This window comes from Pseudomonadota bacterium, assembly GCA_026388275.1.
Classification (GTDB): Bacteria; Desulfobacterota; Syntrophorhabdia; order Syntrophorhabdales; family Syntrophorhabdaceae; genus JAPLKB01.
In genome coordinates, this window is record JAPLKB010000030.1 from 1 (window position 1) to 57,671 (window position 57,671).

51 protein-coding genes and 1 tRNA gene (1 of these 52 running past the window's edge) are annotated in these 57,671 nt (G+C 44.4%); 29 read left to right on the forward strand and 23 right to left on the reverse strand.

The genetic code is table 11. The features are described from left to right. Positions 1-268: 268 nt before the first annotated feature. The 4 genes from NT010_08160 to NT010_08175 all read right to left on the reverse strand — a co-directional run bounded on the left by NT010_08160 (position 269) and on the right by NT010_08175 (position 3,471). On the reverse strand, positions 269-1,096 hold the full coding sequence (locus NT010_08160) for a hypothetical protein (protein ID MCX5806024.1): 828 nt from the start codon (positions 1,094-1,096) through the stop codon (positions 269-271). Positions 1,097-1,357: 261 nt separating this feature from the next. After that, positions 1,358-2,233 (reverse strand): hypothetical protein, encoded by an 876-nt coding sequence (locus NT010_08165; GenBank protein MCX5806025.1) that lies wholly within the window; start codon positions 2,231-2,233, stop codon positions 1,358-1,360. Between the two features lie 604 nt (positions 2,234-2,837). Beyond that, the gene (locus NT010_08170; GenBank protein MCX5806026.1) at positions 2,838-3,188 is read right to left on the reverse strand and encodes a DUF86 domain-containing protein; all 351 of its coding nucleotides are present in this window, start codon (positions 3,186-3,188) and stop codon (positions 2,838-2,840) included. Next, complete coding sequence (locus tag NT010_08175) at positions 3,181-3,471, reverse strand: nucleotidyltransferase family protein (GenBank protein ID MCX5806027.1); 291 nt, start codon at positions 3,469-3,471, stop codon at positions 3,181-3,183. The genes NT010_08170 and NT010_08175 overlap by 8 nt, the downstream gene beginning before the upstream one ends. 342 nt (positions 3,472-3,813) lie before the next feature. Here NT010_08175 and NT010_08180 point away from each other — a divergent pair, with 342 nt between their 5' ends. The 7 genes from NT010_08180 to NT010_08210 are packed head-to-tail and all read left to right on the forward strand — an operon-like array spanning position 3,814 to position 10,589. After that, complete coding sequence (locus NT010_08180; GenBank protein ID MCX5806028.1) at positions 3,814-4,284, forward strand: Lrp/AsnC family transcriptional regulator; 471 nt, start codon at positions 3,814-3,816, stop codon at positions 4,282-4,284. Continuing rightward, positions 4,277-5,569: a glutamate-1-semialdehyde 2,1-aminomutase gene (gene hemL / locus NT010_08185; GenBank protein MCX5806029.1), complete on the forward strand. Its 1,293-nt coding sequence runs from the start codon at positions 4,277-4,279 to the stop codon at positions 5,567-5,569. Before NT010_08180 ends, hemL begins: the two co-directional genes overlap by 8 nt. 10 nt (positions 5,570-5,579) lie before the next feature. Continuing rightward, entirely contained in the window at positions 5,580-6,695 is a 1,116-nt protein-coding gene (gene alr, locus NT010_08190) for an alanine racemase (protein MCX5806030.1), read from the forward strand. Then, positions 6,688-7,461, forward strand: a complete 774-nt coding sequence (locus NT010_08195; protein MCX5806031.1) for an ABC transporter permease — start codon at positions 6,688-6,690, stop codon at positions 7,459-7,461. Before alr ends, NT010_08195 begins: the two co-directional genes overlap by 8 nt. 1 nt (position 7,462) lies before the next feature. Continuing rightward, on the forward strand, positions 7,463-8,227 hold the full coding sequence (locus NT010_08200; GenBank protein MCX5806032.1) for an ABC transporter ATP-binding protein: 765 nt from the start codon (positions 7,463-7,465) through the stop codon (positions 8,225-8,227). Further along, positions 8,224-9,228: an MlaD family protein gene (locus tag NT010_08205; GenBank protein ID MCX5806033.1), complete on the forward strand. Its 1,005-nt coding sequence runs from the start codon at positions 8,224-8,226 to the stop codon at positions 9,226-9,228. The genes NT010_08200 and NT010_08205 overlap by 4 nt, the downstream gene beginning before the upstream one ends. Before the next feature lie 5 nt (positions 9,229-9,233). Next, entirely contained in the window at positions 9,234-10,589 is a 1,356-nt protein-coding gene (locus tag NT010_08210; protein MCX5806034.1) for a hypothetical protein, read from the forward strand. Between the two features lie 204 nt (positions 10,590-10,793). On the opposite strand, the gene pfp is transcribed toward NT010_08210, so the two are convergent. The 3 genes from pfp to NT010_08225 form a co-directional block, all read right to left on the reverse strand. Continuing rightward, a complete protein-coding gene (gene pfp / locus NT010_08215; GenBank protein MCX5806035.1) occupies positions 10,794-12,035 on the reverse strand; it encodes a diphosphate--fructose-6-phosphate 1-phosphotransferase in 1,242 nt (413 codons plus the stop codon). A gap of 280 nt (positions 12,036-12,315) precedes the next feature. Beyond that, a complete protein-coding gene (locus NT010_08220; protein MCX5806036.1) occupies positions 12,316-12,408 on the reverse strand; it encodes an aurora kinase A-interacting protein in 93 nt (30 codons plus the stop codon). Between the two features lie 9 nt (positions 12,409-12,417). Beyond that, on the reverse strand, positions 12,418-13,236 hold the full coding sequence (locus tag NT010_08225; protein ID MCX5806037.1) for a metallophosphoesterase: 819 nt from the start codon (positions 13,234-13,236) through the stop codon (positions 12,418-12,420). Positions 13,237-13,452: 216 nt separating this feature from the next. Between NT010_08225 and NT010_08230 the strand changes: the two genes are divergently transcribed. The 16 genes from NT010_08230 to NT010_08305 all read left to right on the forward strand — a co-directional run bounded on the left by NT010_08230 (position 13,453) and on the right by NT010_08305 (position 32,401). Then, positions 13,453-13,527, forward strand: a tRNA-Arg gene (locus NT010_08230). A gap of 1,057 nt (positions 13,528-14,584) precedes the next feature. Further along, entirely contained in the window at positions 14,585-15,022 is a 438-nt protein-coding gene (gspG, locus tag NT010_08235; GenBank protein MCX5806038.1) for a type II secretion system major pseudopilin GspG, read from the forward strand. Positions 15,023-15,055: 33 nt separating this feature from the next. Then, a complete protein-coding gene (locus NT010_08240) occupies positions 15,056-17,164 on the forward strand; it encodes a hypothetical protein (GenBank protein MCX5806039.1) in 2,109 nt (702 codons plus the stop codon). A gap of 64 nt (positions 17,165-17,228) precedes the next feature. Beyond that, complete coding sequence (gspE, locus tag NT010_08245) at positions 17,229-18,752, forward strand: type II secretion system ATPase GspE (protein ID MCX5806040.1); 1,524 nt, start codon at positions 17,229-17,231, stop codon at positions 18,750-18,752. Beyond that, complete coding sequence (locus NT010_08250) at positions 18,753-19,946, forward strand: type II secretion system F family protein (GenBank protein ID MCX5806041.1); 1,194 nt, start codon at positions 18,753-18,755, stop codon at positions 19,944-19,946. It abuts the gene before it with no gap. A 17-nt stretch (positions 19,947-19,963) separates the two neighbouring features. Beyond that, positions 19,964-20,389 (forward strand): hypothetical protein, encoded by a 426-nt coding sequence (locus NT010_08255; GenBank protein MCX5806042.1) that lies wholly within the window; start codon positions 19,964-19,966, stop codon positions 20,387-20,389. A gap of 21 nt (positions 20,390-20,410) precedes the next feature. After that, positions 20,411-20,821, forward strand: a complete 411-nt coding sequence (gene gspI, locus NT010_08260; protein MCX5806043.1) for a type II secretion system minor pseudopilin GspI — start codon at positions 20,411-20,413, stop codon at positions 20,819-20,821. Then, positions 20,818-21,414, forward strand: coding sequence for a prepilin-type N-terminal cleavage/methylation domain-containing protein (locus NT010_08265; protein ID MCX5806044.1), 597 nt, complete (start codon positions 20,818-20,820; stop codon positions 21,412-21,414). The genes gspI and NT010_08265 overlap by 4 nt, the downstream gene beginning before the upstream one ends. Positions 21,415-21,427: 13 nt before the next feature. Then, entirely contained in the window at positions 21,428-22,405 is a 978-nt protein-coding gene (locus NT010_08270; protein MCX5806045.1) for a general secretion pathway protein GspK, read from the forward strand. A gap of 8 nt (positions 22,406-22,413) precedes the next feature. Next, the gene (locus NT010_08275; GenBank protein MCX5806046.1) at positions 22,414-23,976 is read left to right on the forward strand and encodes a PilN domain-containing protein; all 1,563 of its coding nucleotides are present in this window, start codon (positions 22,414-22,416) and stop codon (positions 23,974-23,976) included. A 17-nt stretch (positions 23,977-23,993) separates the two neighbouring features. Continuing rightward, positions 23,994-24,551: a type II secretion system protein GspM gene (gspM, locus tag NT010_08280; GenBank protein MCX5806047.1), complete on the forward strand. Its 558-nt coding sequence runs from the start codon at positions 23,994-23,996 to the stop codon at positions 24,549-24,551. Between the two features lie 91 nt (positions 24,552-24,642). Then, a complete protein-coding gene (locus tag NT010_08285; GenBank protein MCX5806048.1) occupies positions 24,643-25,359 on the forward strand; it encodes a hypothetical protein in 717 nt (238 codons plus the stop codon). A gap of 35 nt (positions 25,360-25,394) precedes the next feature. Next, positions 25,395-26,840, forward strand: coding sequence for a GAF domain-containing protein (locus NT010_08290; protein MCX5806049.1), 1,446 nt, complete (start codon positions 25,395-25,397; stop codon positions 26,838-26,840). A gap of 190 nt (positions 26,841-27,030) precedes the next feature. Continuing rightward, positions 27,031-30,429, forward strand: coding sequence for an FG-GAP-like repeat-containing protein (locus NT010_08295; GenBank protein MCX5806050.1), 3,399 nt, complete (start codon positions 27,031-27,033; stop codon positions 30,427-30,429). Positions 30,430-30,650: 221 nt separating this feature from the next. Then, a complete protein-coding gene (locus NT010_08300; GenBank protein ID MCX5806051.1) occupies positions 30,651-31,505 on the forward strand; it encodes an MBL fold metallo-hydrolase in 855 nt (284 codons plus the stop codon). Between the two features lie 191 nt (positions 31,506-31,696). Beyond that, positions 31,697-32,401, forward strand: a complete 705-nt coding sequence (locus NT010_08305; protein ID MCX5806052.1) for an FKBP-type peptidyl-prolyl cis-trans isomerase — start codon at positions 31,697-31,699, stop codon at positions 32,399-32,401. A 60-nt stretch (positions 32,402-32,461) separates the two neighbouring features. Here the strand turns inward: NT010_08305 and NT010_08310 are convergent, their stop codons facing one another. From NT010_08310 to NT010_08335, 6 genes are read right to left on the reverse strand one after another with little or no spacing between them, the layout of a single operon-like run. Next, positions 32,462-33,469, reverse strand: coding sequence for a hypothetical protein (locus NT010_08310; protein ID MCX5806053.1), 1,008 nt, complete (start codon positions 33,467-33,469; stop codon positions 32,462-32,464). Continuing rightward, positions 33,466-34,152 carry an ABC transporter ATP-binding protein gene (locus tag NT010_08315; GenBank protein ID MCX5806054.1) on the reverse strand — a complete coding sequence of 229 codons (687 nt, stop codon included), beginning with the start codon at positions 34,150-34,152 and terminating at the stop codon, positions 33,466-33,468. Before NT010_08315 ends, NT010_08310 begins: the two co-directional genes overlap by 4 nt. 7 nt (positions 34,153-34,159) lie before the next feature. Beyond that, a complete protein-coding gene (locus NT010_08320) occupies positions 34,160-35,293 on the reverse strand; it encodes an FtsX-like permease family protein (GenBank protein ID MCX5806055.1) in 1,134 nt (377 codons plus the stop codon). Then, a complete protein-coding gene (locus tag NT010_08325) occupies positions 35,290-35,607 on the reverse strand; it encodes a hypothetical protein (protein ID MCX5806056.1) in 318 nt (105 codons plus the stop codon). Before NT010_08325 ends, NT010_08320 begins: the two co-directional genes overlap by 4 nt. Then, a complete protein-coding gene (locus tag NT010_08330) occupies positions 35,604-36,083 on the reverse strand; it encodes a nitrous oxide reductase accessory protein NosL (protein MCX5806057.1) in 480 nt (159 codons plus the stop codon). Before NT010_08330 ends, NT010_08325 begins: the two co-directional genes overlap by 4 nt. 21 nt (positions 36,084-36,104) lie before the next feature. Then, positions 36,105-36,620 (reverse strand): nitrous oxide reductase accessory protein NosL, encoded by a 516-nt coding sequence (locus tag NT010_08335; protein ID MCX5806058.1) that lies wholly within the window; start codon positions 36,618-36,620, stop codon positions 36,105-36,107. A 266-nt stretch (positions 36,621-36,886) separates the two neighbouring features. Here NT010_08335 and NT010_08340 point away from each other — a divergent pair, with 266 nt between their 5' ends. Genes NT010_08340 through NT010_08350 form a run of 3 tightly spaced genes read left to right on the forward strand, consistent with a single transcriptional unit; the run spans position 36,887 to position 41,752 of the window. Then, on the forward strand, positions 36,887-37,288 hold the full coding sequence (locus NT010_08340) for a FixH family protein (GenBank protein MCX5806059.1): 402 nt from the start codon (positions 36,887-36,889) through the stop codon (positions 37,286-37,288). Positions 37,289-37,331: 43 nt separating this feature from the next. Then, positions 37,332-38,576 (forward strand): efflux RND transporter periplasmic adaptor subunit, encoded by a 1,245-nt coding sequence (locus NT010_08345; GenBank protein MCX5806060.1) that lies wholly within the window; start codon positions 37,332-37,334, stop codon positions 38,574-38,576. Then, entirely contained in the window at positions 38,573-41,752 is a 3,180-nt protein-coding gene (locus tag NT010_08350) for a CusA/CzcA family heavy metal efflux RND transporter (protein MCX5806061.1), read from the forward strand. The genes NT010_08345 and NT010_08350 overlap by 4 nt, the downstream gene beginning before the upstream one ends. An 11-nt stretch (positions 41,753-41,763) precedes the next feature. On the opposite strand, the gene NT010_08355 is transcribed toward NT010_08350, so the two are convergent. From NT010_08355 to NT010_08370, 4 genes are all read right to left on the reverse strand, one after another. After that, the gene (locus NT010_08355; GenBank protein ID MCX5806062.1) at positions 41,764-43,017 is read right to left on the reverse strand and encodes a hypothetical protein; all 1,254 of its coding nucleotides are present in this window, start codon (positions 43,015-43,017) and stop codon (positions 41,764-41,766) included. A 463-nt stretch (positions 43,018-43,480) separates the two neighbouring features. Further along, positions 43,481-44,092, reverse strand: coding sequence for a peptidylprolyl isomerase (locus NT010_08360; protein ID MCX5806063.1), 612 nt, complete (start codon positions 44,090-44,092; stop codon positions 43,481-43,483). A gap of 169 nt (positions 44,093-44,261) precedes the next feature. Next, a complete protein-coding gene (locus tag NT010_08365; protein ID MCX5806064.1) occupies positions 44,262-45,053 on the reverse strand; it encodes a DnaJ domain-containing protein in 792 nt (263 codons plus the stop codon). 293 nt (positions 45,054-45,346) lie between these two features. Next, complete coding sequence (locus NT010_08370; protein ID MCX5806065.1) at positions 45,347-46,105, reverse strand: hypothetical protein; 759 nt, start codon at positions 46,103-46,105, stop codon at positions 45,347-45,349. A 290-nt stretch (positions 46,106-46,395) separates the two neighbouring features. On the opposite strand from NT010_08370, the gene NT010_08375 reads away from it, so the two are divergent. Continuing rightward, positions 46,396-46,929 (forward strand): hypothetical protein, encoded by a 534-nt coding sequence (locus tag NT010_08375; GenBank protein ID MCX5806066.1) that lies wholly within the window; start codon positions 46,396-46,398, stop codon positions 46,927-46,929. A 205-nt stretch (positions 46,930-47,134) separates the two neighbouring features. Beyond that, entirely contained in the window at positions 47,135-48,184 is a 1,050-nt protein-coding gene (locus NT010_08380) for an EamA family transporter (GenBank protein ID MCX5806067.1), read from the forward strand. A 302-nt stretch (positions 48,185-48,486) separates the two neighbouring features. Here NT010_08380 and NT010_08385 read toward each other — a convergent pair whose 3' ends face one another. The 6 genes from NT010_08385 to NT010_08410 all read right to left on the reverse strand — a co-directional run bounded on the left by NT010_08385 (position 48,487) and on the right by NT010_08410 (position 56,397). Next, on the reverse strand, positions 48,487-51,408 hold the full coding sequence (locus NT010_08385) for a PAS domain S-box protein (protein ID MCX5806068.1): 2,922 nt from the start codon (positions 51,406-51,408) through the stop codon (positions 48,487-48,489). A gap of 295 nt (positions 51,409-51,703) precedes the next feature. Beyond that, positions 51,704-52,411 (reverse strand): ABC transporter ATP-binding protein, encoded by a 708-nt coding sequence (locus tag NT010_08390; protein MCX5806069.1) that lies wholly within the window; start codon positions 52,409-52,411, stop codon positions 51,704-51,706. A gap of 10 nt (positions 52,412-52,421) precedes the next feature. Further along, positions 52,422-53,189 carry an ABC transporter ATP-binding protein gene (locus NT010_08395; GenBank protein MCX5806070.1) on the reverse strand — a complete coding sequence of 256 codons (768 nt, stop codon included), beginning with the start codon at positions 53,187-53,189 and terminating at the stop codon, positions 52,422-52,424. A 16-nt stretch (positions 53,190-53,205) separates the two neighbouring features. Continuing rightward, a complete protein-coding gene (locus tag NT010_08400; protein ID MCX5806071.1) occupies positions 53,206-54,138 on the reverse strand; it encodes a branched-chain amino acid ABC transporter permease in 933 nt (310 codons plus the stop codon). Then, positions 54,135-55,025: a branched-chain amino acid ABC transporter permease gene (locus tag NT010_08405; protein MCX5806072.1), complete on the reverse strand. Its 891-nt coding sequence runs from the start codon at positions 55,023-55,025 to the stop codon at positions 54,135-54,137. Before NT010_08405 ends, NT010_08400 begins: the two co-directional genes overlap by 4 nt. Before the next feature lie 250 nt (positions 55,026-55,275). After that, positions 55,276-56,397 (reverse strand): ABC transporter substrate-binding protein, encoded by a 1,122-nt coding sequence (locus tag NT010_08410; protein MCX5806073.1) that lies wholly within the window; start codon positions 56,395-56,397, stop codon positions 55,276-55,278. A gap of 172 nt (positions 56,398-56,569) precedes the next feature. On the opposite strand from NT010_08410, the gene lepA reads away from it, so the two are divergent. Continuing rightward, on the forward strand, positions 56,570-57,671 hold the 5' portion of the coding sequence (gene lepA, locus NT010_08415) for a translation elongation factor 4 (protein MCX5806074.1). It continues 698 nt past the right edge of the window; only the first 1,102 of its 1,800 coding nucleotides appear in the window; the start codon lies at positions 56,570-56,572; its stop codon lies beyond the right edge, outside the window.

Below are 57,671 nucleotides of genomic sequence, written 5' to 3' on the forward strand. Positions count from 1 at the left end.
ATGAAGTCTTCAGAATTGGAACCGTTAATTGATGAAATTATTGTTGACACGAAAGCATGGATTAGGGATAATGTGAAATGATGTGTAACTAACCAAAATAATAAGGCAAAGCAGACTTTGTTACGTATAGCACCTACAATTAAGTAAATTCAGGCAAACAAAATGCTAAGAATTACCGATTGAAAGAGAGTACAACACCAGGATCAGCTACTTTCATGAGAGGTCGGCTGTATTCAGTAGTCAGAAGGTTTTCATTTGATGCCATTCTTTATGGTTTACTTCCAATGTATATTCTTATAGGAGCTTTATTCGCGCCAGGTGGTGCCATTGTAAATCCAGGCCAATCTTCTCTCTTAGAGATCCCCTCATTCGCAGCAGTAATTCCTGTTGCATTTAACGCTGATAGCAAAGCCGATGCGGCAATTTTCTCGGACTCGCTGGCATCGACCAAAACCCCAACAGATAGTCCAATAAATGACCCACTTCCAACAGCCGTTGAGGAAAATACAATTAATCCGGCGGCACGTAAGGGCATCTCGATTAAAGAGCGAAAATGAGTAATCTCTGGACTTTCTCCAACTTGGAGAATGTCAATGGAAATTCCAGCATATGGTTTAAGTCTCTTAGATAAACCAGATATTTGTTCTGGTGTAATTGATCTTGGTGCCAATTTCTCCTCAATTTTTACTCTTGCTAATCGTTCGCCTTCTGCTATTTTGTTTGCCTCCGCTGCTCGGGCATTTGCGGCTGCGGCTGCGGCCTTCGCTTCCTCGGCTCTGGAATTAGCACCAGCCAAATTAGATTCTGCTTGCTTTGCGGCTGCGAGAGATTGCGACGCATCCGCCTTTGCTTCCTCTGCACGAACGTTAGTGTTGGCAAGGTCACGTCTTAAATGTTCTTCTTTTACATTGCCCATCCAAACAACCAAGACAGTTGCAATTGCTCCAATGACTAAGGCACCAATTAAAAACATATTAGCCGCGTCGTACAACCGAACCGCGGTTTCAAATGAAGGCCACATACACTTCCTCACAATTCTTCCTTGGCTCTCACTTTTAGCAATTGCCATTGTATTCGTTGCTGCATCAATTGCCACTATCGGTATTGCTCGTCACAGCCACAGAATGAGACTGATAATCTCTAACAAATAATATAGAAGCATCGTATTTTCCAGTTTCTTTAATATTATACGCTCACCCATCAAAAAAACAATAGCAAAACTTATGAAATATATTGAGAAAATTATCAGAGTAATTAGCAATTATCTGGTAATATCAGGTTTAAACGACCATCGGTATTTATGGGTATTTTTCCACAATTACCAGTCATATTATTGGTCAACGGAAAAGAGCAATTCTTACCGTAAAGGCACTACCTCGATTTGGGCTACTTGCTGCATGTGTTTCCCTAACTGACGAGATGTCCAAGGGTGTTGTTTAAAACTAAATTTCCCTTCATAAAGAGTATTTAGACAGCTCACTAATGTTTGTATGGTTGCTTCTGGAGACCGAGGATTAGCATTTATAACAATTTGTGTTAGTTTTTTACCAAAATCTATCCCTGACTGTTTTTGTTTGTGTTCTAATAGCTCAATAAGTTCCTGAAATAGGACAGGATCATTGACTTCCAATCGAACCTTAAAATAATAAAGACCTATAGCCTCTTTATCCATGTTGGTGAATGTATTAGATAGTGTGTTGTCTTTTAGGGCTTGTTTTGTACGCTTCTCAAATGTTTCGCCGGGATTGATACCCCAAACTCGAACTTTACTATAAAAAATATAATGCAGTATGGGGTCATACAGTTGCTCAGCTAATTGATGAAATGCTGCCCAGTTGGTCTCGTTATCCATATAGTTCGGAATCAACCATTTTAAAACAGGGTATCCTTGATCTCTTAGTTCAAAGTGATACAGTTCATGAACGATAACATCAATCTTTCGGCCATGGGCAGGATTAATCCAGATAATTGGCGTGCCATCATCACCTACGTTTGACTTTCCGGACATGGGATCCTTTTCATCTAACCATTCTTCACGCACCTGCTTACCAAATTTTCGTTCTACTTCTACTAATAGGGATTTTACCTCACAGTTATTAAAAGGTAACCCGAAAAGAACATGCATAAATTCATTTTCTTCTTGAGCGTTCAAGCAATTAATTGGCAAGATGCATATAAAAACAAATATAACAAAAGGCAGTCGCAAATAAGACAACTTTTCTAAAAGAAACATTTTTATGGATATATCATATTCTCCGAACTGTCGTAAGCACTTTTATTCCCGCTCCGTATTCAGAACACACAGATGAATATAACAATGGAGACGCCTACAGTTGCCATTCTCTTTTTCAAGCCCTTTTTATATTGTATATTTATAATTCTGATAATTATATCAATAAATGTCAAGAATATTGCAATAGATTTTTCTCCATTACCACTTGAAGCACTTTATTACAATGGAAAATAGAAAAAATAACATTTCAGGAAGGAACTTGTACCTCAAAAAAAGCCACGCAGTGTGCATTTCGGTAAGAAAGATTTGGCTTCAGGCAAAAACCGCGGAGCGCGCACTCCAGGAAGCTAACACTTTTTTTCAAGTACGCAAGAACCGGATGAAACTTAATTAATATTATCTGCTCATTTCCCTTCTTTTTCATTCTCTCTCACAATCTCATTTACAATCTTCTCTGCATGAACGGGAGAATAGATGGGAATAATCTGCCTTACTGAATTCACCTTTCATGGAATCGAAGCAGGCATTTGGTAGGGCATTTAAGGTAATATTCAAAATTGTGGGATGTACAACAATGGGTGTATTCAGGAAGTGATACTGATTTTCAATCTCTTTTTGCAGAGATTAATCTTTCAAGCATGAGCTTCAACTCCGGTAATCGTTCCTGTGCGACTTTCCAGACAGTCTTCAAGTCTACACCCATGTAATCGTGTATAAGCACGTCTCGCATACCAGCCATTTTGCTCCAGGGAATGTCAGGATATTTCTGGCGAAATGATGTTGGTATACGTTTAGCAGCTTCGCCAAGAACTTCAAGGCTCCTGATTACCGCATTGACAGTCTTCTTATCTTCTGCAAATGTCTCGTAATGCATACCACGTGTGAACTCTTCTACGTCGGCAATGGCAGTCAGGATATCGTCAAGGTAATCAGCCATCTCACGACCCTTAGACATATTCAACCTCTGCCAGGATATATTTACCAATAGTCGGTTTAAGGGCTGTTTCCATAACCAGATCAACCTTATTATGCAGCCTGCTTTCAAGGTACTCACGGAGGTCCAGAAAATCGAAAAGATCAATATCACGACTGAAGGTGACAAGTATGTCTATGTCACTCTTTCTCCTCTGCCGTTCTCTGACGTATGAGCCGAAAAGTCCGAGGCGCTTGACCCCATAGCGGGATTCCATTTCTGGCTTTATACTTCTAATAATGTCAACTACCTCTTTTTTCCCCATAATAAATTACCCGCCAGTTTAAATCTGATATAAAAATTAATTATATAGAAAGTATAGGTGAATCTACTTTTTATGTCAAAAGGATTAATCTAAAGCGGGTGGAAAAAGCATTATAATCAGGAAATTGGCGGAACATTGTGTTAATTTTGTTCAGATGCATGAGCGTTATCGCTAACACTTTTTTTCAAGCACGCAAGAACCTGATGAACTATAAATCCTTTTACAAAGGAAATACAGTGAAGAACGGCAGGGATTTTTTTGAAAAAGCACCGGATTCAGGTTTTTAAATACATATAAAACGAAAAGATTATGTTTTTTATTTGAAAACCCTTTAAGGTATATGTGAAAATTAACAACATGTATAAAATTCTAAAAAACATACCCGGTGATTTCCCGATTATTGAGAGACCATACGATGAAATGGCAAACAATGCAGGTATGAGCGAGGTAGAGTTCTTATCTGCGCTCAACAAATTAAAAAAAGAAGGCATAATACGGAGAATTGCCGCTGTACTTTTTCATCGAAGGGCTTCCTATACACATAATGCAATGGTTGTCTGGAAAGTTAAGGATGATGATGTTGACAGGGCAGGGGGCATCATGGCTTCTTTCCCTGAGGTCAGCCATTGTTATGAGAGGGAAAAAGGGGATTATTGGGATTACAACTTATACACAATGATACACGGGAAAAGCCTTGAAGACTGTAAAGAGATCGCCGGACGTATCTCAGAGCATACAGGCATAAAAAACTTCCAAATGTTCTTCAGCAAGAGGGAATTTAAAAAGATACCGCTAAGGGTGATTTATGAATAGAGAAAAATCGAGCGAATTATACGCAGAAGCAAGGAAATATATACCTGCCGGTGTAAACAGTCCTGTAAGAGCCTTTCAATCAGTACACGATACACCGTTTTATGTGAAAAATGCCAAAGGTTCATACCTTTTTGATGTTGATGGAAATACTTACCTTGATTACGTTGCCTCATGGGGTGCAATAATACTCGGACATGCCCATGACGGACTTATTGAAGAAGTGAAATCAGCGCTTGATAAAGGCACAAGCTTCGGAGCCTGCCACCCCGATGAAATTAAACTGGCAAAGCTCATTATAGAAGCATTTCCTTCAATAGACCTTGTGAGACTGACAAGCTCGGGAACGGAAGCAACAATGAGCGCCATAAGGCTTGCAAGGGGTTTTACCGGAAAAAACAATATCATAAAATTTAAGGGCTGCTACCACGGGCATGTTGACAGTCTTCTTGTAAAAGCCGGTTCAGGTCTGGCTACTTATGGAATACCGGACAGCAGGGGTATCCCGGATGTGCTTGCAAAATGTACATATATTGCTGATTTTAATCATATCGACACAGTGCGGAATATTGTCAGAGAGAACAAGGACATTGCCTGTGTCATACTGGAACCTGTTATGGGTAATATGGGTCTCATCCTGCCTGAAAAGGGGTTTCTTGAGGACATTCAGGAAATTTGCAGAGAGTCGGGGATTTTACTTATTTTCGACGAAGTAATAACAGGTTTCAGAGTTACATACGGTGGGGCTCAGCACCTTTACGGAATTGACCCGGATATAACATGTCTTGGAAAGATCGTCGGCGGAGGTTTCCCTATAGGTGTATTTGGCGGCAAAAAAGAAATCATGGATATGATTGCCCCTCTCGGCGATGTTTATCAGGCGGGTACGTTGTCAGGCAATCCCATAGCAGTAAGGGCAGGAATATATGTGCTTGAACATTTGAAGAAAAACAGCGACATATATAGTTCAATGGATAAAAACATTAACAGATTAAAAACACAGTTGCTTCAAATTGCGGAGAAATATGGCATTCCTTATAAGATCAATAATATTACCGGCATGTTTACAGGATTCTTCTCTCGTAGCCCTGTTAACGATTACGAGGCTGCCCTGACATCAGACCGGGCAATTTATGAAAAGTTTTTCAAATTAATGCTTGAAGAAGGGATATTTTTTGCCCCAAGCCCATTCGAGGCTTCATTTTTAACAGACTCATACGGGGAAAACGAAATCATGAAGACTGTAGACGCCTGTGAAAAGGTTTTTAAAACACTTAAGGGCTATTAAAATGAGCAAAATGAGAAATCATAGAGCTATTGCGCAGATAGATTTAAAAGTACTTGAAGAAAATTATTGGATGATAAAATCCCGGTTGTCTGAGAATGTTAAAATACTCTGCGTTGTCAAAGCCGATGCTTATGGCCACGGCATGATTCAAGTTGCCGGTAAACTTGAATCTATAGGCGCCGACTATTTAGGAGTTGCAACGGTCAGTGAGGGTATGCATCTAAGGTCTCATAATATAAAGGCCCCTGTACTTGTCATGGGCGGCATGGTGCCCTGGGAGGACGTGCAGCAGGTTTTGGACAATAACCTTACGCTGGCTGTGCATGATCTGGATATGTTAAAAAGAGTAAAAGATGCCTGTATACTTCAGGATAAAACAATAAACATTCACCTGAAAGTCGACACCGGTATGGGAAGGCTTGGTTTTAATCCCGGTAATATACCTGCTGTAATTGAAGAGTTAAAGGACAAAAAATGTGTCAAAGTGGAAGGCATTATGAGTCATTTTTCTTCTTCAGAAATAAGGGATGAATACGGGAAGATACAGGTAATGGTTTTTAGAAATATTTTACAGTTGTTTCAAAACAGCGGCATTAAAACAAATCTTAATCATATGGCAAACAGCGGAGCCATAATTAATTATAAAGAAGCGCATTTCAATATGGTGAGAGTCGGAATAAATCTTTACGGTTCTTATCCTTCAGTCGAATTGCGAGAGAGTTTCCCTGTAAAACAGGTAATGAAGCTGATATCAAGGATTGCGGTGGTCAAAGAGTTTCCTCCGGGGTATGCACTGAGTTACGGGAGATCTTATACTACGAAAAAGAATGCAAAGATAGCATGCATACCTTTTGGTTATGCAGATGGTTACCCCAGATCTCTGTCGAATAAAGGTTTAGTGTTGATAAAGGATAAAAGGTGCAATGTGGTTGGAAAGGTTTGCATGGACTGGATATTGGTTGATGTAACGGGTATTGAGGATGTGAAAGCAGGCGACGAGGTGATTTTGCTGGGTAACGGTAATAATGATAGAATTACTGCTGATGAGATGGCGCACCTGGCAGGCACTATCCCTTACGAAATACTCTGTAAGATATCCGGAAGAGTACCGAGGATTTATGAATAGCAATCTGGTCAGGAAAATCTTTGCCCCGGTCATAGATTTTATAAAAGAGACCGGCAATATAGGGCTGTTTTTTATTCAAAGCATCTACCTGTGTTTCAGAAGACCTTTCAAGTTTAACTATATACTCAAACAGATGGAATTTATCGGTGTAAATTCGGTTGCCGTTGTAGTCGTTTCAGGCGGTTTTATCGGGATGGTCCTTGCTCTGCAGTCTTATCATGGATTCAGACGGTTCGGTTCTGAAGGACTTGTCGGGGTTACTGTGGCATTAAGCATGACCCGTGAACTTGGTCCTATTCTCACAGGCCTGATGGTCACCGGCAGGGCAGGTTCTGCAATGGCGGCAGAGCTTGGCACAATGAGGATAACCGAGCAGATTGATGCATTAACGGTCATGGCCCTCAGTCCGATAAAATATCTTGTTGTGCCCAGGGTTATTGCGTCTTTTTTGATGCTTCCGGTTTTGACCATCGTGTCGGATTTTATCGGGATCATGGGCGGTTACCTTGTGGGGGTTAAGCTCCTCGGGATTAACGAAGGCGCATTTATCAATAAGATAATTAAGTACCTTAACCCTGAAGACATATTCAATGGTCTTGTAAAAGCAGCTTTCTTCGGAATTATTTTGAGTGTTATCTCATGCTATAAGGGTTTTTATACAAAAGGGGGCGCAGAAGGTGTAGGCCGGTCAACTACTGAGGCTGTTGTTTTTTCAAGCCTTATCATATTGATATCGGATTATGTATTGACTTCGCTGATGTTCTAATATGGATGATATAGCGATAAAATTAATAGATGTGCATAAAAGCTTCGGCAATCAAAAAGTGCTTGACGGGATAAATCTTGAAATAGAAATAGGAAAAACTACGGTAATAATAGGAAAAAGCGGCGGCGGGAAAAGCGTTCTGCTGAAGCATATAATCGGGCTTTTAAAACCGGATAAAGGTGAAATATGGATAGACGGCGTTGAAATCACAAGATTGAAGGAAAGAGATCTGAACGATGTCAGAAAAAAGTTCGGAATGCTTTTTCAGGAAGCAGCCCTCTTTGACTCTATGGATGTTTTTGATAATGTGGCGTTTCCGCTTCGCGAACATACAAAGATGAAGGAAGCCGAGATAAGGGTAATTGTTGAGGAGGAGCTGAAACAGGTCGGCCTTTTAAATGTTACTGAAAAGATGCCATCCGAACTGTCCGGCGGCATGAGGAAAAGGGTAGGGCTTGCAAGGGCACTTGCCCTTGATCCTGGTATAATACTCTTTGATGAGCCGACGAGCGCCCTTGATCCTATTATATCGTTGACGATATTGGATTTAATAAAGGAGACGCAGACATATTTTAAAAAAACATACCTTGTAATAAGCCACGATATACTCGGTATGTTCAGGATTGCCGACAAAGTTGCCATGCTGAGCAACGGCAGGATCATAGAATACGGAGCGCCCCTTGAGATCAGACAAAGCAGCAATGATGCCACAAGGGAGTTCTTGAGGGCGACAAAAATACCGGGGTTTGCAGGAGGGGATTTATGAATAATAAAGCATTTTCCACGGAGTTAAAGGTAGGTATACTGGTTCTTACAGGGATTCTCATACTTTTTTATATGTCGTTCAGGATTGGAAAGTACGGGTTTTTCCGGGAGCAGGGCTATGAGCTTTATATAACCTTCAGTAATGCAAGCGGCCTTGATGTCAAAACGCCTGTCCAGATTGCCGGTGTTGCTGTGGGGAGAATTAAAGAGATTGTGCTTGAAAGCTACAAGGCCAAAGCAACCCTTACCATAAAAAAAGGTGTAAACATACCTGTTGACAGCAAAGTAGCCGTGAAATCACAGGGCGTTCTTGGAGATAAATTTATTGAAATCATACCCGGTACGGGGAAAACGTTCCTGGCACAGGGTGGCAAAATTGAGGACATAATACAGACGCCTAATGTTGATGAAATCTTTACAAATGTCAGTACGGCTGCAAAAAACTTCGGCGACACGATGAGCGAATTCAAAGGATTAGTCGGCGAGAAAGAAAGGGCTGACATAAAAAAGAGTATCGAGAATATCCAGGTACTGAGCGGTGAGTTTAAAAACATTGTTAAAGGGAATAAAGATAATTTAGGCCGTATTGTTAATAATGCTGATGAAACATTAACAGGACTAAAATCGATTGTGAAAAACGTAGAGGATGGTAAAGGGACTCTGGGCCTTCTGGTTAAGGATGATACATTATACAAGGATGCAAAAGATGCTGTGAGCACGATAAAAAACATTACATCTGATATAGAACAGGGAAAGGGAACAATCGGCAAACTTGTTGCAGATGACGCCATATACACTGATGCAAAGGATGCGGTAAAGAACATAAAGGATATTACAGACGGCATCAAAAGAGGAGAAGGTTCATTAGGAAAGTTTGCAAAAGATGATAAACTGTATAATGAAACAGAAAAGGCCGTGAAAAAGGTTCAAAGGGCAGCAGACGGCATTTCGGAAATGACACCCGTTACTATTCTTGGCACTATTTTAGGTATGTTCTTCTGATTTTAATGTGGAAATTTGTTTTTATTATTATACTTTTTCCCTGCTCTATTCAGGCGTTCTGGCCTGTTTATTGGGAATTCGGGGGAGAAAAGAGATTTTTAGGTCCTCTTGTTTCTTATAAACAGGAAAACAATGAAACCAATCTGACAATAAGACCATTCCTCTTTTCCTATGATTCCGATGAAGGAGGGGTTTACAATTATCTTTATCCTCTTGGAAGATCAGCTAAAGATAAGTCGTATTTTATCCCTTTCTACCTTTCAAAAGGTACATCCAAACCTGACAACGATGTTTCTGATGCAGGTATTTTGTCCGAACCCTCCGATACATCACTCCTGTTGTTTTTTCACGGTACATCCTCTAAGGGGACTTATGGCGGGTTATTCCCGTTTTATGGAAAACTCTACGACAGGTTTGGAAAAGATGAAATGGGGTTTTTTATGTGGCCATTTTACAGCTATACAGAAACTGACGGGGCGAAAAAAACGAATCTGCTCTGGCCTTTTATTTCTATTTATAGCGGTACAGAAAAAGGATTTAAACTGTGGCCTATCTTCGGAACAAAAAAGAAGGAGGGTATAAAGAATTCAAGTTTTTTTCTCTGGCCTATATTCTTTAAAGAAGAAGATTATCTTGATAAGGACGACCCGTTAGAAAAATTCTATGCCATACCTTTCTATCTGTCATCAAAATCTAAAACAAGGGATGAATATGCGATTATGTTCCCTTTATACTCATATTCAAAAGATCAGTACAGGGAGAAAACGAATCTGCTCTGGCCGGTTTTTTCATTTACAAAAGGTGAAGATGTGTCAGGATACGGTATTTTCCCATTTGTATTGTCAGAAAAACGGGAGGATTACAGCTCTTTGAGTATATTATGGCCTGTTTTGTACAACCAGACGGAATGGTTTATAAAGGACAGGCGATATTCAAAGAAACAGGTGCTGTTGTTTAATAGATATGTGGATGATGAAGAAAGTATTTTTTTTAATATCTGGCCAATATTTGAACATCAGGAGAAAAATGGACGTACTGACGTGATTGTACCCTCCATTCTGCCCGTGAGATCTGTTGATATTGACAGAATTATAAAACCGCTTTTTACAATAATAGAACACCGTGCTGAAGTAAATAAGAACATGACAAGCTTCTTCTACGGACTTATTACAAGAGAAGAAGAAGATGAAGACAACTGGAAGATGAGATTTGCCTTTCTTTTCGAGCTTAAAAAAGAATCAGGCAGTATTGGCTATGAAATCCTTTCAGGATTATTCGGTATAAATAAATCACGGGTAAAAATACTATTCATACCCTTTAAGCGTGGCAGCAGTGAATCAGGTATAAAAAATACTGAATAAATATAAGTGTCTATATGAATCAGCGGAGTTGTTATTCCAATCCTAAATCAAGGCGCTATCATCGTTGGCTTCGTCATCTGCTCCTCCGACGTACTGCGACCCGCAAGCGGGTACCCCGCGCCTACGTTGCCTCTTCCTTGCCGCCTTGATTGCCCCGCAAGTTGCAGTGGGGTAAGTCATTTCATCCTTGATTTAGAATTGGAATTACTGAAGCAGATAACCGAATTTCGACCTGAATTCTTCAGGTTTTAATTTTGCTGTGCTTGCAAGATGTTTTAAACGATCTCCTTCAAAATCTTCCTTCTCAATTCTAATCATGTATTTTCTTGCAACTTCATATGTTTCGGAATTGATATCAACCGTCCGTATTTTAGAGGTGCCCCCTGAATCAAGCATTTCAGTAAAGGAGACCGGGATAATATGGCTTTCATAAACTGTTATCATTGAACCTGATCCGCCTTTCATGAGGAAACGTACTGCGCCATATCCGAGGTTTCTTGTGTACTCAATGTCGAATGGTATGGGAGGAGCTGCTCTTAATTCATATCCTATATTCATGCTGACAATAGGGGCGGTTATGTCCATTCCGATGAGATTCTTCTTGACGAGCGATTTGAGAATTTTGCCGATTTGAATATCAGACAGCCTTATTTTGCCGGATATTTCATCTTTTTCGACATTTTCGCATCTGCTAAGTTCTTCTGTATCGAATTTTTCAGCTACTCCCTCAGCTATTACAGCAACACCATAATCTTTTCCCATGGAGACCCTTTTTATTATTGAACCGGTCAGGATATCCGCAACTTTTTGTATTGAAACCTTTTGTTCATTAAATTCTTCAGGAATTATTGTTAATGTAGCACCGGATGCCTTGCCGATTCCAAGTGCCAGATGGCCGGCATGTCTTCCCATGGTGCTGATAAAATACCACCTTCCCACTGTTCTTGCATCTTCCATTATGTTGGTGACAAGCTCGACCCCTACATGCCTTGCGGTTTGATAACCGAAAGTTGAGAATCCGCCAGGCAAGGGAATATCATTGTCTATTGTTTTTGGAGTATGAACAACGCTTATAGAACCTCTTCCCTCTCTTTCTATCCAGTTTGCCATATAGAGGGTGCCCTCACCCCCTATTGTTATTAGATATTTTATTCCGATCTGCTTTAATGTGGACATAAGGGTTTTAAATTTTTGCTTAGCATTTTCCGGAGCGTCACGGGATGTCCTGAGTATTGATCCTCCAGTTGCATGCAGTCTTGACACATCATCGATTGTAAGAGGGATAATACTGTCTTTATTTCCATCGAAGAGCGGCTTGAAGCCGCCGACAATACCGACAACCCTTTTCCCTTGATTAACGGCTTCGATTGTAGCGGAGCTTATGACTCCGTTAATTCCAGGCGCCGGCCCACCACCCACTATTATTCCGACTGTATCTTTTGGCATATAAATTTATTTTGCCTTTTTCTTTATGTATTTGCAAGCTTTTTATAAAATATTTTAAATAAGTCAGGAAGACAATAAAAATATTCAAAAGAAGGTAGACTGATATTGTCGGATTTTAATTATAATTTTTTTATATCTTCGTATTGGAAAAGGGAAAATCTGTTTTGAAGTCTTCAAACATATTGCTAATAATTAAAAAGTTTGCCCATCTTTCAGATAGTTATCGAAACTGAAAAGATGGGCAAAAATTGACACAGAAAATATAATGATTATGCGATTCTTATTTTCTCCGTTGGTGTCTCGTTCTTTTTCTTAGCTTTCTATATTTATGTTTTCTAATTTTCTTTTTCCTCCATTTTAAAACACTACCCATTATTTCACCTCATTTTTTTATAGAAAATTTATCTTTCGGATATTCATTCATATCATAAACGGTGAAAATATAACCTCCATTTTCTCTTTTTGCAATAATATAATGAAAGAAACCTCCATATTCTTCATCGAATGTGAGAAGTCGCGAGCCTCCCCCCCCTGTAGTAACATATATAATTCCGTCTTTTTCGATTTTGTTATACAAATGTTCGTGACCTGCAAAAACTATATTCACTCCGCTTTTCACGAACAAATCATGGAGGCTGTCTCTATCTGCTGCATACCTGTCAAGGCAGTAACCCTTGCCGAAGATTGTCGGGAAAAGGGGTTTATGAAGAAATACGATTTTAAATAAAGAGTTTATCTTAAGCTCTTCCTTAAGCCATTCCAACTGTTTTCCCGTTACCCTGCTTATTTCACCTGGTGTTTCAGTGGAAAGAACTATAAAATGGGCGTCTTCTGTAGAAAGAGAATGGTAGACTGGTTTTGATATTAAATTGCTGAATACTTTTAATGATTTAGCGCTATTGATGTCATGATTGCCGGGCGCTATATGAAAGTTGAAATTTTTCCCTGTCAACTCCAGAAACCTGCCCCATTCTTTCTCGCTTCCAGGTCTGTCAATAACATCCCCGACAAGAAAAATAGTATTTATATTTTTTTTGCTTATTATGTTCAAAAATTGCTTATATACGGATTCTGTTGATCCGATTTTGGTATCGCCGATGATTGCAAAAGAGGAAAAATCATTAGACAGTACCGTAAAAGGCAATAATAAAATAAAAATGGCGAATACGATCAATAGTCTTATATGATGTGCAGGCCGCATGGTATGCCTATAATACTAAATATTTCTTATATTCGCAAATAGTTCTTGAGTCAAAAAGAGGAGGGTGTGTATTTACGGTACTGCAATTCCTTCCTGCAAGTCCTGTCAGTATGGTCTGCTTTTGATGGCTGAATTGAAGTTTTGAATTTGAAATCACTGCTTTAATGATGTTTGTATTGAAAGGGCGCATAAAAACAGCTATAATAAATATACAATGCGCCTGTAGCTCAATTTGGATAGAGCAACGGACTTCTAATCCGTAGGTTCCGCGTTCGAGTCGCGGCAGGCGCGCTTTTACTATATTGATAACTTACAGATTCATACCTTTCTTGTCTCATGAAATAAGACACAGTATTGCAATGCAAGACAGTTTATTGCAATGCAAGACAGAAATATCTTTCTTTCCATGGCTCCATAAACGTTTCATCAAAGAGGGTTTATTTAATATCATTCACAATATTGCATTAGTCTCCTTGTATGTTTCTTCTGGCACAATTCTTGTATCTCATAGATTCACAACGTTCCTCCGGGGCTTATTGAAAGACTTGCAGCATCCACTATATCGCATGGAGAGAATATTGTTCATAATATTCGTCAAGGCAGTGAGATTGTTGAGATGGGCGGCAAGGACAAATACATTGTGGTGGAGTCTCAAGCAGATATTGACAGTGCATAACCTGAATGATATCATGATTCTTTACATGAGAAACGAGTATTGATAGCATCTTACTTTTTAAAAAAAATATGTGTACACGCATGGAACTCCATATGCTCCTATGGCGGTAGCTATGCTCGTGAACGGCAGTTATGAATTTTGCGTTATCTTTTCCCTTCAAAAACTTGAGAAAAATCTCATTTTCATGATCAAGAAATGACGGCAAGCCGTTGAGTGAATTCAGAAAATCCTTGGAGAAATAGCATGAGAAAAATGTTTGTTCTGAACCTCACAATGTCTGTCTGCTTCTTCTTCGGAGGAATGGTGTTTGGCCCAGATAAAGGAAGACATCAATCAATACCAGGGAAGCCTTTTTCGTAATCCGGAGCGATATTCAAGGACCCATGGGTCATGAACCGATTCCTTTTTAAGAGGAAGGAGATGCAAAAAAGTTCCTGAAAGATCACAAAGGCAGGAAAATTTGGAAGTTCAAGGATATCACCCCGAAAGTAATCCTGTTGCTCGATAATCCAAAACAAATAGGGACAGATAAATAGTTTTATTCTTTTCTGTTGATACACTGCTGGAAGGCCTTATTTTCATAAAATAATTAAAAGTGTTTTCGTCGAAAGAATAATGTATTAAAATATAGATATTTGTTTTATATGTTGAATCAATATGATGGTTGATATGATGAAGTTAAAAAACAGGTTTCTGTCCCTATTTTTAGGGAAGAAGGGTTTTACCCTTGTGGAAATGATTGTAGTCATGGTCATGATTGCCCTTCTTGCTGCTCTTGTGGGGCCCAGGCTTTTCTCGAAGGTAGGTAAAGGTAAACAGTCTGCTGCGAAGGTCCAGATTGAATTGCTCGGACAGGCGCTGGATCATTTCAGACTTGATGTCGGCAGATATCCCTCAACCCAGGAAGGTTTGAATGCATTAACCGTCAATCCTGGTGTTGAGCGCTGGGAGGGACCCTATCTCAAAAAAAGTCTGCCGAATGATCCCTGGGGAAAACCTTATCACTACCTGTTTCCCGGTATCCACGGTGAATATGATCTCTTTTCCTACGGGAGGGATGATACCCCTGCTGGAGAAGGTGAAGACAAAGATGTGGTGAGCTGGGAATGACGTGTTTCCGATACACAAGAGTGACAGGTAACTATGCATAGCATTTCATTTTATAAATATTATTGCGGCGATCTACTTGTGAGACGAGGAATTGCCCTGATCCTGAAGGTTGTTGTCATTCTCGCTGTAGTGATGCCTTTTCCACCGGTGTGGGCTCAGGAATCCCCCTCAAGCATACCAGCGGCTGCACCCTCAACCATACCAGCGACCCCTCAGGTTCAGCCCCCTCAGTTGCCCGCATCTAAAGGACCGCCACCCGGCATGGCCCCTCAGTCAACAGCCCCTCAGTCAACAGGGCCTCAGCCAACGGCCCCTCGGTCCGTGATACCTCCAGGATCACCTTCTCCGGCAAATGAGGGCCAAATAGTGTCCTCCCCTGCTGTAATGCCGCCAGTCTCGCATCCCTTTATCCAGCAACAGAGGTCAACCATCAACGGCGGTCAGGTCACCCTTAATTTTGACGATGCCGATGTCTATGAGGTAATTCAAACAATATTCGGACAGATTTTAAGGGTCAATTATGTGGTTGATCCCCGTGTCAAAGGACGGGTGACATTCAGGTCTATCACGCCTGTGGCACGTGAAAATGTCCTGCCGACAATGGAAGTCATTCTAAGGCTCAACAACATTGCCGTCGTGGAAGAGTCAAACCTCTACAGGATCGTTCCCATCGGTGACATAGCAAAAGAGCCGGCCCGTGTCCAGCTTGGAAGGGATTCGAAGAGCATTCCGTCGACGGGCAAGGCATTGCTTCAGGTGGTGCCCATTCGTTACATGCAATCTTCGGACGTGGTGAAACTGGTAACACCTTTTCTGTCTGCAAATGCGGTGGTCATTGATGTACCTAAGAGTAATCAGATTATCATGGTGGATACAGACGCCAATGTGAAGAGGCTTCTTGGACTGGTGGAGATTTTTGACAACGAACAGCAGAAGAAAAAGGGACCCCAAGTCTTTGTGTATCATGTGCAGAACGGCAAAGCAAAGGAAATTGCCGTACAGCTTCAGCAGATCTTTCTAACTGGAAAATCCTCCTCCGGTGAAAAAGCGACCACCGTTGTAACAGCACCCCAATCCCAATCCAGATCCGCGCTTCCATCCCAACCCATGTCTGTGCCCCAATCAACTCAGCCCGGTTCCAGGGAACCTTACGGCGGAGAAGCCCTTGTCTCGGATATTACACGGATCTTTTCCGATGAAACGCTCAATGCAGTCATTGTGCTCTCAACCCCTGAAGATTACGAAATTATTAAAGACGCGATCGTGAAGATCGATCTTGTCCCGAGGCAGGTCATGATCGAAGGCATGATCGCTTCGGTTATCTTGACGGATAATCTGAGTCTCGGTCTGGCCTGGTCCATCAAGACGAATGTATTCGGTCTGGCCTCGACCATTGCCTTGAATCCTGCAAGCCTGAATCCGACAAAGATTCCGGGAACGGGATTGAATCTGGTAGGAACGGATTCCAAAGGCGACATAAGAGATATTATTTCCGCCCTGGCGTCGCAGTCCAAGGCTAAACTTCTTGCGGCACCACATATCCTTGTATCGGATAATCAGGAAGCTCGTATTCAAGTGGGGCAGCAGGTGCCCCTTGTCACGTCGGAGACCTTTGGTTCAACGACTATCGCGCCTCAGAGGACGATCCAGTACAGAGACATCGGCATTATTCTGAAGGTGAAACCGCAAGTGAATGACAGTGGACTGGTCTCGCTTGAAATAAAACAGGAAGTCTCCACCTTTGAGACCATACCCCTCACCTTAACGACGCAGGACATTATCATCAATAAGACGGAAGCCTCCACTAACCTGGTCGTGCAGGATGGCCACACTATAATTATTGGCGGCCTTATCAGAGAGGATAAGACAAAGTCGTTGAACGGCATTCCATGGCTATCCAAGATACCAATCATAGGCTCTCTTTTCGGAAATACGATCGATAATGAAACGAGAACGGAAATCATCATCCTTTTGACACCCCATGTGGTCAAAAGTCAAAAGGAGGCAAAGGACCTTACTTCAGATTATATCAATAAATTCACGGACACGGGCAAGGGGGGAATCACGAATGAGGAGCTTCTGAAGAAAGGCAAACTCGGGGGGAGTTCTAAAAACAGCCAAACAATCAATCCACTCCCATAAATCTTTTCATTTTAGTAGTTTTGTATGCCTCACTTCCATTGTATTTTATTAAGGATATGTACCTTTGAGTAAAGAGACCTTTTTCCTGAAAATCGAAAGTTTCCCCAAAGTGCCCTTTATCATGGAAGGGTTGTCTTCCCGTTTCATCCGTGAAAACAAGGTTGTTCCCATAGAGTTTAAAGACGACGCCCTCACCGTCGTAATGGCCAATCCTGAGGACAGGGCGATTATCGACGCTCTCCGGGTAGCCGTATCACCGGAGGTTATTGTCTACGCGGGAGACGTCCATGCCATCGATGAGTATATCGCCAAATTTTATGGCAAGGAGTCCCAGGATATCAATCAAATCATCGAAACCATGGATGAAACGGATCTTCATTTCGCAGGGGATGATGAAGAAGATATTGGCCATCTCAAAGACCTCGCTTCCGAGGCGCCCATTATCAGGCTCGTGAATCTCTTCCTTACCAGGGCAGTGGAAAGCAGGGCGAGCGATGTGCATATAGAACCCTTTGAGGATGAGTTGAAGGTCCGATACAGGATTGACGGTGTTTTGCATGACATCGAATCGGTACCTAAGAAGCTGCAGGCTGCCATTGTTTCCAGAATCAAGATTATGGCAAAACTCGACATTGCCGAAAGGAGGCTCCCTCAGGACGGCCGCATCAAGATGATGATCAAGGAAAAGGGCATCGATCTCCGGGTATCGAGCATTCCGGTACTTTACGGTGAAAGCGTTGTTATGAGACTTCTCGATCAGGAAGGTATCGTCATTGACCTTAATTGCCTCGGATTTCCTGCAGGTACCCTCTCTACCTTTAACCAGCTTATCAACAAATCAAACGGTATTATTCTGGTAACGGGGCCTACGGGGAGTGGCAAGACCACCACCCTTTACGGTGCTCTGGACAGGATCAATTCACCGGACAAAAAGATTATTACCGTTGAGGACCCCATCGAATACCAACTCAAAGGGATCAATCAGATCCAGATCAAACCGCAGATCGGCCTGAACTTTCCCAATATCCTCCGGCATATTGTCAGACAGGACCCCGATATTATTATGATCGGCGAGATCAGAGACCTGGAAACAGCGGAAATAGCCATGCAGTCTGCTCTGACGGGGCATCTCGTCTTCTCCACATTGCATACCAACGATGCCCCAGGCGCCATCACGAGGCTGCTTGATATCGGTGTGGAGAACTTTCTGATTTCTTCAACAATGAGAGGAATCCTGGCCCAGAGACTGGTGAGAGTTATCTGCCCCGATTGTAAAGAAGAAGACCGTTCGAGCTTCAGCAGAGAAGATCTTATCGGTCTCGGGATTGAAAGCAATGTGCCCCTTTATAGAGGAAGGGGCTGTGAAAAGTGCGCTTCCACGGGTTACTACGGTAGAACAGGCATCTACGAATTGCTGTCCGTGGATGAAGGTATCCGTCACATGATTCTCAAAAACGCCGACTCGAACCGGATCAGGGAAGCGGCGAGACAACTCGGCATGAGAACGCTCTACGAGGATGGGATAGAGAAAGTCAAAGAGGGGATTACAACGCTGAGCGAGGTATTCCGAGTGACACAGGGAGCGTAGGTGGCTATCTATTCCTACCAGGCATCGACGAGGGACGGCAACATGGTTGAGGGCGTCATCGAAGCAGCGGACGATAAAGCAGTGATTGAGCGGCTGAAAGATGCCGGCGCCATTCCTATTAAAGTCACGGCACAGAAAGAAAACATCAGGACAAAAATCCATCTCCGGTCCTCCAGAAAAGATCTTCAGGCGTTTACTACGGAACTGTCCGTCCTGCTCAATGCGGGGTTAACCCTTGACAGAAGCCTCCAAATCGTCTCGGATGTCTCCGGGAGTGATGAAATCAAAGGTGTTGTTCAATCTCTTCTGAAATCCATCCGGGAGGGAAATACCTTTTCCGACGCCCTTCAGAAGTATCCAAAGATCTTTCCCCGGATGTATGTCAATATGATCAGAGCGGGCGAAGCCAGTGGCGTACTAAACGTCATTCTGGAAAAGCTGAATGAATATCTCGAATCATCCAGGGAGTTGAGGGAACACATTATTTCAGCCATGATCTATCCGGCTATCCTGATCATCACGGGGGGTATTTCGATCATCATCTTACTTACCTTTGTGCTCCCCAAGTTCTCTGTCATTTTTGCCGAGCTTGGCGGTGCCCTCCCTCTGCCGACCCAGATTCTTCTTTCCCTCAGCGAAGGCTTGAGAGCATTCTGGTGGATCATGTTGCTGACAATAGCTGCAGGATGGGTTGCTTTCCGCTATTATCTCAAATCCGATGGGGGCCGGTACCGATGGGATGCCTTCAAGATCCGAATTATGGGTGAGCTCATCGGAAAGCTTGAAACGGTCAGATTCTGCAGAACCCTTGGTTTGCTTCTGAAGAGCGGGGTGCCCCTCCTTCAAGCGTTGAACAACGCCAGAGATGTCATAGGGAATCAAGTCATTGCCTCTGCCCTGGGTGCCGTCTCCAAAGGGGCGAAGGAAGGCAAGGGCATCTCGGCGCCGCTTACGGAGGCAGGAGTCCTGCCTGCCCTGGCCATGTCCATGATCAAGGTTGGTGAAGAGACCGGTCAGTTGGACACTATGCTTCTCAAAGTTGCAGCGGCGTATGAAAAAAGTCTGCAGGAGACGATCAAGCGATTTGTGAGTCTCCTGGAACCTGCCATGATTCTGATCATGGGTCTGATAATTGGTTTTATAGTCATTTCCATGCTTGTCGCTATCTTCAGCATTACCGACCTCCCTGTGTAATGAGAGCCGGATTTACCATGATTGAACTTGTGGTGGTTCTTTTCTTCATCACCCTGATCCTCGGTTTGTCCACTGTATTTTTTTCAGGCAGCCTGCCGTCTGTCAGAATCATGTCAACTGCAAGAGAGATGTCGGCAACCATGAAGCACGCCCAATCCCTGGCCAGGATCAATCATGAAAAACAGATTATCACCATCGATCTGGACGCAAAGCGCTATGGCATTGAGGGTTATGCGGCCAGGGAGATTCCCCGGGATGTCCAAATCAAGGTGGTAGACCCTTTCTCGGGAGAAATTTTAAAAGGAAGATATCACCTCGTGTTTCCCGTCATAGGGGGAGGAGGCGGAGGAGTGGTTGTCCTGTGGAACAACAGGAAAAAACTAAGCATCTGGACGGACCCGGTGGCCGGATCGCGAATATTTGGGTCAAGCCCCAAAATTTAGCAAAATGGAAAAATACAAGATATGACCTCAAGATTCACAAAATTCAACCAAAAAGGATTCACCCTCCTGGAAGTGCTTGTGGCCCTCGCCATCCTGGGTATTGCTGTTACCTATGTCCTGCAGCTCTTTTCAACAAATATGAGAACGATATCCTTGTCGAGAGACTACGGGTTGGCTGCCATGCAGGCAGAGGCAAGGATGAGACAGGTCCTTGACGATGATCAATTGAATGAGCAATCGTGGAGCGAGGTAACAAGCGAGGGTTACCGGTTGGACCTGAAGGTGTCCAATGTTCTTGTTGACCGGACGGACAATTTGGCGGTAAAACTTTTAGCGATCGACCTGACCATCCGCTGGCAGAAAGGCGTTAAAGAAAGGTCCCTGACGTTGAGAACGGTCAAGCTTACAAATAAAACAGGATTCAAATTGTGAATGTCCGTGGCTTTACACTCCTGGAACTCCTGATCTCCATTTCCCTGATCGTGATAATTGTCGTCATTGTCACCGGTGCGATGCGGCTGGGCTATCGTTCCGTCGAAGTTGGTGAGAAAAAGATAGATTCCCTTAATCGGCTTCGTATGTCCCTCCGCATCATCGATGCGCAGCTTCAGTCAGAGGTTCCTCTCGTACATGACGGGGAAAACGGTAGAGAATTCTATTTCAGGGGCGACAGAAAATCGCTTCAATTTTCAACAAACTATTCCATCTGGGATGGAAGGCAAGGCTATGTCATAGCCGCCTACAGGATAGAATCTGATGATCATGGGAGACAGGTGTTGTATGTGTCGGAAAATGTCATCGGTCTCAAGAGCAAAAGAGAGACGAAACTCTTTGATGACATGGATGACATCTATTTCGAGTATTTTGATAGGGTTACCACAAAAGAAGATAAATGGACGCCGCAGTGGGTGGAAACGACGGACATCCCCGAAAAAGTGAGGATTCAGATCTATCAGGGGGTGACGAAACTTTCCCTGATTATTCCCATGAGAGCAAGAGAATCGTTGCTGAGGACCACACAGTAACATGGAGTATAACATGCAAAGACAAACCGGAGGGGTTAATTCCCTGGTAACTTCCCAGCAAGGCATCGCCCTGATGATGGTTCTTTGGATTCTGGTATTTTTGACTGTTATCGTTCTTTCATTTTCCGCAACGGTGAGGACAGATGCGTATTCTGCATTATCTTTCAAGAAAGAGGTAGAAAACAAATTTCTTGCAGAAGCTGGCATTCAAAGGGGCCTCATGGAGATCTTTTATCGGAATTTCAACAAAAATCAGAAAGTTATCATAGAGGGTCGAGAGGTGTTACCGGTGGATGGCCGGGTTTATCAGAGCCCTATAGGGGATGGCTTCTATACATTTTGTATCATGGACGAATCCGGAAAGATCAATATTAATGCCCTGTCCGACAATACCAGGGTCATCATGTACAATCTCCTCGTCAACAGGGGTATCCCCGGACAGGAGGCGGATGCCTTGGTAGATTCAATCCTGGATTGGAAAGACGCTGATGATCTGCATCGGCTGAACGGTGCTGAAAACGATTATTATCTGTCCCTGCCGGACCCCTACCAGGCAAAAAATGCCAGTTTTGATACCCTGGAGGAATTGTTACTCGTCAAAGGGATGACCCCGCAGATCCTCTTCGGAGATGATGGGAAAAGCGGCATTGCTCCAATGCTTACGGTACATTCAGCGACAAACAAAATTAATGTAAAGACAGCGCCAAGAGAGGTGCTGATCGCCATTCCAGGCATGACCGCCGACCTGGCAGACAGCATCATAGCCCTTAGAGAATCAAAACCCGAAGAATTCGTTCAGCAACTGCAAGCGCTTTTTGATAAAAGTTATGATACCATGATGCCGTATATCGGAGCGGGGGATTCAAACATCTACACCATCGACGCAGTGGGCTACCGGGAAGATAAGAGGAAAGGATACACCATCAGAGCAACCTTTATCATGGAAAGTGCCGACAAATACCGTACAATTTTCTACAAGAGCCCGGCATAGGCAATACTATGAAAGAAGCCACCGGATTTAAAACGTTAAGAATTTATGCCGTCTCCTCGAGGTTGAGCCTGACAAAGACGATACGTCGCCTATGGAAGGTGCTGACGTTCAGCCTTGTTGAGGGTATTATTTTTCCAGCACAAAACCTCTGTGTTTCCATCGGAATGACAGGTCTTTCCATTGCTTACGGATCGATGTTTTTATCACGTGTGCAGATGAAGGGTTTCCGGGAATTTCCATTTGAAGACGACCGGCGTCCTGATCCGGAGCATATCGCCGAACTTGTCAGCACAACTATCAATGACCTGAAGGCAAATAAAACGGAAATCACTCTCAGCATTCCCAAGTTATGGGCCATTGTACAGTCAGTAGAGTTTCCACTTGCTGTAAAAGAAAATCTCCCGAACGTTATTTCCTATGAACTGGACAGGCTGACGTCCCTCAGTCCGGAAAATGCCCTGTACGATTTTAGAATTCTGAGAGAAGAAGCCGATCGGATCCATATCCTTCTCGTTGCAGCAAGAGCAGATGTGGTCAATCCCTACATTGAAGCCCTCAGGAAAAAAGGTATCCCGGTGAAAAGGCTGACCGTCAACATTTCCGGTATTAGCGCTCTTTTGGCATATCTGGAGCAGGGAACAGATGCCCTTTTTTTTGAGATTAACAGGCGTGGATATGAGGGAGGCCGCATCCAGGAGGGTTTGATCATGTCCGCATTCAACGGTAGTTTCAGCGCCGATGACGGGGAAACATGGGCGGATGCCATCATGACGGCAATAAACTACCCAGCGGCAAGCCGCGGGGCAATCAATCCTTTAATCGCTGCTCATAGTGAACAGGGGAAGCCCCTGCAACTGATAGCTGATTTCAGGGACGGGCTGGAGGTGATGCCGGAGCGAAAACTTGCCCTGCCGGTCAAAAACCTGCAAGACCTGAACATGGCGCCGCTGTTCGCAAAGAATCTGCAAACTGTACGGGAACTGCCTTTCACAGCTCTCGGAGGGGTCCTGGAGTCCTTATGGCCAAAGGCCTGGAAGCTGGACCTGCTCGGTAAAGGAACGCAGAAAAGATCAAAAGCGCCGATGGGTGTTTCAGCATTTCTTTTATTTGTCATGATTGCCACGGGAATTTTCTACCTTGTTGCACCGCTCCAGATTGAAAAGACAAGGGGTCATGAAATTGACCGTCGGACGGCCTTGATCAAAGGGGATGTCAGAAAGGTTGAGGCGATAAAAAAAGAAGGGGATTTATTGGCAGGTGAAATTGCAACGATCAACAGCTTCAAACAAAACAGCCCTATGACGTTGGCGATCCTGAAGGAATTGACAGCCGTTCTTCCGAAGACATCATGGCTGACGCGGGTGAGAATTACCGAAACAACAGTGGATATTGAAGGCTACGCGAGTGCCGCTGCAGAGCTTCTCTCAAAATTGGAAGGGTCATCAAATTTCAAGAAGGTCGAGTTTGCCTCGACGACAACACGGGACCAAAAAATGAATACTGACCGGTTTGCCATTAAGATGGAAATAAAAGGGTTGAAAAAGGAAAAGGCGGAGAACATAAAACCGTGAGGCACAAAAGCAGGATTTTGATAATTGCTCTTCCCTTCACACTTATCCTTCTTGGCTTTGTTATCTATGAGTATGGTTTTCTGGTGATCCGGGCAGAGCAGACAGCCACCAGGGAAATATATGAGCTCAAGGCAAAGGGTCTCGAAAAACAGTTGGCCCTGATCGTTCAGAAACCGCAGCTTGAGAAAAGGCTCGATGCTTTGAAAGAAATAAGAAAAGCGGATGATGGGAAAATTATTGAGGGTCAAACCGTCCCCCTTGCAGCAGCGGCATTGCAGAACACTGTTAAAGGAATCATCAGCAGCAGGGGTGGGACCATATCCAGCGAGCGTGTTGAGAAACCCGAAGACCTCGGAAAATTCGAAATTATCAGCGTCACCATCGATACGGCCATGCCCGATATAAGGTCGCTCAGTGACGCCATTTACGCGATAGAGACGCAAACACCGTTTCTTACGATAAGAGAGCTTGATGTGAGAATAAAAGATTACCGGGAACCAAGGGAGCTCCAGGTAAAATTAAAGATATCAGCCATCGCTGTATCCAGTGAGATCTCAAAATTCAGCAAACGCTAAAATGCAATAATTCAACCCTTGACCAGGATGATAGCCTGCCATATTAGTGTGATCACTGATTCAATCCAACAGAATAAGGTAAAAAGATAACATGCAATATTTAAAATATCTTTTTAAAAGCATCCATCTTCTGAATATTGGGCTTATCGTAGCCCTTGCCTTAATGGCGCAGTATGCCATACTGCCCCTCTTAAAAAAAATGAGCACAGAAATGACTATGCCTACAGGCAAACATATCTCAATCGGAGAAGAGGAAAAACAGGCAAGCGCGCAGACCTCCCCGTTTTCCGACTTCATGATGATTGCGGAGCAGAACCTTTTCCATCCTGACAGGATAATACCCTCTCAGAAGGTTTCTGTTCCATTGCCGGAGATTGTTCTCTATGGAGTCCTGATCACGGATACCATGAGCGTAGCCTTCATCGAAGACAGGAAAACCGCTCGCTCGACACCGGGCCGGGGAAAGCGCCAGATGCAACTAAAGAAAGGAGACACTGTGAGTGGCTTTGTCCTCCGGGAGGTTGAGCCGGACCGGATCATCCTTGTAAAGGGAGATGACAAGTTGGTAGTATTACTGGACGATAAGAACAAAAGGAAGTCTGCGGAAAAAGCGGCATCAATGGCTTCGAAAGAGCCGGCAAGCACTTTGCCCTCAACATCCTCGCCGCCTGCAGCTTCTCCAGCAAGTGCTACGTCTTCAAAAGCAGCAGCGTCTCTTACCCCCGCACCGACTGTGGCGCCCCAGACTCCCGGTACACCTCAGATATCGCGTAGGCAGAGGATACAGCAGTTGCTAAATGAAAAGTAAACCCTCCGTCTCCAATAAACAAGTGAGGAAACACAATGAGAAAGCAGAATAATCTCCCGGCGAATACAGTTGAATTGGGCCGTCAGGGGGAGACTGAACGCAGCCAGGCCGATGAAGCTCTTTTCAGGGAGAGAAATCAGCTCAAAAAACTTCTCTATATATGCCAGATGGCGGATACACAAATCCAGGAAATAAGTTCTTTCGTGATTGAAGAGTGCATCAGAATCAGCGAGAGCGAACTGGGATTCTTCGGGTTAATCAGCGAAGATGAAACATTGATGACGGCCCATTTATGGTCGGAAAAGGTCATGGAAACCTGCGCCATGGATAATAAACCGGTGGAATTCCCTTGCGGGAATGCCGGAATCTGGGCAGAGGCGATAAGACAGCGCAAGCCGGTGACCATCAATGACTACAACAAACCTGATCCCCGCAAGAAGGGCTGCCCCGACGGCCATGTAGCTTTGTCGCGCCTGATGAGCATTCCCATTGTCGATGGAGGTAAAGTCGTTGCTGTTGCCGCGGTTGCAAACAAGCGGGCAGAATACACTGAATCCGATTACCTCCATATCCATATCTTTCTGGAGAACATGTGGAGCATCATACAGCGGAATCGGTCAATAGAAGCCTTACGGGTAAGTGAGGAGAGGTTTCGCACCGTTGCTGACTTTACCTATAACTGGGAAACCTGGAGCGGCGACGACGGCCGCTATATCTATGTCTCTTCCTCCTGTAAGAGAATGACGGGCTACTGCGTAGAAGAATTCATGAACGATCCCGATCTTATGACGAAGATTGCCCACCATGACGATTGGGCGCTTCTGGCCAGACATGAGCAGGAATGCATCACCAGAGAGGTTTGCCACCTTGACTTCCGCATTATCACCCGGGACGGCGAGGAGCGTTGGATCAGCCACATCTGCCAGTCGGTATTCAACCCTGACGGAAAATCCCTTGGCCGCCGCGCCAGCAACCAGGACATCACCCAGCAAAAAACACTGGAAATCAAACTGGATACATACAATCAGCAACTGGAACAGCTGGTGGCAACACGGACGGCGGAGCTGGAGGAACTGAATACGGCCCTGAAAGTTCTGCTGCAGCATCGGGAAGCGGAAAAGACCGAGACCGAACAGAGAATTCTGGCAAATATGAACGAGCTTGTTACCCCCTATCTGGAGAAACTGAAAGCAAGTCAGTTGGGCATCACGCAAAAGACCCTCATAGATATTTTGGAAAGTAATCTGAAAGATATTTTTTCTCCTTTCCTGCGCCACCTTTCCACGGCTCAATACAATCTGACCCCTCAGGAAATTCAGATTGCCACCATGATTCAGAGCGGCAGGACCAGCAAAGAAATGGCATCTATTTTAAACGTATCGTACAGAACGATCAATTTTCACCGCGAAAACATCAGAAAAAAGCTCGGCCTTGGAAACAAAAAGGTCAATCTCAGATCCCACCTGTTATTAATTACATAATGCCAGTATTTAGCTGGTATTATGTTTGATATAAACTGGTATTGCTTTACCGCCTAATGATACTTAATTATATTTAGCGAAGAAATGACAAAATGCAAACAACGAGACCTTTGAATTCTGCAACCAAGCACTTTATCCGTCATTCCTGTGCAAGCGGCATTCAAAAAAACAGACGTAAAAGGAGACTAATATGAAAGGACCAGGATGGATTTTACTTGTAAGTTTGTTGGTGATCGTTGCTGCCAATCCCTTAGGGGTCAACCTCGCTCAGGCAGGCCCGGGGACACTGGCAGGGACAGATGCTTCGGTAACGCCGAGCGGCGGCACGTTTTACGCCAACAGTCCTTTAGGCACGCATCGGTACTGTAACGCTGCCGGCGTGTGCAGTGCTACAAGAGATTCTGGAACAGCCCTTGCAAAGTTTGTCGACAAGCTGCCGGGACTGGGATCGGCGAACGCGAATGGTCTTGGGCAATATATCCCTGTTGCCACTCCTGATACGACAACCTATTCGGGATCTGATTACTACGAGATCGGACTGAAGGACTATACCCAAAAAATGCATACGAACCTGCCCAAAGCTACCAAACTCAGAGGTTATTATCAGAAGAATGGAACAGACCATTCTACACAGTATCTGGGACCCCTGATCTTGGCCAAAACGTACGATCCTACCAAAACGGCGGGCGTGGCGGGAAATGGAAAGCCGGTGCGTATCAAGTTTTTAAATGAGCTTGGCATAAATGGCGCCGGTGACCTATTCATTCCTGTAGATACCACGTATATGGGTGCAGGGATGGGACCTTTGTCCGCTGCTGGCGCACCTTGTGATCCATCTCTCCCTGGCGCAACATGTGCCAGTTATACACAGAACCGTGCCACCATCCATCTACATGGCGGCGTCACGCCATGGATCAGCGACGGTACACCCCACCAATGGATCACCCCGTCAGGAGATTCAACCCCCTACAAAAAAGGTGTGAGCCAGCAAAACGTTCCTGATATGCCGGATCCAAACGGTCTGGTACAAGGATCGGCTACTTTTTATTACACCAACCAGCAGAGCGGCCGACTGATGTTCTATCATGATCATGCCTATGGGCTCACCCGTCTCAATGTCTATGCCGGCGAGGCCGCGGGATATCTTTTATACGACCAGACAGAGGAAGATTTTATTCTGGGGACCAATACCTCGGGTAACAACTCTGGCCTTAAATCGCCAATCCCTAATAATGGCGGAGGTGTTTATACTTATGGTATTCCACTTATCATCCAGGACAAGACCTTTGTGCCAGCCGACATCGCAGTCCAGGATGCCAAGTGGACAAATGCCAAATGGGGAGTATCCGGTGACCTCTGGTATCCGCACGTATATGAGACGAATCAGTGGCCTGATAATCCGGACAACAGCGGAGCAAACAATTTCGGCAGGTGGGATTGGGGCCCCTGGTTCTGGCCGCCGGTAATCGTGGATGCGGCGCACAGCACGCCACCGGTATACCAGTGGGATGTGACCGGCACACCTGAAGCATTCATGGACACCATGTTGGTCAACGGCACTGCCTATCCCTACCTTCCGGTGAGCCCGACAGCTTATCGGTTCCGAATTCTTAATGCCTGCAATGACAGACCTCTCAATCTGCAGCTGTATGTGGCCGATCCCATGATCACAACCGGAGCAGGCGTTGGCAAGGAAGTCCCAATGGTTACCGCAGCCTCGCGTCCGGCCTGTTCTCCGACGCTTGCAACTAATTGCACATGCAACGATGGAACCAGTAAGCCTAACATCCTCTGGAGGAATACTGCGACCGGTCAGAATTCCGTCTGGTTAATGAATGGGATAGAGTTTTTGAGCGGGCAATCCTTAAATCAAGTACCCGATCCGAACTGGGCACTTGTTGGTGTGGGTGACTTTAATGGTGACGGCAACCCGGACATCCTCTGGAGGAATACTGCGACCGGTCAGAATCACGTCTGGTTCATGAATGGGACAGAGATTTTGGACGGGCAATACTTCCATCAAGTACCCGATCTGAACTGGAAAATTGTTGGTGTGGGTGACTTTAATAGTGACGGTAAGCCTGACATCCTCTGGAGGAATACTGTGACCGGTGAGAATCACGTCTGGTTCATGAATGGAATAGAAATTTTGAGTGGGCAATATTTCAATCAAATACCCGATCCTAACTGGGCACTTGTTGGTGTGGGTGACTTTAATGGTGACGGCAACCCTGACATCCTCTGGAGGAATACTGCGACTGGTCAGGATTACGTCTGGTTCATGAATGGGATAGAAATTTTGAGCGGGCAATACTTCAATGAAGTACCCGATCTGAACTGGAAAATTGTTGGTGTGGATGCCTTCAATGCAGGCGCCAACTCGCCGGCAGGCTGCTTCCCTGATACATGGCCTACGGATGGAAGGGCAGGCGGTGTGCCTGATCCTGCCTATGCAGGTCCGAAGATGATCCAGATAGGCACCGAAGGCGGTTTGCTGCCTGCGCCGGTGGTGCTCAATAATCAGCCGGTTGGCTATGAATACAACCGGAGAACCATCGTGGTTCTCGATATCCTGAACCAGACGCTCCTGTTGGGACCGGCAGAGCGTGCCGATGTCATCATCGACTTCTCCGCTTTCCCCGGTAAAAACGTCATTCTCTATAACGATGCACCTGCGCCCAATCCGGCTTTTGACCCGCGCTATGACTATTTCACGGGAGACCAGGATAATACCTGGATGGGCGGTGCTCCTACGACTGCGGCAGGATATGGCCCCAATACCCGGACCATCATGCAATTCCAGGTGGCATCTGGTTCTGCAACGACACCATATTACAATGACACGGCTAAGATGGCCACTTTGACCACAGCGATGCAAACCGCCTTCAATGCGACTCAGCCCAAACCTATTGTGCCGCAGACGACATATCCTGCACCAAATAACGTTGTTGTCGGCGCCCAGTATGCACACATCCAGGACAACTCTATGACTTTCAAGCCAATTGGAGGAGCATCAAATACGATCAATTTTAACTCCAAGGCCATCCAGGAACTGTGGGACCCCTACGGACGGATGAACGCTACACTGGGAGTCGAACTGCCTTTTACCAATAATAATATACAAACAACAATCCCGTTGGGGTACGTAGATCCGGTTACCGAGACAATTAATAACAATGAGACCCAACTCTGGAAGATTACTCATAACGGTGTTGACACCCACCCTGTTCACTTCCACCTGTTTAACGTGCAGCTCATCAACCGGGTCGGCTGGGACGGGGCAATAAGACCACCTGAACCAAACGAACTGGGCTGGAAAGAAACCGTCAGGATGAAACCACTGGAAGACGTTATTGTTGGATTCAAAGCGGTTCTACCTACACTTCCCTTTGCTATTCCCAACAGTAATCGTCTTCTGGATCCGACTAGGTTGGTAGGAACCAATCTCACACTAATAGACCCGGCAGACGGAAATGCGAAAGTCTACGTCAATGCAATGACCGATTTTGGTCATGAGTACGTATGGCATTGCCACATCCTGGGCCATGAAGAGAACGATTTCATGCGGCCGATGATCTTGGTACCATAGCCTGTCATTGCACAGACAAGACTTCAACTTCAGGGGACAACTCCCGATATCAAAGGAGTTGTCCCCTGATTACAATCATGCGATGTTTATCTTTGAAAAGGAGCATCCGGCTGTGCTCAAATCTGAAAACAAATAGAACGAATCGGGTTTGTGCAGGATTTAGGAAATTACCTGAAAGTTTTTTATGAATATGCCCGGTCATGAATCAGGAGGATGGGAGAATGAAAATTAAAGTTTGGGGTTGCCGTGGATCCATAACAACACCCGGTCTCAATACTCTTCGTTACGGGGGCAATTCTACTTGCCTGGAGATACGCTCCGTTTTGGGACAGGTCTTTGTTGTTGACGCCGGTTCCGGCCTGCGCAATCTCGGGAAAGCCCTTAGGCAGGAAGAGGATATCTCGGATGTTCGTTTTTTCCTGACACATCCGCACTGGGACCACCTGGTAGGCTTTCCTTTTTTTGAACCGGCCTATTCCGATCATTACAATATTACCTTTTGCAGCGGGCCTCATTCACAGGACGCGATACGCAGATACCTGTCCCGCCAGATGGAAGCCCCTTATTTCCCAATTGATTTTAAATATTTGAAGGCCAACTTCAACTACCGTTGCGATCAGCCTAAGTCAGGAAACGGCAATTGCATGATTGGCAGTATGGAATTTTGCGCCTTTCCCCTGAATCATCCTGGCGGCGGGTATGGCTTTAAATTTGTCGAAAGCGGAAAGGCATTTGTGTTCCTGAGTGACAATGAACTGGGATTTCAGCATAAAGGCGGCTTGTCAAATGAGCAATATGTTGCATTCTGCCGCGATGTTGACCTGCTCTTTCATGACGCCCAATATACGGCTGAAGAATATAAGCACACCCGAGGATGGGGACATTCCACATACAAAGATGCCACAGATTTGGCAATCGATGCCGGTGTTAAACGTTTTGGGCTGTTTCATCACGATCCGGACCGCACAGACGATGACATGGATCAGCAGGCGGATTACTGCCGGGAACAAATAAGCCGGGCCGGCAGTCCAGCGGAGTGTTTTCCCTGTGCAGAGGGAATGGTGGTTGAACTATAAAGGAGATCATCTCTTTACCATAATGAGACGATCTTTTAATGGTTGTCTTTAAAAATTCTGAAAACCTTTAATTGGTGTATCTCTTCTGATGGCAAACGACTTCAGAATCGAATATTTTAATCAGAATTGTTTAAAGGTTCTAAAAAACAGAGATTACAATAAATAAATTACATTTTCACACAAGGAGGATGATGAAACGGAAACTGAGCAGCACTATAGGGATATTGATCTTAGGCTATTTGTTTCTTGCTGTTGCGGCAAATGCAGCGGAAGAATCTGTTCTAAAAACACAAAAGGATAAGATAAACTATGGTATCGGGGTCAGTGTGCTGAGGAACTTCAAGCAGCAGGAAATTGACCCGGATCTTGAGTTCGTAATCAAGGGCATGATGGACGCTCAATCAGGCGGCAAGCTCCTTTTAACCGAAGAGGAACTCCGCAGCACCCTGGACGCGTATCAAGCTGAACTAAAACAGATGCACGCACAGGCAATGAAAGCAGCAGCCATTGAAAACAAGCAAGAGGGCGACGCCTTCCTGGCCGCAAACAAGAAAAAGGAGGACGTGGTCACCCTGCCGAGCGGGCTGCAGTACAAGATCCTCAAGGCAGGCGACGGCAAGAAGCCATCGGGGAATGATATGGTGGAGTGCCATTACCGGGGAACCCTCATCAAGGGAACCGAATTTGATAGTTCCTATCGCACCGGAAAGCCTGCTGTCTTCAAGGTCTTAGGTGTGATTCCTGGCTTGACTGAGGCATTGATGCTCATGCCGGTCGGCTCCAAGTGGCAACTTTTCGTTCCTCCCGAGCTGGCTTATGGAATAAGGGGCGCGGGCCGCGACATCGGGCCGAACGCGACACTCATCTTTGAACTCGAACTTCTCGCCATCAAGTGATGTATGCCTATGTAATTTACCATAAGCATCTATGTCATGTAAGCGGCGTCCCCTGGTATCTTAATAACCTTCGAGTCTGAAATCGGTAAATAACATGGCACAGATTGTGATTACAGCAAAAATGAGATAAAGAATAAGAGTCATAAGGGTGAGCAGCTTTTGAATACGGGGAACAATTTCATAGAGACTTTCTATGTATCTGAAAGGTATAAGCATACCAACACCAGTGCCGGCCACAACTCCCCCGAGGAGTGTGCTATATATCAAATACCCGATATAATGATACTCTTTCTGCAGGATACAGAAGGGACAATGGTGCGTCGGCAGCTCATAAAAATAAAGTGAGATGAATGAAATAAGTGCCGCGATTGATACCGCAAAGGTAACCAGGGTCATAATGGAAAAAAATAGTCCGGCTAATGCCCTGCTCTTAAGGAAGAAATAGAGCCCGGACATTAAGGTAATCGTCATGACGGCACAAAAAAGGATCTTCATGGGTATACCTGGCAGCGCCGTAAGGCTTGCCCCTATTCCTGTACTTTCCGGACTGAAGAGACTTCCACAGCATGATGTAATGATATTGGCCTTAAGATTAAGAAAATAGGCGCCCTGGGTGAACATCTCTGCAAAAATAAAAGGCGTTATTATGAGAAGCAATAGGTATTTCGTTTTTATTAAAGGGTAATCAACAGCTCTGTTATCCGTGTAGTTCAATATGAGCCATACTCCACCGAGCAGGAAGTTAAATATTTTAAGTAGTATGGTGGGGTACCCGAAACCATTTACATTCAATGTTCCTGCCGCACACATGGCGCCGACAAAGAGGCTGCTCAGCTTGTCGGCTGTAAAGATGAACAAAAAAAGCGAAAGGAGCTGAAAACCGAAAGCGTAACTCATGATAGTTGAAATAAGGTATGTTTTTCTTTCCAGGCTCAATTGCAGTTCACTGCCATCCTGTAAATCCCAGTTTCTCAAAATGCTCACCCCGTACCAGGCAGCATATAAAACCATGTAGCTCACAATTATAGAACCGATAAAAAGGGCGATAACAGCGGGCTGCATGATCATGGGCGTGTCCCTGCGGCCAGTACCTTTCCATCACGGAGTTCTATCACCCTGTTTACTTCGGTTGACTCGAAAACAAGAGGATCGTGGCTTGCGATAAGGACTGTCTTCCCTTCCCTGTTGAGCCTTGCCATGATTTCGATAAATTCACTGGACAGCTTCGTATCGAGGTGTGCGGTAGGTTCGTCTGCGATGATAATGCTCGGATTATTGATCAGCGCCCGTGCAATGGTAACACGCTGGGCTTCCCCTCCTGACAGCCATTCTACCCTGGAGGATGCTTTTAGGGATATGTTGAAAAGGTGGAGGAGTTCAAGAGCCCTTTTCTTTAGAGCAGCGTGTTTCTCTCCGCAAGGATAGGCAGGAATCATAACATTCTCAAGGGCTGTCATACCTTTGATAAGGTTATACTGCTGAAAGATGAACCCAAAGGTTTTACGGCGTATTTCCGTGAGAAACCGCTCCGGAAGGCTTGTTATTTCACGGTTGAGGATTTCCACTCTCCCCGTTGTCGGCTTTGTCATGGCGCCGATGATACTCAGTAGAGTCGTCTTCCCCGATCCGCTGGGACCCTTCAAAACCGTTACCATATTGGAATCTATGGCAAGGTTGATATCATCGACGGCCATAAACTCGTTTGAGTTGCCTTTATTAAAAATCTTCGTTACATGTCTCAGCTCAATCATGGCGTATCTAAAGCCTCATTACTTCATCAGGGTCTACAATTGCCGCTTTCCAGGAAGGGATAATAGTAGCCGCAGTGTAGGGGACAACTGTCAGGAAAAACAATGCTGCTACCTGATAGGGGTCTATGTAAGGGATGAGGCGGAAATGCGGGTACAGCACGGACCATCCCTTAAGAACCGGCTCAAAAAAAATATATGAGGCAAAAAACACGTGGAGGTAGGCAAATACAATCCCCATCAAAAAAGCAGAGAGAGAAATAACCATGCCTTCCCACAATTTCATGGAAATTACTTCGGATGTTTCCCATCCTACTGCCTTCAGTATACCGATCTCCCGCCTTTCTTCAGAGCTGAGACTTGTCGCCTTGTCCCATGCAAGGATGACAAAGGCAAGGATGGCCCCGGCAATGATGAATATCAGCAGCCCTCCGCGCCAATCAAACACTGCATCATAGGTTCGTGCAATTTCATCCCGAAGAATCGGCCGGGTATCCGGAAGGAGCCTTTTTATTTTGTCCGCCACGGTGCTCAATTCCTTCTTGTTTCTCACCTCCAGGGTCAAGTCTGTGAAATATCCTTTCTTTATACCAAAGAGATTTTTGAAGTCCCTTTCGGATATTTCCACTATATCTGATGAAACAAGTTCCGACTCAGAAGACATAACATCAGATATCTCAAACGTCATATATGAGCCGTCAAAACCCTTAAGCGGCATAAAGTCTCCTTTTTGTGCATCGAGAACTTTTGAAACACCCCGACCTATAGCAACAATACCCGTCTTGGCCTCATAATCCTTAGCAGCTATCAGAGTATAATTAGCCCCGGTTGACGGTTCGTAGTAATAACCCCACAAGCGCCCTTTCACATTGCGTACGCCAGTGATCCCTTCTATGATACGAATATAATCCTCCGGGACGAGATCGTGCCGCCCGGCAACAAGCTTCTGCACTACGATCTCAGGACTGCCCTGCAGAATAATAGACGCCTCTCTCTTTATAGATGTGGTGAAAAAAAAGATAGATGCCAGAATTAAAACTATTATCGTATAGACTGCCAGTAACGCAAGGTTTTTTCCCCATCTCCGCAAGAGCGAGGAAAGGGCAAAGTCGATGATATTTCTCTGCTTCTCAACCCAGATCACATTCCCCCCGGTTTGCATTTTGTGAGGCGCGGCGGAGGCCCTATTATCGATCCTGAAGGAAAGTGTTCCATAGATGAGGGGTGGTCCTGAAAAGGTGTGGCAAAATCAGCCATAGCCGGGTTTCTGGTGTATTGCGCGTCCGTAAAAAGACAAAGGTCCGTCAGTCCATACTTTTCCACTATTCTCGTACGCTCTTTGAGGAAAAGCGCATCGTTCAGGCCTCTAAAATGAGCATGAACAAAAACAATGAGCAACGCGCAGACGTTAGCTGCAAGCCACAGGAGGAAAATGTTGGATTTTCTTTTGAATATCAATTGAGCCCTATTATGATCGAATCGGAAATTTCCTGGAATCTGAGTAATGTTTTGCCTTTATGGTCCTTTATAAACCCCTTTGCTTCCCCCTCCTTTTCAAATGGTATCAGTTCTCTCCCCATGGGTCCGTAGACGTCGCTTCCCTGGACATAATATGCTTTCAAACCGTCAATGTAGCTTAACCCGTAGTAGTCAGTCACATAGATTGAGCCGATATCGGTTCTCCTCGCTTTAGGGTTATATTTGCTTAGATTGAAGTAATATTTGAACATGTCCTTAGCTCCGTCAAAAAATGCAAATGAGCCGTCTTTAAAGTCTATCCGTGCAACAAAATCAGGATACTTTGCCACGAACATACCGCATACGGGACATTTATCGCGCGGCCCCGGTTGTGGAGGATTTTTTTCCTCCCCCCACAGAACCATCGCCCATGTAAGACTGATCAAAATAATAACAAAAAGGGATCGCTTCAACATTGTTGCCCCTGAAAATCACATCTAATGGCTCATTTTCTTTTGTTTCATCATTTTTCTTTTTTCCCGGATCATCTTCGTATCTGCATACATGTCCTCGTAAGTCGCTTTAATGGCCTCATCAAACGTGGCAATACTCCCGCCGTTAGCTTTTATAAAAGCGTCAGCATCTGCCTTCCTCTCGAATGCCCATTTGCCTCGTTTGGTCATGACGCCAGGCTTGGTGCCGCCAATGACCCAGAGGGCCTGTTCCGCATCAATGAGCTTTTTTGTATTGTAATCGCCGACCTTGATAGTCTTTGGTGTTTTATCGAGATGAATGGCAAGATCCACGGCAGCACAATGGAGGCTGCAAACTGCAAGCTCTGTGCCGTCATCATAAATTATAAGCATTCTGCTGTGGGAGAACTGCCCCCTGTCCATTCCACAGTAACTGCATGCCTTGTTCGTGTCAATATCGGCTTCACTGAAAGCAGTGCCGGTCCAAAACATATTTATACAAATAATAAATCCAACCAGCAATAACTTTTTCCTACTCATTGAAAAACCTCCTTTTTTTCTTGAAGCATTAAACCGTCATTTAAGCTTTTCATTTTTATATGACACAAACAATGCGTTGTCAAGGTTGTGAAAGGCTTACGGGTCGTAGATGTCAAGTACAAGAGAAAACAGCAATGAAGTGAACCAGGGGATGGTAAACATTCAATTATGTCATTTTTGCCTTGCCCTTGTCGTCAATGTATTGATGTGTTATCTTTATTATTCAGGATGATCGCTTCAGTGAATAATACAGCGGAGTTTTAATATTGTATATATATGTAAGGAAATCGCTCACGGTTATCTTTTTGTTTATAGTTGGCATGTCAATTGCTTATGGTAGAGATTATACCGTAAGACGGAAGATTGACGGCTATACCGTAGATGTATCTATCAATCGAAACCCCCCTATCGTCGGCAGGAATGATCTGCGGGTTGAGATAAAGGACCTTCTTGGAAAATATGTTTTAAATATGCCTGTAACAGTCAATTACTACATGCCTCCCATGCCGGGTATGCCGCCCATGAATTATACAGTGCAGGCATCATCCCGTGGTTCTGGATACGGGGCAACCATGGACCTCATCATGACGGGTCCATGGAATATCGTCATCAGGGCAAATACTGAAGGGAAACCCTTAAGAATGACTATTCCCATTGATGTGAGGTAGAATTGAAGGCAGCCAAAAAAATGTAATGCGAGGTATCCGAAATATGAGAAAAATGTACGTCGTAATCCTTGCTGTTATTCTCCTTGGAGTCGCGGTGTATCTCTTGCTCCCGGTTCGTCAGGATATGAACAGGAAGATATCAGTTGCGGCAGCCCCGCACCCCTCCTCTCAAACCCCGGACAAGAGAGCCGTGGAAACCTCGTCTGGGGCTTCTGTTCCCGGAATAGAACCGGGGGGACATAATGATGGCATAATAACCGTTGAAGTCCCCCTTGAAAAACAGCAGACAATGGGTTTGAAGACTGTTGCGGCTGCAGTAAAACCGATGAAAAAGACACTAAGGACGGTGGGCCGCGTCGAATTCGACGAGAGGAAACTGACCACTGTGAATATCAAAGTTGAGGGATGGATCGAAAAACTCTATGCTGATTACACAGGGAAGTATGTGGACAAGGGTACTCCGCTTGCCGATATATACAGTCCGGAGCTGATATCTCTGCAACTTGAGTATATTAACCTTATAAATCAGCAATCAAACACGGGTTTCCGTTCTCAAAGAAATATTGAATTCAGCTGGGGAGATAGATACGGGACAGTGGGGAGAGCAGCTTTTTATGACCCCCAGGGCTTGTTTGAAGTAGCTAAACAGAAATTTGCCCTCTGGGAAATCCCTGAAGAACAGATCAAAGAAATTGAAAGAAGCAAGAAACCCATAAAAACCATGACGATTAAGAGTCCTGCAAGGGGATACGTTTTTCAAAAACCTGTTTTTAAGGGCACGCGGGTTGCTCCGGGGGATAAGATCTTTGATATTGTGGACCTCTCTACAGTGTGGGTACTGGCTGATATATACGAATATGAAATACCTTTTATAAAAGTAGGACAGAGTGCCCGGATCACCTTGAGTTACTATCCCGGAAAAGAGTTTTCCTCCAGAGTTGATTTTATCTACCCTTCTCTTTCGGGACAGACGAGGACAGCAAAGGTCCGCTTTGTCCTTCCTAACCCCAACCTTTTACTCAAACCACAAATGTTCACCAACGTAGAGATGGAACTCAGCCTTGGAGAGCGGCTTTCAATTCCTGAGACGGCCATTCTCGATACAGGCACAAGACAGGTCGTTTATGTTGTTCTTGGGGATGGCATTTTTTCTCCCCGGCAGATCAAAGTCGGAGACAGGGCCAATGGAATGGTTGAAGTTCTTAGCGGTCTTAAGGCCGGAGAGAGGGTTGCCTCATCTGCCGTCTTCCTTATCGATTCAGAGGCGAAGCTGAAGGGCGTACAATGATAGAGCGGATCATTGAACTATGCAGTAAAAACAGGCTTATAACAATTCTTTTCGTAATTATTCTTGTAGGCTGGGGATACTGGGCAATCGAACATTCTGCCCTTGATGCCCTCCCCGATCAAAGTGACACGCAGGTCATTGTCTATACGGACTGGCCCGGGAGAAGCCCCGATCTCGTCGAGAACCAGATCACCTATCCTGTCAGCGCCACGCTCCTTGCAGCGCCACAGGTCAAGGCAGTGCGGGGATTTTCTTTTCTTGGAAGTTCCTTCATTTATGTCATATTCGAAGACGGTACAGACATTTATTGGGCCAGAAGCCGTGTACTGGAATACCTCCAGGCCGTGAAAGGTAAAATACCGACTGACGTAAATCCCGTGCTCGGTCCCGATGCTTCAGGTGTGGGATGGGGATTTTCCTATGCCCTGGTTGACGAACAAGGAGATAAAGACCTGTCAGAATTGCGTTCCCTCCAGGACTACAATGTGAAACTTGCCCTTGAAAGCGTGCCGGGGGTTGCTCAGGCAGCCAGTATCGGAGGTTTTGTCAAACAATACCAGATTACCGTTGATCCCAACCGGCTTCTTTCTTATGGCATACCTATAAATAAGGTTTTCGAGGTCGTAAGAAAAAGCAACAGCGACATCGAGGGTCGTGTTATTGAAATGTCCGGCGCAGAGTATGTCATTCGCGGCAGAGGGTATATCCAAAGCGTCAAAGATCTCGAAGTCGTTTCTGTCAGTAACGATGGATCGGGGACCCCTGTCTTCCTGAAGGACATCGCTCAAATTCGCCTGGGACCGGAGATACGCCGTGGTCTGGCAGACCTTGACGGAAAAGGAGAGGTTGCAGGAGGCATCGTTGTTGTCAGGCACGGAGAGAATGTCTTAAATGTTATTGACCGTGTAAAAGAAAGGATTAAGAACGATATTGCCCCCAATCTCCCCAAGGGCGTCAAAATAGTCACCACTTACGACCGCTCCGATCTTGTCTATAAAGCTGTGGGCACCTTGCGCAATGAAATTATTATTCTTATTCTTTCCGTCAGCATCATCTGTCTGGTCTTTCTTCTTCACCTTCCCAGCGCCTTTGTCGTCATCCTCACTCTGCCGTGCGCTATTCTTATCTCCTTCATATTCCTCTATTTTCTGAAAGTTACCTCCAATATTATGAGCCTTTCAGGCATAGCCATCTCCATAGGCATTCTCGTCGACGCTTCTATAGTCATGGTGGAGAACGCCCACAAGAAGCTGGAAGAAGCAGGCTATGGGCTAAAAACTTCTGAAAACCGGACTCGTATTATCATAGATGCGGCTAAAGAAGTGGGGCCTTCTCTTTTCTTTGCTCTCATGGTTATTACTGTTGCCTTTCTACCAGTATTCACCCTCCAGGGACAAGAAGGAAGACTTTTCAGGCCTCTCGCCTACGCCAAGACCTTTGCCATGTTTGCCGCAGCCTGCCTAGCCATTACGCTTACACCTGCACTGATGACCCTGTTTATAAGGGGCCGTATACGTCCGGAGAGCGATAACCCTGTGAATCGTGGATTGGAAAGGATTTATGAGCCCATGGTCCGTTTCTGTCTTAAGTTTCACAAAAAGGTAATCATAGGGGCTTTGATCCTCATGGCTGTGACACTATATCCATATTTGAAACTGGGTAATGAATCGATGCCGGCCTTTTTCGAAGACGCACTTTTTTACATGCCTGTAACTGCGCCCGGTGTATCAATTTCAGAAGTCTCTTCGTTGCTTCAAAAGCAGGATAAAATTTTAAAGGGGTTTCCTGAGGTGTCTCAGGTATTCGGCAAAGCAGGCCGTGCTGAGACTGCTACTGACCCGGCGCCCCTTGAGATGTTTGAAACAACCATCAATCTCAAACCCAGATCACAGTGGCGAAAGGGGATGACTGTCGAAAAACTGATTATGGAGATGAACGACGCCCTGGCCATGACCGGCGTCTCCAATGCTTTTACATCGCCCATAAAGGCAAGGATCGACATGCTCACCACCGGCATAAGGACGCCACTGGGGATGAAAATCTTCGGTCCTCATGTTGATGAAATTGAAAAGATAGGAATAGAAGTGGAGAAATTGCTTAAGAGCGTACCACATACACGGAGCGTCTACGCCGAAAGGGTTAATACGGGCTATTTTATCGATATATCCATCAACCGCGAAGAGGCGGCACGTTACAATCTTACCGTAGATGATGTCAACGGCATTATCCAGTCTTCTGTCGGTGGATTCAATATTACCACCACAATCGAAGGAAGGGGACGTTATCCAGTCAATATCCGCTACGCCAGGGAACTGCGAAGCGACATAGACACCATAAAAAGGGTACTTGTTCCTGTTTCTTTTTCAACAACTCAACCGGATCTGCCCGCTGTAACTGCACCCGGCATTGCCCAGGTACCTCTCTCGCAACTAGCGGATATCAAGATAGCTAAAGGTCCGACACAGATCAAGAGCGAAGCAGGTATGCTCACCGGATATGTTTACATTGATTACACCGGAGGAGATACCGGAACCTACATCAAAGAGGCAAAGAGACGTTTGGCCTCCCTGAAGATTCCAGACGGTTACCGACTCGAATGGAGCGGTGATTATCTGCGTCTGGAGAGTATCCGAGAGCACCTCAAAACCGTGATACCTCTCACACTCCTTCTGATTATTATCATCATTTATTTCAGCACCCGGTCTTATATGAAGACCGTTATTGTCCTCCTCGCTGTCCCCTTTTCCCTTGTGGGTTCCTTCTGGTTCCTCTATTTCCTGGGATATCATATGAGCACTGCTGTCTGGGTCGGGATCATCGCCCTCGCAGGTCTTGACGCAGAAACCGGCGTCGTCATGCTGCTTTATCTCGATCTTTCATATGACAGATGGAAAAAAGAGGGACGATTAAAAAACATTTCCGACCTGCAGGCTGCAATCATGGAAGGGGCAGTAAAAAGGCTTCGGCCTAAGATTATGACAGTAGCGACAGATGCGGGGCTCATCTTCGTTTTGTTTGACACGGGCATCGGTTCGGAGGTCATGAAGAGCATTGCCGCGCCCGTGATCGGTGGTCTCGTGACCTCTACCATTCTTGAGCTCACTATTTACCCTGCTATATACATGCTCTGGAGAAAAAGGGCGCTGGCGAAAGAAGTGTTATCGGGCCGGCAATAATCTTTGCTCGTTTATTTTCGTAGGTAAAGAAAATCGACTTTGCCACGTGCCATCATGCAGGAATGGGTAAAGCCATATTTTTTGATGATAGCAAGGGCTTGATCTGCCTCGGTTTTGTTTGTGCCGAAATCGAACAATGAACGATCGCTGTCAACAACCTTCCAATTACCTTTGATTTGCCGTACATTTATTGTAGCTGGATTGAAGGACAGGCAATCCTCACCGCTGAAAGTGCCTGCGGGTGCAGCATTTCCCGTAAGCATATAATGAAAAGAAGGCCTCGGACTACCTACAAAACATGATTGGTTCAATGTATAATGCTTAATTATAGCCAGAGAATTCTCTGCTTCAATCTTATCGATACCAAAACTTAATAGTTTGCTGGGGCTGTCAATGATGCTCCAAACGCCCTGAATCTGCTGAACTACGGCTGTCGCAGGGTCAAAGGAGACACAGTGTTCTTGTGCGGTTTCGGGCAGTTCATTCAGGCTTGATTGCGGAATAACTGTATTCATGGGTAAGGCCCCTTTTTGGCCTGGTTGAGGAGGTATAGGGAAAATGTCTGGGCCTTGCCCACTCTTAGGGGGTGGCATCAAAGGAAAATTGCCTGTTGCAGGCTGCCCTTTTTGGTCCTGCCGGGTTATCGAAAGTCCAGTCGGCATGGGTTCTTTGCCCTGGAGTTGTGGTCCGGAAGAATCTATCGGAGCTGTCGCCTGCACCTTTTTGATCTCCTGTTGACTAAGAGCATCTTGCTGTTTGGAATCTGCCTGATTTGTACAACTGCCCCGGAGAAAGGCAGCATTGGATCGGATCTTCGCGTTGATGGGATAAACGACCTCGATTAATGCCCATTCGTTAAATGTGGAGGGCTTGGTGGAATCACCTATCTGCCATGTATGTGTTATTTCTTTTCGCTCTTTCTTCTTAAACGTGAGAGCTATAGCCTTCATAGGTGTATTATCACTGCGAACTATTTTGTAGAACACTGTCATTGGCTTGTTAGCATAGATTTGACCTTTCAGAATGAAAACTGCAGGGCATGAGCCCGTATATGTGAGAGGGATTACATTCAGATCCGCAATAACGATGATCCCGCGGCGCTTTATGCGGGGGTTCATATATGGCTGCTCTTTTGTTGGCATTTGTTGCACAACAGGTTTTTCCGGTATATTCGATTTTTCCTGGGAGTATACATCTGCCGTAAAGCCCATAAGCATCATGCATGTCAAAAACATAACATCAATCATTAAGCTTTTTCTCTTCACTGTGCATCTCCTCGGTTATATTTCGTGAATCTATTTTACGTTTATTCTCAATAATTCTAAGACCTCGATAAGCCGTTGTCAATTTTTTTGAATGCTTTGGATGTAGCGTTCGGTTGTTGTAAGTTTTTCATTACCGAGAATTTTCTATATCGATGCTATTAGGGACTCTTGTATCGTCAAGAACCGATGCGGCAACCCTTGTGTATCCGGGAAAACATGGAAGAAGGCGATAGGTGAGATAACTATGGTGATGCACATCTGATAAAATATCAGGCTTCAAAACTGCGATATTTGCCCCACCATTGCCACATGCAGATCGTGTAGTTTTCTTAAGAATTGGTACAAAACAATATTGATATCCCTTCGTACTTTATTGCCCCGCCGAGTCAATACCGCGTCCGCTTGCTTCGAAATGGTTCCATATTCTTGCCTTTGATACCCCGTCCGCTTGCGGCGGGGTGATTCATTTCAACTTTCCGGCGCTGTCTAATATTTTGTTCCATTTTTCGAGCTGATCCTTGTACTTTTCTGCTAATGCAGTGTAATTTCCCTGTATCGTGATATTTGTGATTTTATCCCCTGCGACAATGCCTCTTACTACCTTCATATCTTTGATGTCCACAACCTCTCCAAAAATAGTATGTTTATTGTCAAGGTGTGGAGTTGGAACATGGGTGATAAAAAATTGGCTCCCGTTTGTGTTGGGACCGGCGTTTGCCATGGAGAGGATGCCTGCTCTATAATGTTTCAGACTTGAAGAAAATTCGTCAGCAAATTCGTACCCGGGACCTCCTGTACCATTTCCTAAAGGACATCCTCCCTGAATCATGAAGTTTGGTATAACCCTGTGAAAGGTGAGGCCGTTATAAAAGCGCCTCCTTGACAAATTAACAAAATTAAGAACAGTCAATGGAGCTTTGTCCTGGAAAAGGTTCAAGTTGATGTCACCCTTTGTTGTATGGATTGTTGCTGTCAATTTATTTTTATCAAAGTTTTTATCGTCCGCAAAAACTTCTGCATTAAAAAGAAATGATAAAACCAGCAATGCTGAGCACAAAACCAATATTCTTCTCATTTTTAAATGTCCTCCTATCAATTACAAATATTTTGCTGATTATAAAGGCATAATCTCCTTCTGTCAATAAGTTAGCGACACACGCCCCTTCGGACATTTGTTACTGAGTAACTTTAAAATAGTGTTAAGTTACTCAGAAGACACAGCAATCAGGCGTCTATGAAAAATCTCAGGCTTTGAGGTAATTTTTTATTTTCTGCAGGAAGGGCAGGGCAATATCAACCTTCAAATAGAGATCGCCCGGTGCAGACGGGCCTCCATTGCTGTGCCCTAATCCCTGCAAACGGATCTTCTGCCCATGGGTTACACCGGGAGGTATGGTAATGAGAAGATTTCTGGAACTCTCTTTGTCCTTGTAAGGTATTTTGCCCCCTTCTTTCGCTTGTAAGATGGTGAGGGCCAACTGGTCGTACCTGTCCCTTCCTTGCTGCGTCTGAATTCCTGTAATCTTTTTAAAGGCATATCCTGCCAGTTTCTGCAGAAACCACGGCACAATTCCTTTTTGTATGCCTTGCACTCCCTTTTGCATATGGCCGGACCATACAAAACCCCGTCCAAAGATGTTTCCTCTTCTGAATTCAAAGGTGCGGTAGCCGGATCCATAGGTTTCTCTAAAGACATCTTCAAAACCCCTGAATCCGAATGACCGTGAGATCTCCTCAAATAGCTGATTAATATCGGACCCTCTGAATATATCTTCCTCGGAATGCCTGTCCCGGAATCTGTTATATGCAGAATTACCATAGGTTTGTCGGAGATCGTCGTACTGTTTGCGCTTTGTCTGATCGGACAGTACAGCGTAGGCTTCGTTTATCATTTTCATCCGTTCTAATGCATCCGCACCACCCCCGTTTCTGTCCGGGTGATACTGAAAAGCAAGGCTGCGGTAAGCCTCCTTGATCTTCTTGGGTGAGGCATCTGCTTCTACATAAAGAATCTCATAATAATCTTTTTGTTCCATAGTCTCCTTATAAGTAATTACTCAGTATACCTTAAATTTAGACTCTGTCTCAAGTCAGAAGCATCCCCTGTTCAATCAAATTGATTCCTCGAAGCCTTGCTTCGGGGTGACCACATTCCCTCGCCCCTTGAGGGAGAGGGCAGGGTAAGGGGGGATAATCATGATACCCATTCCTCTGATACCTCGCAGCTCTGCTGCGGGGAGGTTCATTTGGAGTTGTATAATAATGAGGTTAAAGGCAGCGTGTATCTGCTTTAAGTAAATATATCGGACATTCATTTCACGAAAACCGACTACGTCAAATCCTCGGTAAATCTCTCCCGGAGAAACTCGTAGATTTTGTTTCCAATAGACAGACCGAGGTCAATGAACTCCGGTCCAAAAACTCTGCCAATATGGGATAGAAATGTGTCTTTAATACGTGATATTCCCTCCATCCCCTCCAGAAACTGCGGAATAATAGCGGCGATTGACACCCGGGAAAATCGGAGCATTTCCCAAAGCGTCACTATGAAATTGTCCGGTCCCCATCGGAACTTGTCCGCATCATACAACGTATCGCTGAGAAGCTTGCCTATTGTGGATGTTATGATCGCGGGCTCAACAAATGCCTCGTGATTTGCGATAGCCTGGACAACATACTGCCTGTCCCCCTCTGGTACACCAAGATTATCAAGCAATGAACCGGCAGCGATGGCGCCTGCTTCTGCGTGATTTTGATCCCCCCGTCGCATGTCGTGGAGAAGGCCGGCAACATGGGCCAGGACAACAACCTTATTTGCATCAGAATCTTCCAGGCCGATCTTTGCCCCTTCTGCCAGTACAAGGGCTCCTGCTTCTACAGCAACCCTTTCCGCATGATCCAGCCCATGACCGGGGTTCCGGGCGAGGTCCTGTGCAATGATCTTGCGGCAGATGGCGACGAGGGGCGACTGCTGATAGATCCTGTGTGATTCGGTAAGTTCCGCAGCACAGGTTTCGTAGAAATGCGGATCCGGAAAAGAAGCGGCGATGTTTCGCGCAGAGTTCATCATTTCGTCATAGATATCCACTCGTTTGTCCTCTCTGGAGCTGAAGCAATTCCAGTATCTCGCTATCTGCAAACTCTTAACGATATTGAGTGTTCGGCTCAGATTGTTGCTCCAGTCTCTTCTCTATATATGTCTGCTCTATGTATATCACAATGAAAACTAAATTTACCAATTATTAAAGCCACCTACGAATGCGCACACTGCGTGGTTTCCCAGAGGCATGGATTACCAGGAGAAAGAGGGGCCATTGCTTCCCAAGGTTATTTCTTTTCTAAAAAACATTCCTCATCCTGCCGCTCAGAAACCGGGTCTTGAATCCATCCCGGCGACCCGAAACTCTCTCGGAAGAAATCGTTACAACAGTTGTAACGATTTCTGAAATCTCTGCAAAGTCAACAAGGACAGTGCTTAGCACGATATCACTTTTAAAACTGGTTCCTAAAATTCAGGACGTAATTGCCAGTGGAAAACTTCCTGTTTCACAGGGATATCTCTTTGCCGCTAACCTTGGAAGTCCTGACTTTTTTATCATATTTGATGAAATAATGGAGACGCCTGTAACCTATATTAAATTAGAGAAAATGCTTACCGCGTATAAAAGAAGAAAACCGGAATCAACAGACCCGAAACCAATACCAATGAAAATAAAAGTTGCAAGCATAGAGGCCGCAAAGACATATTTTGAAGAAAAGACCGGCATGTACACAAAAAATGATCTTCAAACACTTGCTGAAGAACTTAAGACTTTCCTTGCTTCAATAGAAAAGCAGATTGAGACTGCCCCGGAGATTGTGCCAATAAAACCGGTGAAACAACCGGGTAAAAAACCTGTTCCGCAGGTGTAAAGATTAATGCGTGCAAGCAGCTTTGCTGTTCCTTGAAAGATAAGGATTATCAATAGAAATGTGTCTTCATTATTGGTATGGTGATTTATAGCACCTACAAGTCAATAGCCCCAGGGAATGACGATTACCATTTGAAGTATTTGCCAGAATTGAATATGATTAACCTAATGAAGAAAAAGTTGAAAGATTAGGAAAGTTCAATAAATTGCATAAACAGCCACTTATATATATCTTTATTTCGGCTGCCCTCTTTGGAATCAGCCCACCCTTTGCCAAGCTACTTATGAAAAGTATCCCTCCGGTTGCTTTAGCTGGACTTCTCTATTTAGGGGCATTTGTAGGACTCTCTCTATATTCGATGATTCGGGGAATAGTTTCTACCGAAAAGGCAAGAAGTGCCAACCTAAAAAAGGAAGATTTTCCGTGGTTGTTCGGCGCTATACTTTCAGGCGGAATTATAGCCCCGATATGCCTGATGTTCGGATTAAACCGGATTTCCGGTTTTACCACCTCGTTGTTGCTGAATCTGGAAGGGATTTTTACGGCAATCATTGCCGTTATTTTGTTTAAGGAGAACGCAGGAAAGAGATTGTGGCTGGCGTTAATGTGCATGACCGTAGCGGGGGTGTTCTTAACTTGGGATTCAAGCCAGGGCAAGTTTAATCTAATCGGGCCCTTTTTGGTCACTCTTTCAATGATATTCTGGGGTATAGATAATAATTTGACCCGAAATATCTCAACAAGAAATCCGATACAGATCGCCCGCATTAAGGGATTTGTGTCGGGTTTAGTATCTGTATCACTGGCATATACGTTCGGGATGAACATTAAATGGGATTCAACTATTGTTTATGCTCTTTTGCTGGGCTCTTTCAGTTATGGTATCAGCCTTGTGTTTTTTATCAAAGCCCTCGAAGGATTAGGCTCTTTTAGAACAGGTATATTTTTCAGTTTGGCCCCTTTTATTGGTGCTGTAGCTTCACTCATATTGCTTCAAGAATGGATCGGTTGGGTAATGTTTCCTGCAATTATACTCACGATCGCTGGTGTCTGGCTTATAAGTACTGAAAAGCATTCACATCTGCACTTGCATCAAGAGGAAATTCATACACATTTGCATAATCACAAAGATGTTCATCATATACATGAACATATAGAAACTGTTCATGAGCCACATATACATGAACATAAGCACCTTGAAGAATATCATGTTCATTCCCACTGGCCAGACACACATCATAGACACGAACACTAATCGCCGTCTAATATATCAGAATAAATTTTAAAGATTACTGCATATCATATATTCTAAACAATATTGATGAGTTGTGAATTACAGGAAGCAGCAGTGCATTTAAAACTAAACCACGCAGTATGCATTTCGGGAAGAAAGCAGTGCCTTTGGCGAAAACCACGTAGTATCGAATTCAGAAAGTTGCTTGTACCTCAGGAAAAAACCACACAGTGTGTATTTCGGAAAGAAATGCCGGTCAGGTGAAAATTGTATCAATAAAAAACGTGATAGAAAATAAATTAGTTTTAAAATCACAATCCCACTTATTCTAAACCTTGTCTTTCGTCCAGTACTTCCCGAATCTTCTGCAGGAGGGCATTTGTTGAGACAGGTTTTTGAAGAAAGTTAAATTTCTTGTCTTCGACGCCTTTATCAATAAAAACATCCCTTGTATAACCGCTTGTAAAAATTACTTTGATATCCGGTTTGATTTTATGTATCTCATTATAAGCTTCCCGTCCGTTTTTTTTCGGCATAACAGTATCGAAGATAAGAAGGTCAATCTTGTCGGCCTTCTTAAACTGTTCTATCGCGTCTACTCCGTCCAACGCCTCAACGACTGTGTATCCGTATTTAATGAGAATCTCGCTGATGAGGCTTCTAACCGCATTATCATCTTCGGCAACCAGAATTGTTTCGTTGCCCCCTATAGCAGCCGCAGGTTCATGTTTTTCCTCTTTACCGGCTTTATTTACCACTGGAAGGTAAATACGGAAGGTTGTCCCCATGTTCGGTTCGCTGTATACAGTAATATAGCCATTATGTTGCTTTACGATTCCATAGACCGTAGAAAGTCCCATGCCTGTTCCTTTCCCAGTTTCTTTGGTAGTAAAGAAGGGATCAAATATCCTTTCCTGTGTTGCCTCATCCATGCCCACACCTGTATCTGAAATAGAAAGAAGGGCATATTGGCCGGGGATACCATAACCATGAAAACGCTGGAACTCATCATCTAACGATATTGCCTCTGTCTCAATAGTAAAGGTTCCACCCTGTGGCATAGCATCCCTGGCATTGGTGGCAAGATTGAAGAGTATCTGGTCGATCTGAGTTGTATCAGCCATGATTGTGATGTCTTCGGTGGCTAAGGATGTCTTAATGGCTATATCCTCGGTGACAAGGCGTTTTAGAAGCTTCTCTGTCCCCCTGATAATACTGTTTAAACTGATCGGCTTAAGACTGATGGCCTGTTGCCTGCTGAAGGTTAAAAGGCTCTGGACAAGGTCCGTTGCTTTATGCGATGCGGAGAAAATCTGATCTACATATTTTTGTGAGGTTGCATCATTTATATTCATTCTCAGGAGAGCTGCATACCCCATAAGAGCCGTAAGGATGTTATTGAAGTCATGGGCAATACCTCCTGCCAATGTACCTATAGCCTCCATCTTCCGGGATTGACGGAGCTGGGTCTCAAGATGTTTGAATTCACTAATGTCTCTGATGCTTTCTATGGCCCCCACTATTTTGCCGGTCTTGTTAAATAATGGTGAGGCTTTACCGGATAAGAAGGCCCCTTTCCCTTTGTATAACATAGGGGTAAATGCTTCGGCATACAGCAGGTTACCTTTTTTTATTACTGATTGATATTTTTGCTGCAGTTCACCGGAATCCATAATGACGAGGTCAATTAAAATGGGTCTTTTTTCACCATAAAAAGGTATGGCATAAGCATAGTCACCTTTGCCGATGATCTCTTCTTTTTTGACGCCTGTCATTTTCTCACAGGCAAGGTTCCACGCCACCAACTTCTTTTTATCATCGATTACGAAGGTTGCATCAGGCAGGAATTCGATGATGTCGAAAAGACGCTGATGAGTTAACTGGAGTTCTTCCTCGGCATGTTTGAGCTCGGTGATATCTATTAGGGAGGCAACACTCTTCTCTGTGCCATGAATAATGTCGATAACAAGATAGATGCTGCGTACCTCTCCGGTCCGCCTGACAAACCGGAATTCATACCTCTGCAATGCCTGGTGACGGTTCTCCCTTCGTATTTGGTGCTGGGCAATCATACGATCCAGGTCTTCAGGAAGCACGAACTCGGTCCAGCTTTTCTTACCCTCGATTTCATTCTTGGCGTATCCGCAAAGACGTTCGAACTCAGCATTGCAAAGACTGATTGTGGTGTCTTTCTCAAGAATAGCGGTGGCTGCCCCGGTGTTTTCAAACACTGTCCTGTACCGTTGCTCGCTTTCCTGGAGTGCCTCCTCTACAAGACGGCGTTCTTCGCCTTCCCGTATAATGAACCAGGCCTTCAGCCCATAGTAAGAAAACAGAATGCCACCCAACAGGAGAAAACTTATGATCATAATAAGTTTGTTCCGGAAACCCTCCAGGGAAGAGAGTATTTCGTTTTCAGATGAGGCAACAACAATAGACCAGAAAGTGTTCCCAATGGTAATGGGCATGTATACGGCATGTTTCTTTACAACATCCACCGTCTCAGCTCGAATCTTATCAAAGGTATATATGGTAGCGCCCTCATGTCCTTTGAGCATCTCCTGAGCCATAGTCAGGATGGAAGGAAAATTCTTGCAGTTCTCGAAGACAGAATTCCCTACGTGACCGGGTATGGGACAGAAGAGTTCTGTTCCATACCTGCTTATTACCCAGGCATATCCTGTCTTACCGATCTTTATGGCTTCGAGATATCTTTTTGCCAGGAATTGAAAATTTATGGCGATGGCAACTGTTCCCTGGTAAATCCCATTTTTAAAAACGGGCATGTGGAGGGCAACGGTGCTATACCCCTGAACAGCAAAGAACACATCACTTATGACAGGCTTGTGGGTATTCATAATCTCACGTATATGCTTCTGGTAAGAGATATCTCTGCCCATGACATTTCGGTCATAGGGGATCGTGTAAATAATTCTACCGTTTGCATCTACACGTGTAACAGCTCTAAGCAGTTCACTGTTTTCCTTATAGAGGTTTTCAATATCATCCTTACCAGTTTTATCCATATTTTTGATATGGCTCGATTCAGAGAGTATGGTCAGGATTTTCGTCCAGTTAGTGAAGAAGTCTTCTATCCCCCGGGCTGCCTGCCTGGCATGAAGCAATTGTTCGGTATTCAGACTCCTGATAGATTCCTGTTTGGCCTTCTCATAAAAAGATGTGAAGAGTAAACCGCAAATGACAATAAAGAAAGTAAAAACAAGAAGTATATATCTTAAGTTCATCGTCAATCCTTTCTAATAAATCGACGTCTTCTTGATACTTACACTGGCATAATTAGACATTATACATTATATTGTTCTTTCCTCTTATCCTTATCTTTAATTATACATCAAGGGTTATTGATTGCCATTAGAAATATAAAATATTTTAAGAATTATTGATTCCGAGGATAACAGGAAGACAACCGTATTCCTCAGAGATAGAAAATAAGCTATCAGGCATTTGCACGTTTTATCCGATTATCAACAAATCCAGGCAAGTATCTATGGAACTTCTGGAATTTTACTATAGTTGAGGCTATACTCCGAGGTATGCTTCTGTGACCCTTGCATCGTTTTTGAGCACTGACGATTCACCCTCCATGACAATACTCCCGTTTTCAAGAACATAGGTCCTCTGAGAATGTTCCATTGCCATGCGGGCATTCTGTTCAACAAGGATCATGGATATATGTTTTTCTTTATTGATAAGCTTTATCAGCGCAAATATTTCTTTAGTAATAATAGGTGAAAGCCCCATAGACGGTTCATCAAGGAGAAGGAGTTTTGGATTGGCCATAAGAGCCCTGCCCATGGCGAGCATCTGTTGCTCACCGCCTGACAGGGTACCTGCATTTTGTTTTAAACGCTCACCAAGCCTGGGAAAGGTAGTAAGAATAAGCTCGTACAGTTCTTTTTTTAAGTGTCTGTCTTCAAGTGAATATCCACCGAGTTCAAGGTTCTCCTTTACTGAAAGGTCGGCGAATACCCGTCTTCCCTCCGGCACCATTGTAATGCCGCACTTCACAATCTTTTCAGGTTTAAGCCCGCTTATTTCCCGGTCTTCAAATTCAATATTGCCGCCCTGCGGTTTTAGGAGACCGGCAATAGCTTTCAAAAGGGTAGTCTTTCCGGCGCCGTTTGCACCAATAACCGAGAGGATTTCGCCGGGTATTACTTCTAAAGTCACATTATCAAGAGCTTTGATTATGCCATATTTTATTGTGAGATTGTCTATTTTGAGCATCATATAATCATTACTCCAATGCATCTCCAAGGTATGCCTCAATTACCTTTTTGTCTTTTTTCACCTCTGAGGGCAAGCCTTCCATAATCTTTTCACCAAAATCCATTACGACTATCCTGTCGGAAATACCCATGACAAGCTTCATCTGGTGCTCTATGATAATTATCGAGAGAGAATATTTGTTTTTTATCACATTTATTGTATCCACAAAATCAAGGACTTCTCTTGGGTTCATGCCTGCCCCGGGTTCATCGATTAGTAATAACCTCGGCCCTGTTGAAAGTGCCCGTGCAAGTTCTAACTTTCTCTGTTCGCCATAAGGCAGGCTGCCGGTAGGGTAGTCTTCCTTGCCGGATAACCCGAAAAAGTCAATGAGACCTCTCGCCTTTTCTTCGGCCTTTCCTTCTGCAGCAAAATATTTTTCAGTCCGGAATACAGCAGAAAGCATATTATAACTCTTTTTGGCAAGTACAGCCGATAGGATGTTCTCAAAAACAGTGAGACCGCTGAATAGCCGCATGTTCTGAAACGTGCGCGACATTCCGAGATGCGACAGTTTGTATGGTGCGACCCCTGTTATGTCTTTATCATAGAATTTTATTACACCCCCATCGGGACGGTAGAACCCGGTAATAAGATTGAATACTGTGGTTTTACCTGCGCCATTGGGTCCTATTATGCCGAGCGTCTCACCTTCCCGGATATGAAATGACATATTATCAACAGCCTTAACGCCGCCAAAACTTTTTTCAAGGTTTATTACTTCCAATGCTTTCATAGTTCAAAATTTCATTCTATTTTTTGGCCATCAAACCGTATGGTTTCCACATCATAAGGGCAATAAGCAATACCGGGATTACCACCCATCTTAGATCCAACATTTCAACGGGCAGAACAATCCGCAGTCCTTCTATTAATCCCACCCATAAAATGCTTGCATAGATCGTTCCCCTTATACTTCCCATTCCCCCGATGATAACAATGATGAGAAAATCTATCGATTTGAGTATGTCAAAATTTGACGGATGGAGAAAAGTGTAAAGATGAGCATAAAGGGCGCCGCCGACACCTGCGAGCATACATCCGTAAGAAAATGCCATGAGTTTTGTTTTTGATGTGTTAATCCCCGCAGAGGTTGCCGCAAGTTCATCGTCCCTGATGCATCGCAGGAAGAGTCCGTACCGCGAATATATGAGATTTTTTGTAATTAAGACAATGAATAATGCAGAAAAAAACGTAAGTTCGAGGTTGGTTATTTTTGATATACCGACAAACCCCCTTGACCCGCCGAGCATCTCTGCAAACCTATCGGAATTATCCAGAAATACCCTGACGAGGGTGCCGAAACCGAGCGTTGCTATAGCCAGAAAATCATCCCTCAACCTCAAAATAGGAATTCCGATAAGATAACCGATGCAGCCGGCAACAATACCGCTGATCAGCAATACAGGTAAAAAAGAGAATACCCCCTCTATTCCGAATATCTTTGCAAGATAAGCGGATGTATAGGCTCCGATACCGTAGAATGCCGCATGACCCAATGAAAACTGGCCTGTATATCCATAAATCACATTCAGACCCAGAGCGGCTATAGTCATAATAATGGCAAATAAGGTAATCTGCTGGATGTAAGCTGATATAAAATTATTGGCAAAGAGTATCTTAAGCAGGATATAAACGGCAAAAGATATTATTAAAAACTTTCTTGATTCGAGAAAAAACCTCATACCTTCTCAATCCTCTTTCCGAATATCCCGCTTGGTTTCAAAATGAGAACAAGCAGGAGGATGATGAATATTAAACCATCTCTGAATGTGGATGAAATGAATGCGGAGACAAAGACCTCTAAAAGACCGATTATGAATCCTCCGAGCACTGCGCCGTGCACAATGCCTATACCGCCGAGCACTGCTGCTATAAATGATTTTATACCCGGCATGATTCCCATAAAAACATTAATCTGAGGATAGGCAATCCCGTAAAGAATACCCCCTAACCCGGCAAGGGATGCACCGACAATAAAAGTGAATGAGATAATCCCGTCAATGCCTATGCCCATGAGCGAGGCTACTTCCTGGTCGTATGAGACTGCCCGCATAGCCCTTCCGTATTTTGTCCGATAAACAAGTAAATAAACAAGAAAGAGTGAAATAAATGTAATTGAGAATATAAGGAGTTGCACATTTGTAACAGTAAACATGGCAAAATTATAGCTTTCTATTTCAAAGGGCCTGGGAAAACCAATATAATTCGGGGTAAAAAGAGCGTTTAAACTGAGAAAATACTCAAGAAACAACGATACACCGACAGCAGTGATAAGCAGGGAAATCTTCGGTGCATGTCTGAGCGGCTTATAGGCTATCTTTTCAATGAGATATCCGGCAAGACCTGTGCTTAGCATTGTAATAATAAAAACAAAATAGATGGGCATACCGAATTTTGTAATAAGGAAATAGGCGATGAATGCCCCGAGCATGAAGATATCGCCATGGGCAAAATTAATAAGCCTCAACACCCCGTAAACCATGGTGTAGCCAAGGGCAATAAGGGCATAGACAGCCCCTAACTGGAGGCCGTTAATTGTCTGTTCAATTATATAACCAAGAAGTTCCATCACAGATCTCCGTACAGCCTACTATTATACAGGGGCTCACGTCGCCCCCTCCACCACGACCCGCTCTGCGGGTGCCCCGGCCGTCGGAGTTTCCCGCACCCGCAAGCGGGTACCCGGCTCACCGTGTGAGCTAAACAAACCCTGTCGATGTCCGGGGTACTCACGATAGTGGGTCGTGCCTTTGAATTCAACCTGGTATAACTTTGCCGGTTTGAAAAACCTTACCTCACCGTGCAACATTTTACAGCTTTTACGGATTAATTGTCGTCATATATTTTATTTTGTCCTTCTCGACCTTCAGGAGGACAACAGATTTTATCGCATCACCGTTCTTATCAAAACTTATGTTTCCTGTCACCCCTTTGTGGTTTTTTAAAGAGGAGAGAAGTTTTATTATCTCTTCCTGCGTCGGTTTTTTTGCGCTGTCTATTGCCTTCAGCAGAATCATTGTGGCATCATAACCGAGCGCTGCCAGGGCATCCGGTACTGCCCCGTGTTTTTGCTTATACCTTTTTATAAACGCCTCTGCTATTGGATCTTTCCTGTCAGGCGAGTAATGATTGGTAAAATAACCTCCGACTATAGCGCTGCCTCCAATCTTCATCAACTCCGGAGAGTCCCATCCGTCGCTGCCCAGCAGGGTTGATTTCAAACCTTTTTCTCTTACTTGTCTCGCAATAAGCGCAACTTTGTTATAATAGTCGGGCAAATAGATAATATCGGGCTTTTTCATGGCTATTTTTGAAATCAGGGCTGAAAAATCCACATCATCTTTCTGGTAGGATTCATAGGCCACAATAGCCCCTTTATCTTTTATAAAAGTTGCTTTAAAGAACTCTGCGAGACCTTTCGAATAGTCATTGCCTACATCATAGAGCACTGCAGCCGTTTTTGCCTTCAATTCCTTCAACGCAAAAGTTGCAGCCACAGTACCCTGAAAAGGGTCCGTGTAGCATGCCCTGAAGACATAGGGCTTCCTTTTTCCTTCATATGTTGTTACTTTCGGATTTGTGGCAGCGCCGGAAATCATGGGAACCTTGTTTTTATTTGCTATATCGCTGACAGGAATAGTCACTTTGGATGTGAGTGGACCGCTGATCGCAACAACTTTATCCTGTGTGATCAGTTTAAGCGCTGCATTGGCGCCTTCTGTGGGATCGTTTTTGTCATCGGCTATAACCGGCTCAATGTTATATTTTCCATTTTTTGCATACTCCTCAAGCGCTATAACAAAGGCATTTTTTGCCGACTCTCCGAATGTTTTTACATCACCTGTCAACGGCGTTATAAGACCTATTTTCACGGTATCTTTTGCATGTGAAATGCCGGTGATAAAAAAGAGCAGAAAGAAGATAACAACATATTTTTTCATATTCATACCTCAATTTATTGTTAAAAAATTCACATAATAAAAATAAAAAATATAACAGGTTTTGTAAAGACTTTTTATTCTTAGCTGAAAATCCTTTTTTACACCATAGGTAACTACTCTCATAGAAAATGTATTTACCTTATCTCAGGAATGGGTTAAATAAATACGCATTATGAAACAAATACGGAATTTCAGCATTATTGCCCATATAGACCACGGAAAATCAACGCTTGCCGACCGTTTGATCCAGCACGCAGATCTCGTGGAAGACCGGCAGTTCCGCGACCAGATACTCGACAACATGGATATTGAACGCGAGCGGGGCATTACGATCAAGAGCCAGACTGTTAATTTACCCTACAAAAGTAAAATAAACGGAGAAGAGTTTGAATTCAATCTTATTGATACCCCGGGCCATGTAGATTTCTCATATGAAGTATCCCGTGCGCTTGCTTCATGTGAAGGGGTGCTGCTCCTTGTTGATGCCTCGCAGGGGGTTGAAGCGCAGACACTGGCCAACCTTTATGCAGCCATGGAACACAACCTGGTTGTTATTCCGGTCATTAATAAAATTGACCTGCCTTCTGCAGATATTGAACGGGTAAAAGAAGAAATTGACGGTGAACTCGGTCTTGACCCTGAATCAGCTCTGCTCTGCTCGGCAAAGGAAGGTACAGGCGTTGAAGAGATATTTGAGGCAATTGCCGAACGGATACCGCCGCCTGCGGGGGACATGGAAAAACCTCTGTCTGCCCTGATATTTGACGCACAATATGATTCATTCCGCGGGACAATAATCAGTTGCCGTATATTTAACGGTTCAGTCCGTCCCGGTGATACCATCCGGCTTATGGCTATGGGTACACAGCACAGGGTTGAGGAAGTGGGCATATTCCGTTTGAAGATGGAACCGAGAAAGGAACTTACAGCCGGGATGGTGGGTTATATTATTGCCGGTATTAAAACTGTAAGTGATACCAGAATCGGCGATACCATAACCCTCGATACAAACCCTGCAAAAGATCAGCTTCCAGGCTTTAAAGAGGTAAAACCGGTTGTTTTTTCATCTATTTATCCGATTGCCTCCGATGATTATCTTTCACTTGCAGACGCACTTGAGAAATACAAGCTGAACGATGCAGCCCTCGTTTATCAGAAAGACTCTTCTGCTGCGCTGGGACAGGGCTTCCGATGCGGATTTCTCGGTCTGCTTCACCTCGAGATCGTCCAGGAACGGCTTGAACGCGAGTTTGACCAGTCCATCATCATGACTG

Excerpts from the sequence above, each read along its gene's own strand:
- NT010_08240 (MCX5806039.1), top strand. The coding sequence starts at position 15,056 with ATGCATAGCATTTCATTTTATAAATATTATTGCGGCGATCTACTTGTG.
- NT010_08220 (MCX5806036.1), bottom strand. The coding sequence starts at position 12,408 with ATGGGTAGTGTTTTAAAATGGAGGAAAAAGAAAATTAGAAAACATAAA.
- NT010_08330 (MCX5806057.1), bottom strand. The coding sequence starts at position 36,083 with ATGTTGAAGCGATCCCTTTTTGTTATTATTTTGATCAGTCTTACATGG.
- NT010_08390 (MCX5806069.1), bottom strand. The coding sequence starts at position 52,411 with ATGCTCAAAATAGACAATCTCACAATAAAATATGGCATAATCAAAGCT.
- NT010_08345 (MCX5806060.1), top strand. The coding sequence starts at position 37,332 with ATGAGAAAAATGTACGTCGTAATCCTTGCTGTTATTCTCCTTGGAGTC.
- NT010_08315 (MCX5806054.1), bottom strand. The coding sequence starts at position 34,152 with ATGATTGAGCTGAGACATGTAACGAAGATTTTTAATAAAGGCAACTCA.
- NT010_08170 (MCX5806026.1), bottom strand. The coding sequence starts at position 3,188 with ATGTCTAAGGGTCGTGAGATGGCTGATTACCTTGACGATATCCTGACT.
- NT010_08365 (MCX5806064.1), bottom strand. The coding sequence starts at position 45,053 with ATGGAACAAAAAGATTATTATGAGATTCTTTATGTAGAAGCAGATGCC.
- NT010_08385 (MCX5806068.1), bottom strand. The coding sequence starts at position 51,408 with ATGAACTTAAGATATATACTTCTTGTTTTTACTTTCTTTATTGTCATT.
- NT010_08310 (MCX5806053.1), bottom strand. The coding sequence starts at position 33,469 with ATGATCATGCAGCCCGCTGTTATCGCCCTTTTTATCGGTTCTATAATT.
- NT010_08295 (MCX5806050.1), top strand. The coding sequence starts at position 27,031 with ATGAAAGGACCAGGATGGATTTTACTTGTAAGTTTGTTGGTGATCGTT.
- NT010_08400 (MCX5806071.1), bottom strand. The coding sequence starts at position 54,138 with ATGAGGTTTTTTCTCGAATCAAGAAAGTTTTTAATAATATCTTTTGCC.
- NT010_08195 (MCX5806031.1), top strand. The coding sequence starts at position 6,688 with ATGAATAGCAATCTGGTCAGGAAAATCTTTGCCCCGGTCATAGATTTT.
- NT010_08395 (MCX5806070.1), bottom strand. The coding sequence starts at position 53,189 with ATGAAAGCATTGGAAGTAATAAACCTTGAAAAAAGTTTTGGCGGCGTT.
- pfp (MCX5806035.1), bottom strand. The coding sequence starts at position 12,035 with ATGCCAAAAGATACAGTCGGAATAATAGTGGGTGGTGGGCCGGCGCCT.
- NT010_08405 (MCX5806072.1), bottom strand. The coding sequence starts at position 55,025 with ATGGAACTTCTTGGTTATATAATTGAACAGACAATTAACGGCCTCCAG.
- NT010_08275 (MCX5806046.1), top strand. The coding sequence starts at position 22,414 with ATGAAAGAAGCCACCGGATTTAAAACGTTAAGAATTTATGCCGTCTCC.
- NT010_08410 (MCX5806073.1), bottom strand. The coding sequence starts at position 56,397 with ATGAAAAAATATGTTGTTATCTTCTTTCTGCTCTTTTTTATCACCGGC.
- NT010_08290 (MCX5806049.1), top strand. The coding sequence starts at position 25,395 with ATGAGAAAGCAGAATAATCTCCCGGCGAATACAGTTGAATTGGGCCGT.
- NT010_08205 (MCX5806033.1), top strand. The coding sequence starts at position 8,224 with ATGAATAATAAAGCATTTTCCACGGAGTTAAAGGTAGGTATACTGGTT.
- NT010_08165 (MCX5806025.1), bottom strand. The coding sequence starts at position 2,233 with ATGTTTCTTTTAGAAAAGTTGTCTTATTTGCGACTGCCTTTTGTTATA.
- NT010_08210 (MCX5806034.1), top strand. The coding sequence starts at position 9,234 with ATGTGGAAATTTGTTTTTATTATTATACTTTTTCCCTGCTCTATTCAG.
- NT010_08175 (MCX5806027.1), bottom strand. The coding sequence starts at position 3,471 with ATGGGGAAAAAAGAGGTAGTTGACATTATTAGAAGTATAAAGCCAGAA.
- NT010_08335 (MCX5806058.1), bottom strand. The coding sequence starts at position 36,620 with ATGAGTAGGAAAAAGTTATTGCTGGTTGGATTTATTATTTGTATAAAT.
- hemL (MCX5806029.1), top strand. The coding sequence starts at position 4,277 with ATGAATAGAGAAAAATCGAGCGAATTATACGCAGAAGCAAGGAAATAT.
- NT010_08225 (MCX5806037.1), bottom strand. The coding sequence starts at position 13,236 with ATGCGGCCTGCACATCATATAAGACTATTGATCGTATTCGCCATTTTT.
- NT010_08300 (MCX5806051.1), top strand. The coding sequence starts at position 30,651 with ATGAAAATTAAAGTTTGGGGTTGCCGTGGATCCATAACAACACCCGGT.
- NT010_08270 (MCX5806045.1), top strand. The coding sequence starts at position 21,428 with ATGCAAAGACAAACCGGAGGGGTTAATTCCCTGGTAACTTCCCAGCAA.
- NT010_08200 (MCX5806032.1), top strand. The coding sequence starts at position 7,463 with ATGGATGATATAGCGATAAAATTAATAGATGTGCATAAAAGCTTCGGC.
- NT010_08360 (MCX5806063.1), bottom strand. The coding sequence starts at position 44,092 with ATGAGAAGAATATTGGTTTTGTGCTCAGCATTGCTGGTTTTATCATTT.
- gspG (MCX5806038.1), top strand. The coding sequence starts at position 14,585 with ATGAAGTTAAAAAACAGGTTTCTGTCCCTATTTTTAGGGAAGAAGGGT.
- NT010_08305 (MCX5806052.1), top strand. The coding sequence starts at position 31,697 with ATGAAACGGAAACTGAGCAGCACTATAGGGATATTGATCTTAGGCTAT.
- NT010_08285 (MCX5806048.1), top strand. The coding sequence starts at position 24,643 with ATGCAATATTTAAAATATCTTTTTAAAAGCATCCATCTTCTGAATATT.
- NT010_08255 (MCX5806042.1), top strand. The coding sequence starts at position 19,964 with ATGATTGAACTTGTGGTGGTTCTTTTCTTCATCACCCTGATCCTCGGT.
- alr (MCX5806030.1), top strand. The coding sequence starts at position 5,580 with ATGAGAAATCATAGAGCTATTGCGCAGATAGATTTAAAAGTACTTGAA.
- NT010_08350 (MCX5806061.1), top strand. The coding sequence starts at position 38,573 with ATGATAGAGCGGATCATTGAACTATGCAGTAAAAACAGGCTTATAACA.
- gspI (MCX5806043.1), top strand. The coding sequence starts at position 20,411 with ATGACCTCAAGATTCACAAAATTCAACCAAAAAGGATTCACCCTCCTG.